Origin of the sequence: Pedobacter sp. PF22-3, assembly GCF_026239555.1 — a bacterium.
Lineage (GTDB): Bacteria > Bacteroidota > Bacteroidia > Sphingobacteriales > Sphingobacteriaceae > Pedobacter.
The window spans coordinates 288,358-346,028 of record NZ_JAPIVP010000004.1 but is presented as its reverse complement, the minus strand read 5'-3'; the positions used below and the strand labels follow the sequence as shown (position 1 = coordinate 346,028).

Genomic DNA, 57,671 nt, shown 5'->3' with positions numbered 1-57,671 from the left:
GGTGCACAGTGCTGTACTTCCCATAGCACGGCCACCGTTAACCTGACAGCTGTTTAGCGCTATTTTCTTTTCCAATAATTTTTTGCTGTTTTTCATGTTCTGTAAATTAAATCATGGTTTGAGGGATAGCTATTACGGACAATTTGTGAAAAAGCATTCTTCAACTAATTGCTTCTTATCTGTCACTACTTGAGAATGTGTCACCGTACAGCCCTGATCATTTGTATAAGTATGGTTTACATTTTGGTAAGTCTCAGCCGACGCACGACCACCACTGATTTGACTATTCTTTAGCTCGATTTGTTTCTCGAACAATTTGTTGCTGTTTTTCATGTTTTTCTGATTAAATTTTACACTTTATAATTCGTTCAACAACTTTAAAAAAATGAAACCTTAAATGTAATGGTGAAAGCTTTGGCATACTTTATTATCCTCACTTAATTCATTAACATTTAAGCATGAAAATTTCTAAAAGTTAAGATAACACGGTATTATTTGTCTGTAAAAATGGGGTCGTAACCAATTGGTGAGCCAGAACCAGGTTGGTCAAAACCGATATCTGTGCAGGTGTCAGGGTTTTCTCTTGTTCCTGTTTCTGCTACAGAAGTTTGGTTGCTAATGCCAAGTTTGCCACCGTTTATTTGGCAATCTTTTAACTCAATTTTTTTTTCGAATAAGCTTTTTTTTGTTTTCATAATGAAAATTTAACTTAATTAACTCGCCACCTTACCCTGGCGTTTGGGCTTTTGCTAATTGGCTTTTATAACTATTATTTGTACGTCTACAAAAGATATATTAAAGCAGCCTATTTTGTTGGTGATTTGGAAAAGCAAGCACGCGTTATTGCTTAACCACATTAAACTTCCTTAAAAAGTAACACCGATACAAGGGAGAATTGATATACGGGATGATTGAGTCTACATTCGTTAATGTTTTATATAAAAGCGCTAAACATTAAAGTGGCTGTGTTTAGTTTTAATTGATTGGGCAAACTGATTAAATTGGTGCATTAGCCGATGTCTGTGCCTGTTTAAAAAACAGGATCAAACCGACCATGCTTATCCAGATTGTATTGAAGATGAAGCTATAGGATTTAATTTAAAGAAAAGTGTGATTTGCTTTCAATGCAAATGGCAAGCAAATCGGATTTTAAAGTGACCAGCAAAAAAGCAACTGTTGCCAGCTGATTTTAGTTGCAAATTAAAATTCTGATTACCAGTAAATACAAGAATGATATGAAATGAGGAGGCTGCCCAAAATTAGGCATAAGTGTTTCTGTTGGGTATTTATAGATATATAAATCAGCAACATGCATGGCAGGCTTTTATTCCAACCTTACAACAAGAATGTTTTAACTTAAGAAGCTATTTGCTGATTTTCTTGACCAGGCTTTCTACTATGCGTGGATAATGCTGGTGTTCAAGCTGCTGTCCCTTAAATTTTACCATTTCCAGGTTATCGTTTTTGTCTATCCTGTAGCGGGCCTGGTAAATGTATTCACCTTCATCATAATTTTCGTTCACATAATGAATGGTTATTCCGCCTTCGGCTTCGCCGGCAGCCATCACCGCCTGATGTACATGGTCGCCATACATGCCCTTTCCGCCAAATTTTGGAAGGATTGCCGGGTGGATATTTACAATTCTGCCTGGATAAGCGTGGATCAGGTTTTTAGGAATCAGCCAAAGGAAGCCAGCCAGTACAATAAAATCAATTTCAAGATTTTTGAGCAGATCTACTACCTCATCGGTCTGATAGAATTCATTTCGATCGAAAATATGAGTGGGAATTTCGAAATTATCGGCTCTCTGTAATACATATGCATCGGCATTGTTGGTCAATACCAAAGATATTTCTATTTCATTACTTCGCTTAAAATGCTCCATCAGCTTTTGGGCATTAGAGCCAGAACCTGATGCAAAGATGGCTATTCTTTTTTTCACTCAAAATCGTTTTGCCCAAAAATAGTATTTTTAAGCCTGTTTTCTCCATGGAAAGGAATTTTTATTCAATTATGTTAAAGTATTATTAATGAATAATTTTAACTTATTTTTACTGCTCGAAAACTGGGTTAAGTTTTAATGAAAAAAAAGTTAAAAGTGTTTTGTAATTTAAAAACATTAATCCTATATTTGCAACCCGAATTATAGGAAACGAATAGAAAAATAAAAGGCTAAATAGAAATGGCAAATCATAAATCTTCATTAAAAAGAATTAGAGCAAACGCAACAAAACGTTTACGTAACAGATATCAGGCAAAAACTACGCGTACCTTTATTAAAAGATTACGTGCTGCAGAAGATAAAAAATCTGCATCAGATTTATTGCCTAAAGTAATCTCTATGTTAGATCGTTTAGCTAAAAAGAACATCATCCACAAAAACAAAGCGGCAAACAACAAATCAAAATTAACGAAATTCGTTAACGGTTTAAAATAAGCCATTTTTTTTACGATATTAGGAAGGCATCCCAACGATAAGTTAGGATGCCTTTTTTTATCTTAAAAAATGGAAAACTACGAACAGAAGCTAGGTATAAAGTTATGGGCTGAAGAAGATCGCCCGCGTGAAAAACTTTTATTACACGGCAGAAGACATTTAACGGATGCCGAACTGATTGCCATTTTAATTGGCTCGGGTAACAAAAATGAAACCGCTGTAGATTTAAGTAAAAGGATTTTATCTTTTTACGATAACAATTTAACAAAACTTGGTAAAGCTTCCATTGTGGAACTTTCGAGGTTTAAAGGGATCGGAGAAGCCAAAGCCTTAACCATTATCGCTGCTTTAGAGCTTGGCTTACGACGAAAGGAAACTACAGAAGAGGTGATTACGCATGTAAATACTTCTAAAGATGTGTATAAATATTTACATCAAACCTTTGCTAATCTCAACCACGAGGAATTCTGGATATTACTGCTAAACAGGTCTAACCGGGTAATAGGAAAATTTTTGATCAGTAAAGGCGGGCAGGCGGGTACGGTAGCCGACCCGAAAATTATTTTTAAAACGGCTTTAGAAAACAATGCCGCAAATATTGTATTGGCGCATAATCATCCTTCAGGAAATTTAAAGCCTAGCGAAAGCGACGATAAATTGACCAGGGATATGGTTGCTTCAGGTAATTTGCTCAGTCTATACGTGGTTGATCATCTGATTTTTGCCAACAACCGCTATTATAGTTACAGAGATGAAGATTTAATTTAAAAGATATTTCGATGTTAAAGTACAATTAGCATTAAATTAGTATAATAGCGGCTTAAAATTAAGCGTTACTGGCCAACCAGTATGAATTAAAATAGTTAAATTATATTTATGCGTACTTTAAAAATCATTCCTCTTTTTCTTTTATTAACCATTGCAGCTTTCGCTCAAAAACAGGCTGTTCCCATTAATATCATCACCTATAACATCCGCTTGAATGTAGCATCAGACGGCGTTAATGCCTGGCCAAACCGAAAAGACAATGTAAAAGCTTTGGTCAAATTTCACGATGCCGATATTCTTTGCGTGCAGGAAGCCTTACCAGAACAATTTGACGCCCTGCTCGAAAAATCTAATTTTGATGTGGTAGGCGTTGGACGCGATGATGGTAAAAGAAAAGGAGAGTTTTCAGCTGTTTATTTCGATAAAGACCGTTTCACTAAAAAAGATGGCGGAACATTCTGGTTATCAGAAACGCCTGACGTACCTTCAAAAGGATGGGATGCTGCGCTTAACCGTGTGTGTAGCTGGGTAAAGCTTTATGATAAGCTAAATAAAAAAGAATTTATTGTTTTTAATACCCATTACGATCATGTTGGGGTAAAAGCGAGAATTGAATCAGCTAAACTTTTAAAGCAAAAGATACAGCAGATAGCGCCAAATTTGCCAGTTGTTTTTACCGGTGATTTAAATGTGACGCCAGAAACAGAGGCCATTACTACCATCAAATCTTTCCTTATCGATGCGAAAGATATTTCTATAGAACCTCCATACGGGCCCTCTGGTACTTTTAATGGTTTTCACTTCGACAGCGACCTAAAAGACCGGATTGATTATATTTTTGTAAATAAAGGCTTTAAAGTGCAAAAGTTTGCCGTATTAACAGATAGCAAAGATAAAAGGTATTATTCTGATCATTTACCTGTTTTTTGCCGGTTATTCTTTTAATCAATGCTGTTAAAATCCGTATCGCCATTTCCTTTTCAATTCGAGCTTCTTGGTCATCAATACCATTATCATTATATTTTCGAAACCCTGGCCTTTATAATTGGTGTAAGGTTATATTACTATTATAAAAAGGGAATTGTAGATCCGATATCAGACGAAAACAGGCTTTGGATCATGTTGGGGGCTATGCTTGGCGCCCTGATCGGTTCGCGGGTAATCGCGGTACTCGAAACACCTCAGGTGCTCCATCATCTTAGTTTTTCGGTTCTTTATCAAAGTAAAACCATTGTCGGCGGTTTGCTTGGTGGCTTATTTGGTGTCGAATTGATTAAAAAGATAATAGGCGTAAATATTGCCTCCGGAGATGTTTATGTTATCCCGATTTTAGTAGCATTGATTATAGGCCGCATCGGCTGCTTCTCAATGGGGATCGACGAGCCCACCTATGGTGTCCCTACGCATTTTTTTATGGGCATGGATCTGGGCGATGGTGTACTTCGGCATCCCATCATGCTCTACGAAATGATTTATCTCATGCTTTTGATTTTCTTTTTCAATAGCTTAAAACATAAGGAGCTAATTAACGGCGATCAGTTTAAGCTATTTATGGTTTTGTATTTTCTATTTCGCTTCTTAATCGAATTTATTAAGCCTTACCAGTCATTATTTTTAAATTTAAGCAGTATTCATTGGTCTGCATTGTTTATTTTTATTTATTATTATAGATTCATCATCAGAATTTCGAAACAGATTTTAAATAAGCAGTAAACATTATGGCCAATACCAGAGATTATATATACTACGATTATACCAAAAGTCTTTGTCCGGAGTGTTTGCAGCTTTGCGATGCGAAGATTGTTTTTCAGGATGCTAAAGTGTTTATGTTGAAAAACTGCAGAACACACGGTGATAGTAAAGTGATGATTGCCGATGATGTTGAATATTACAAACAGATCAGGAATTACAATAAACAATCGGAAATGCCCCTTAAGTTTAATACCAAAGTGCATTACGGTTGTCCTTATGATTGTGGCTTGTGTACCGATCACGAACAGCATTCTTGTTTAACGGTAATAGAGGTTACTGATCGTTGCAACCTGGCCTGTCCAACCTGTTATGCTATGTCGTCACCTAGTTACGGCAGGCACAGAACTTTGGCAGAAATAGAGCGCATGATGGATGTTGTTGTGGCCAACGAAGGTGAGCCCGATGTGGTACAGCTCTCAGGCGGGGAACCAACTGTGCATCCTGAATTTTTTAAAATTTTAGACCTTGCCAAAACTAAACCCATTAAACACTTAATGGTGAATACCAATGGTATCAGGATTGCCAAGGATATTAATTTTGTGGAAAAATTGGCAACTTACATGCCTGATTTTGAAATCTACCTGCAGTTTGATAGCTTCAGCGCTGAAGTATTAACAAAGCTAAGAGGCGAAGATCTTACCGAAGTGCGAAGAAAGGCTATCGATCATTTAAATCAGTTTAATGTATCTACTACTTTGGTGGTAACCTTGCAAAATGGGTTGAATGATCATGAGATTGGCGATATTTTAGACTATGCGCTTAAACAGAAATGTGTTCGTGGTGTTACTTTCCAGCCTACCCAGGTTGCCGGAAGAAATGATGATTATAACGATCAGCAGGGAAGAATTACCTTAACCGAAGTGCGCAGAAAGATTTATGAGCAATACCCAACTTTTACGCCGCAAGATTTAATTCCTGTGCCATGCAATCCCGATGCATTATGTATGGCCTATGCTTTAAAAATCGGTGACGAGGTGATTCCGATGACGCATCTGATCAATCCTGAAGATTTGCTCAACAATTCAAAAAATACAATCGTTTTCGAACATGATGAAAAATTGAAAGAACATATGCTCAATCTGTTTAGTACAGGTGTTTCTGTTGATTGTGCAGAAGATACTTTTGGAGAATTGATGTGCTGCCTGCCCAGGGTAAAATCAGATAGTTTAAGTTACGATAATTTATTTCGGATCATTATCATGAATTTTATGGATCCGCTGGACTTTGATGTGCGTGCAGTTAAAAAATCATGTGTACACATTGTAAGCGATAAATATAAAATGGTGCCTTTCGAAACCATGAATATTTTTTACCGAGACAATAAAATAGATCTGATCAGGGAAAAATTAAATATGAACTAATATGGGTTTATTTGGCTTATTTGTGATCTATTGCCTTACTGCAATCGTACTTTTTGTTGTGGGGATTATTCAGATTATTATTAAATCATCCAGGAACGAACCGGTAAAGCCCGGCCTAAAATTGCTTATTATTTCGGTAATTATGGTGGTAATCGGTTTTGGTGCCTGTGCAGTATTACTCGCCAACAGTTAATTTCAAAATAAATCATGGAACTTTTTATTGTATACTGGGTAATTGTCGGATTGTTATTTACAATTGGTATCATTCAAATTATTGTAAAAGCAGCTAAAAATCAACCTGTTAAGCCAGGACTTAAATTGGTTATTGCTTCAGTGATTATGCTGGTAATAGGAGCAGGGGCATGTGCGGTCATTCTATCCAATCTGAATATTCGCAATTAGTCATTTATACGGTGTGTTTGAACTGGAGTTTTTAGCTTTCGTAAGTCTCTAATCTCATGTCTGGAATCTCAAATCTAAATAATTTAACTTTCTCCTTTGACCTTTAAATAATATCTTTGCGTTTTATAATTCTTGAACCAGGATTTTAGCGCTCATGAGTCTCAAATCTAAGGTCTCGAATCTCAAATCTCAATAGATGAAAATATCATATAACTGGTTAAAACAATTCGTACAAATTGATAAAACCCCTCAGGAGCTTTCTTTAATCCTTACCAATGTTGGTTTGGAAGTAGAAAGTGTAGAACAAGTGCAGCCTGTTCTGGGCGGTTTAGAGGGCTTGGTTATCGGCGAAGTATTAACCTGTGTTCAACATCCCAACGCCGACCGTTTACGGATTACAACAGTAAATGTTGGCGGAAAAGAAAATCTTCAGATTGTTTGCGGTGCACCAAATGTAGGGGCTGGCCAAAAAGTTGTAGTGGCTGTAGTGGGTACAACGGTATACCCTTTAGATGGAGAACCTTTTAAGATAAAAGAATCAAAAATAAGGGGTGAACTTTCGCAGGGAATGATCTGTGCCGAAGATGAAATTGGTTTAGGCAAATCGCATGATGGAATTATGATCCTTGCTGAGGATACAGAAGTTGGGATCCGTGCGAAAGATCATTTCAAAATGGAAGATGATTTTGTTTTCGAAATCGGATTAACACCCAACCGTGCCGATGCGGCTTCACATTTAGGCGTGGCGAGAGATTTAGCTGCTTATTTCAGGAGTGAATACGAAATGCCCGATCTTTCTGCATTCAAAACGGACAACGAAAACCTGGTTATCCCTGTAGAAGTAGAAGATTTGGAAGCTTGCCCACGATATAGTAGCATTACCATCTCGGGCGTTACCGTAAAAGAATCGCCAGAGTGGTTAAAAGATAAATTAAAGGTGATCGGTTTACGTCCGATCAATAACATTGTTGATATCACCAATTATGTGCTTCATGGTTTAGGGCAACCTTTACATGCTTTCGATGCCGATAAAATTACGGGTGGAAAAGTAATCGTAAAAAAAGTTGCCGAAGGAACACCTTTTGTGACCCTTGATGATGTAGAGCGGAAGCTAAGTGCAGATGATTTAATGATCTGTAATGCTGAAGCGCCAATGTGTATAGCAGGGGTTTTTGGTGGAAAATCTTCTGGTGTTGATGCCAATACGCAAAATGTTTTCCTGGAAAGCGCTTATTTCAATTCAGTTTCTGTTCGTAAAACTTCAAAAAGACATGGTTTAAAAACCGATGCCTCTTTCCGTTACGAGCGTGGTACCGATCCGGAGATTACGGTAACAGCATTAAAATATGCTGCCCTGTTGATTAAAGAATTAGCTGGTGGTGAAATTTCTTCTTCAGTTGCTGATATTTATCCAAGCCACATCAAGCCGTTTGAGTTTGAAGTAAGTTATACCAATATCAATAAATTAATTGGCGCAAATATTCCTTCCGCCGAAATTAAACACATTATTACCGCTTTAGGCATTTCGGCAACCAATACTTCTGATGATACCTTAGCTTTAAGGGTGCCATCATTTAAAGTGGATGTAACCCGCGAATGCGATATTACTGAAGAGGTATTGCGTATTTACGGTTATAACAATATCGAAATTCCTTCAAAGGTAAATGCATCACTTTCTTACAGCATTAAGCCTGAAAAGGAAAATACACATAACGTAATTGCAGATATGCTTGCCGCTAATGGTTATGCAGAGATTATGTGCAATTCTTTAACCAAATCGGCCTATTCGAAAAATTTAGACGAAGCCGTATTTATTTTAAATCCATTAAGCAGCGATTTAAATGTAATGCGCCAGAATTTATTGATGCCGGCTTTAGAAAGTGTAGCTTACAACCAGAACCGTAAAAATGCAGATGTGAAGTTTTACGAGTTTGGTAAAACCTATCATTTAATTAATGAGCAATATGTTGAGCGCCCAAGGTTATTATTATTGATTTCTGGCGCTAAACAAAGTGAGCAATGGAACCACAATGCCAAATCAGCAACTTTTTATAATTTAAAATCAGCGGTTGATGCCATTATATCGCGTTTAGGTATTGCAAGTTATCAATCTGAAGTTTTGAACGACGAAAACTTTGCTTACGGAATTAAATATTTCCGTGGAGACAAAGCCCTTGTAAGTTTTGGTGCTGTTTCAAAGGCCGATCGTAAAGTGGCTGATGTAAATGCTGAAGTATTTTATGCTGATTTTAATTGGGCTGTTATGTTGGATATTGTAAGGAAAAATAAAATCGTGCACAAAGATGTTGCTAAATATCCGCAGGTTCGCCGCGATCTTTCTTTATTGATAGATCAAAATGTAACTTTCGATACTTTGAAGGGCATTGCTTTTAAAACTGATAAAAAGCTGATCAAGGAAGTTGGTGTGTTCGATGTATATGTTGGTGATAAATTGCCAGAGGGAAAAAAATCGTATGCTTTGAATTTTATTTTGCAGGATGAGGAACAAACCTTGACAGATAAGCAGATTGAGCATACCATGCAGAAATTAATCGCGAATTTAACGGCACAAGCTGGTGCAGAAATTAGGAAATAAAATATAAATTCGTATTTTTAGAAATAAATTCATGGCTTCTGTTGCAGATCAATTAGATAAAGTATTACAAAAAACGGCCCAGGTACTGGCCTTATGTAATACGCTACAGGAAGAAAATGATTTATTAAAGCTTGAAAATCAATCGTTAAAGGTAGCGCTCGATACAGCGAAAGGTAAGAATGTAGAACTTGATGAAAAATTAAGGGTTACAAAATTGGCTAAGCGTATAGAGGGGGCAAGTGAAAAATCGCTTGACATTAAACAAAAAATTAACGATTTTGTGCGGGAGATTGATAAGAGTATTGCATTATTGAAAAAATAGTGATGCAAGGAAATCAGAAACTAAGCTAACAAATGGGAGAAATCTCGATTAAAATAACCATTTCCGACCGTATTTATCCGCTAAAGGTGAATATGGAAGAGGAAGAAATTGTGAGACGGGCAGCGAAAATGATCAATGAGCGCATAAAAGATTATCAGGATAATTATGCGGTTAGAGATAAGCAAGACCTTCTTTCTATGGCTGTATTGCATTATGCAACGGCCGTATTAAGAACAGAAAATAAAGTACAAAACCAGGATACTGCTGTTGCCGATAAAGTTGAAGAATTGGATGTTTTACTCAGTAATTTCTTTTCAAAATAAGGTTCGTTCTTTCGGCATTCGTAACGTTGAATTATTTCAGCGCTTAGGCGATGCCCATATTTAGCATAAAAACATAGCCGTAGCTAGTTTTTGAGTTTCAAATTTTATAAAACTTAACACTTCAATATCTATAGGGTTAAGAGGGCGTATTTCATCTGCTTTGGCACCTGAAAATGGCTTAAACCCTAATTATGCTTAGTTGAGGTTTAAAATGTATGAGACTTTAAAAATTAGTTGCGGTTTTTTTTTACATAAAAAACAAAATGGAAATAGTTGAAATATTAGGATATGTATTTGCCGTAATAGCGGGTATAGCTATTGGAGTAGTAATAGGAAGATTTCTCCTGCGTAACTTGCTTAAACAGCAGGAAATTGCCGCACAGAATAAGGTGAAAAAGATTTTAAAAGATGCAGAAAACAATGCAGAAATTTTAAAAAAGAATAAACTTTTAGAAGCAAAAGAGAAATTTTTACAGTTAAAAGCCGAGCACGAACAAGAAGTTAGTGCCAGAAACAATACCATTAACCAGCGCGAAAATACCATTAAGCAGAAAGAGCAATCGGTAAATCAACGCATGGAAAACTTTAATAAAAAAGAGCAGGAACTCGATAAGCACAAAAGCAACCTCGAAAAACAAACCGAACTTGCTATTAAAAAGCAGGAAGAAGTAGAACTGCTTAAAAATCAACATCTAAAGCAATTGGAAACCATTGCTGGCCTTTCTGCTGAAGAAGCCAAAGAACAATTGGTAGAAAATCTGAAACAGGAAGCCCGTACACAGGCTATGATGCAGGTGAAGGATATTGTAGATGAAGCCAAATTAACGGCAAGTAAAGAAGCTAAAAAAGTAGTAATTCAAACCATTCAGCGTACCGCTACAGAGGCTGCAATTGAAAATTCTGTCTCTATTTTCCATATTGAAAGTGATGAGATTAAAGGTCGCGTTATTGGTAGGGAAGGTAGAAATATCCGCGCTTTAGAAGCGGCAACCGGTATTGAGATTATTGTAGATGATACACCAGAAGCCATTATTTTATCAGGTTTCGACCCGGTAAGAAGAGAAATAGCCCGTTTGGCTTTACACCGTTTGGTAACGGATGGTCGTATCCACCCGGCGCGTATTGAAGAAATTGTAGCCAAAACCAAAAAACAGATCGAAGATGAGATTGTAGAAATTGGAGAGCGCACGGTAATTGATTTAGGTATCCATGGTTTGCATCCTGAGTTGATCCGTATGGTTGGTCGTATGCGTTACCGTTCATCATACGGACAAAACCTGTTACATCACTCACGTGAAGTAGCCAATTTCTGTGCTACTATGGCTGCAGAACTGGGCTTAAACGCTAAAATGGCTAAACGTGCAGGTTTATTACACGATATCGGTAAAGTACCTGATGATAATCCAGAATTGCCACACGCTATTTTGGGTATGCAGCTGGCCGAAAAATATAAAGAACATCCTGAAATTTGTAATGCCATTGGTGCCCACCACGATGAAATTGAGATGACTTCGATGATCTCTCCAATTGTACAGGCTTGTGATGCCATTTCTGGCGCTCGCCCTGGTGCTCGTCGTGAAGTGGTGGAAAGTTATATTAAACGTTTGAAAGATTTAGAAGAACTGGCTTTATCTTACCCAGGTGTAGAAAAAACTTTCGCTATTCAGGCTGGTAGAGAATTACGTGTAATTGTAGAAAGCGAACGCATTACTGATGCGCAGGCTGAGCTTTTAGCTGCTGATATTTCGACCCGTATCCAAACCGAAATGACTTATCCGGGACAGATTAAGGTTACCGTGATCAGGGAAACCCGTTCTGTAGCCTTTGCGAAATAAAGAAGTCAATTCGCCGAATCGTCATCCTGAACTTGTTTCAGGATCTATATAGCAGAAAGGATGCTGAAATAAATTTACTGCGTAGCTTTCCGCTGCGCTACAGGTCAGCATGACGAGCTGTTTAATAAACAATATATTAAGCGATGGAATATCCGTCGCTTTTTTTATTTTTACATAATGAGCAAGCAAACCATTAAAATTGAACCAAAAAGACCAGTAGATGTACTTTTTGATAAGTATGCAGAAAGTCACCAAAATCCAACTAATAAGTTGGTACACTGGATTTGTGTTCCATTAATTGTTTTTAGCCTATTGGGTTTAGTGTGGCAAATTCCGTTTCCACATTTAAGTTTTCTTGGCAGTTATAATGGATTCTTTAACTGGGCTTCATTTCTTCTGGCTTTTAGCTTGTATTATTATTTCACTTTATCACCAGTATTATTTTTCATGATGATCTGGGTAGTGGGACTAATGAGTTACATCATCGTTAAAATTGAGCAGGCAGTTGGTTTGGGTAGTGGAACTGCTTATGTCATTTATGCAGCAATATTTGTAGGTGCCTGGATAGGGCAGTTTATTGGGCATAAAATAGAAGGGAAAAAACCTTCATTTTTGGATGATGTTAAATTCTTGTTAATTGGGCCAATCTGGTTATTGCACTTCATTTGCAAGAAGACAGGAATTAAATATTAGGATTGAATGCTGTTAACTTAGAATTAACCTTAAGGTAAACAAACCTTAATTAACATCTAACCTATAGTTAACACTGTGGTAATAATTTTGCCCTTATCAAATAAAGGCAAATTGGAATTACTAAACTCTTTTAAAAGAGCGGCACTTACTGTGTTCGCTTTGACGATCAGCATACTTTCGTATGCCCAAACTGGAAAAATTTCTGGTAAAATAACGGATAAATCCACAGGTCAAACTTTAGTGGGCCTATCTGTACTGATAGAAGGAACATCAATTGGTACTACCAGTGATGCTGATGGTAATTATATTTTAAATACTGTAAAACCAGGAACTTACCGCGTAAGTTTTTCTTTTATTTCTTTTAAAAAACAGGTAATCCCAAATGTAAAAGTTACTCCAGGAAAAACAACTGTGATAGATGTTGTGATGGAAGATGATCAATCTACCCTTAACGATGTTGTAATTACAGGCGCTAGGAAATCAGGTACTGAAGTTTCTCTTTTGGCAGAGCTGAAAAAGTCTCAGTCAATTGCAAACGGGGTTTCATCTCAAACCATTCAGCGATCTGGTGATACGGATGCTGCGCAGGTGGTAAAACGTGTTCCGGGTATTACGATTGTAGACAATCGCTTTATTAATATTCGTGGTTTGGCCGAACGTTACAATAACGTTCAGTTAAACAATGTTACTGCACCCAGTCTGGAAACAGACGTTCGATCTTTTTCCTTTGATTTAATCCCAAGCAATCAAATTGACCGTGTATTGGTTTATAAAAGCCCTTCGGCTGATATTCCTGCAGATTTTGCAGGAGGGGTTGTTAAAGTTTTTCTTAAAAGCATTCCTGATGATGATCGGTTAACAATAGATTATGGTACAAGTTACCGCCAGAATGCTACTTTCAAAGATTTTAAAAGGACTAATACAGGAAGCTTATATTTTACTGGCTTTAATACAGGTGAAAATGATTTACCTATTAATTTCCCTTCAAATTTAAACCAGGTTAATGCAAGCAAATTGAACGCCGCAGGGCACGCACTAAGAAATAATTGGGTGCCAGAAGTTAATACCGCTAATCTGGATCAAAAATTAAATATCTACGGTAGCAAGCGATTTAACATCAACAATAAGTTATTGGGAAATATTACGGCGATTACCTACAGCAACAGCAAAACAAATAATGCTGTGTTTAGGGGAAACTACGAGGTTTATGATCCAATTTCGAAAATTGCTGAAGAAAATTACAGGTATAATGACGATCAGTACACCTACAATGTTCGTTTAGGGCTTGTACATAACTGGGCCTTTAAATTAGATAACAACAATACTTTCGAGTTCAAAAACTTGTATAATCAATTAAGTACATCACAATACGTTAGTCGCTTGGGGTCTGAAAAGCAACAAGAGTATGCCAATTACGCTTCGAATGTTTTATATCGTGGCATTTATTCAGGGCAACTATCGGGTGTTCATAAATTCAATGAAGAGCATACCAAGTTTGACTGGGTATTAGGTTATAGTAAATCATTCAGAGATCAGCCAGATTATTCGCGCTACAGAACACTTGCCAACGGAGATGGTACTTATAATATTTTCGTGCCAACTGGTGGTGCTCAACCAGAGTTTTTGGGAAGGTTTTATTCCAAAATGAATGAGGATATCAAAACTGGTGCATTTAATGTTGAACAGGCACTTGCGCCAAAATCAGAAGGTTTTAAGCCTTCGGTAAAAGTTGGTGGTTATTATGAAGATAAGCAGAGAACATTTTCTTCAAGAAACATCGGTTACGTGCGGGCAAATTCATTAGAATTTGATCAGTCATTGTTAAAAGGTACTATAGAAGAACTTTTTGACTGGAAAAATATTAATACGACAACAGGAATCAGATTGGATGAAAAATCTAATCCGTATGACAATTATGATGCTTCAAATAAACTATTAGCTGGATTTGCGAATTTTGTTTTGCCTTATAAGGATAAATTAACAATAGTTGCAGGCGCAAGGGTGGAGAATAATGTTCAAAAACTGAACAGTTTTGATACTGGAGGCCCTGTTAATGTTAATAATGATATTACGAGGGTACTTCCTTCGGCGAATATTCAGTTTAATATAAATGAAAAATCTTTATTCAGATTAGCTTATGGTAAGACATTAAACAGGCCAGAATTCAGAGAGATTGCTCCCTTTTCATTTTATGATTTTGATCAGAATTTCAATGTTGCCGGTAACCCAAATTTAAAAACAGCAAAGATTGATAATTATGATTTAAAATATGAATTCTATCCTTCAACAAGCGAACTGATTAGTATTTCGGGTTTCTACAAAAAATTTAAAGATGCCATCGAGATGACTGCTATACCTGGTTCTAATGCGCAGTCTTTTAATTTTAATAACGCTCAGAACGTTAGAAATATAGGGGTAGAACTAGAAATGCGTAAATCACTTGCAGGATTAAGTGAAAGTAAGTTTCTAAATGATATCACAATTTTGTTAAATGCTTCTTACATTAATAGTAAAGTGATGTTTGATGGTGCCAGCGCAATTGGGCAATCAAATAATCGTCCGATGCAAGGACAATCGCCATATATTTTAAACGCAGCTATCTTCTATAATAACATTAAATCTAAATTCCAGGTTAACCTGCTTTATAATGTTGCAGGAAAACGTATTGCATTTGTTGGCACAGATCTGATCAGGGATATTTATGAGATGCCAAGAAATGTAGTTGATTTAGTTGTGACGAAAAACTTTACCAATAAACTATCCTTAAAAGCCAACTTCAACGACTTACTTAATCAAAACTTTACATTGATGCAAGACGGAAATCAAGATGGAAAATTTGATCAATCGGAAGATCAGGTTACTGCCCAGTTTAGAAGTGGCCGTCAATTCGGATTAACGCTTTCTTACAAAATATTTTAAATAAAAAATAAAGACTTAAATAGGAAAAATGAATATGAAAAAGCTTTACAAGCCAAAATTTGGTACTAACGGATTCAAAACAATGGTATTTGTTTTGGCAGGAACATTAATTTTTAGTTCATGTAAAAGAACAACTATTATCGAATACAATGAAGCAGGATATAATTCTGGCAACGGATCTGGCACAGGTACAAATCCAACTACCGGATTTACTAAACCAATAGTTGAGGTTGCGAATGGAAGCATTACTACCAATACCAAGTGGACTAAAGACAAAATTTACAGACTTAATGGTTTTGTTAGAGTAGGTAGAGATGCAAAAAATAAAGCAGGTTTAGCAGCCATTGAAGGAGTTACCTTAGAAATTGAAGCCGGTACGGTGATTATTGGCGACAGAGAGACAAAAGGTACTTTGGTTGTACAAAGAGGAAACAAATTAATTGCTGAAGGTACTGCATCTCAACCTATCATTTTTACTTCAGAACGTGCTCCGGGATTGCGTGAGCCAGGAGATTGGGGTGGTGTTGTATTATGTGGAAAAGCAACTAACAATCAATCAGGTGGTGAGGCCGAATTAGAAGGCGCTTACGAAGGCTGGCACGGTGGTACTGTTGATACAGATAACTCTGGTGTTTTAAAATATTTAAGAATTGATTATGCCGGTACACCGATTAATCCTAACCAAGAAGTTAACTCTTTAACCATGGGTTCAGTAGGTTCAGGAACTGTAATTGATTATGTGCAGTGTTCTTATGGCTTAGATGATGCCTTTGAATGGTTTGGTGGAACTGTAAATGCGAAACACTTAATTGCATACCGTGGCCTTGATGATGATTTTGACGTTGATTTTGGTTTCCGTGGTACCGTTCAGTTTGCTATTGGTATCCGTGATGCAAATTCTGCTGACCAATCTGGTTCTAATGGTTTTGAAGTTGACAACGATGGAACTGGATCAAGTGTTACACCTTACACATCTCCTCAGTTTTCAAACGTAACAATTATCGGCCCAAAGAAAGACAGAACAAAAACCATTTCAACTCAATTTCAAAATGCAATGCATTTGAGAAGAAATAATAAAATAAAAATCTATAATTCTGTATTTACAGCATATCCTAATGGATTGTTTATTGATGGTGCAACCACTTTAGCTAATGCTGCTAATGGTGAGTTAGTATTAAAAAATATTGTTTTGGCAGGTGTTGATGGTTGGGGAGCAAATGGTTACGGTACAGGTGGTACAACAACATTCCCAAATCCGGTTGGTGTTGAAACTAAATCAACTGGTAATGTTGGTACGCAGGCAATTGATGTTTGGTTTAAAACAGCATCATTCGGAAATGAAACTTATGGAAAATGGCAGGATTTGGGAATTGATGAAACCATTTTTGATTTAGGTGCTACTCCTAAATTCACATTAAATACCGGGTCAATTTTATTAGCAGGTGCTAGTTTTACAGGCTTAACTGGTTTTGATGTAGTTGCCCACCGTGGTGCATTTGGTACTTCAGATTGGACAGCAGGTTGGGCTAATTTTACACCTCAAACCAACGTATACTAATCATCAAATAATGATTATAAAATGAAGCCGTCTCATCAGTCATGTGACGGCTTCATTTTTTTAAATATTTTCCTTTTCAGCCTCAACTTTAGCTTTTTTTATAGAAACAGGTTTAACTGTTTTTGCTTTTGTTGCAGCAACTGGTGTTTCTTCCTCCTTAATATATGGCGTAATAGAATCATCTTGAGTAGCGAAGACAACTTTTTTAACCAGTTGCTTTGCAAATTTCTCGATTACTTTTTCCGTTTTTTTTGATTTGCCATATTGATTAACAAGTTCGTTAAATGCAAGGGCTAATTTCGATTCTAATTCTTTGCGTAGCTTCTTATTTGTCGAATGATTTTTCGACTTGGATTTATTCTTTTTCATCTAGATTTTATGGATTTTGACAAAGATAAAAAAACAGAAAGTTAAGTTAACATTATGATTATGTTAACAAAAGGCCGCTTCGTTAACATATAAAATACTTCCTGCAGTTTAACAGATCTGATAAATCTTAACTATTAGTTTTAACTAATCTATAGTGACGAGCGTTAAGTTTATGGTTGTTGTTTTAACTGCTAGGCAGATTAACAGAACGAAAAGAAGTTTGAGAAGGGGTATTTGCACAGAACTGCTATGCAAATATAATGCTTAGAATTTTAAAAATTAACGCCCGGTGCTACAGCACCACCTAAATCCATGGTGTTTTGAAAAGCCTCCAGATAGCCCAGCAAATGGCGTTCCGCATTGGCATATGAAGTAAAAGTAGAAGCCGGTATATTGGCGTCCTGTTCGCTGTTACTTCTAAAGTGCGAGTTCACCTGAAAAGTAAAGTTTTTATCGTCATTAATGGGCGATAGGATTCTGGCCTTTACCGGATGACCATGAATTTCGACAAAGAATTCTTTAATTACAGTATATATGATAGCGGCCATGTATTTATTATGCTTAATGCATAAAAGTACGTCAAATAAGGTATTAATAAACTTGTTGTTAATAAGATAATATTGTTTTAATATTATTTTAACTTTAATTTAACATTGTAAACCTTTTTACTTATTTCCAGGTTCATAAGCATATACAACCTCATATTTCAGGTTTTTAAGGTTGGTGGCAATCTGGCCTATTTTTAGGTTTTGTGCCTGGGGTGTGGGTTCGCAATAAGAATATTTCTTACCATTATAAGTAATCGCTTCACCGATTGGCTTGTCGAACTGTACGGCAATGGTTAAATGTTTAGGGTATAACAAAGCAATCATCGGCAGATTATATATTTCCTTTACCAGGTAAAAAAATAATGCAGCCCTGTCATCACAATCGCTGTATGTACTCAATAATGTTTGTTCTGGAGAGAAACGTTTTTCTTTCCCAAAGTTTTCGCCATCATCTTCGTATAGAAAGCCATAACGGGTAAATCTCATCAGGTAATCAACACCTTTTTTCTGATCCATATGTTTCAGATTTTCTTTTAGCGTAGGAATAAGAGAGCCATAGGTTTCTCTGCTCAGCGGAATATTAAAATAACTCTCAAAATCTACTACGGGGTAATTTTTGAAAATGGCTTGTACATCTTGATTAACTTTCAGCTTGAAATGATGTATTTTCTGACGGTAGCTAAACTCAATATCTTTTTCCTGGTAACTTTCGGGCTTAAAATCAGGCATCCTCGTTACTTTGTACGAGAATGGATTTTTAGCTTCTGGTATTGAGATTTTAACGGGCTTGTAAGCATCGGCCTGTTTAAACAGTTTACCATAGTCGTGGTAATTTAGGCACATAAACTTTTGCCCCTCGATCATAAAAAATGGAATATCGCTAATATCCTCTTCATTTCTCACATAAAAGATTACCTGCTCATTGCCTATCGCTAATCTAGCATCATAGCCGCATTTACTCAGTAAAAACCATTTGTATAAAGTATAGGCAAAATAATTATCTGCTTTCGGACTAATCTGTTCGGCTGTTTTACGGATCAATTGGTAATAAATCCAATCGTTTAAATTGTATTTTTTCTGGTATTTTTCTAAAGATGAAATAACTGAAGCGTATCTGGCAGAAGAGATTTGATCGTAAAAGTTTGAAACAGCTGATGTTGTTGCCGTTTGAGGTATAGGAAAAACAGCGGAAGAATCTACACTAAAATTAAAGGTGCCATCATAAAAATCGAAGGAATAATTCTGTCCCTTCGAGATGACGGTATTCATCATCAGGGCAGCGAACAAAATGGTTCTCAAAATATATATATAATTCCCTCTTTTCAAACCACCTTATATTTGGTTATTTTAAATTTACTTATTATTAACACAAAAGCAACAATTTCTTTATGTGAATAATGGAAAGCGGCTTAACAGGAAATTAACATTATATTTTCATGAATTGGGATAAGGTTACTCTTTTAGGGCGTAAAGGCCCTTTCTTAAGTGTTTTAAAAGGGAGGTATTACAATCTTTACAGTCTATTTCTTCTAAAAGAACAGGTTTGCCGATACTGATTTTTAACTGGTGACCATTTTTGTTGAATAATTCTGAAATCAGTTTTGCTGTTTGTAACGAAGGGTGTATAAACTTCAGCAGGCTAAAAAAGATGCCATTGTTGCCATGAAAATATATGGGTAGTATCGGTACTTTGGCTTTAGAGATGATTTTTCCAACCACGGGATGCCACTCGCGGTCGGTAATCTGATTTTTTCTGAATTTATATGAAGAAACTTCGCCTGCAGGAAAAATAGCAACAGGACTACCATCTTTTAAAAGTTTTAAAGTTGTTTTCAATCCGCTGATACTTGATGAATCCTGAACTTTTTCGAACGGATTTACCGCGATAATACATTTCTCCAGATTTGGAATTTTCTTTAACAGAAAATTCCCCATAAACATCGTATCAGGTCGGTGATTGGCAAGTGTACTTAATAATGCCAATGATTCTATAGCACCATAGGGGTGGTTTGCAATCGCAATAAATGCACCTTCTTTTGGAATGTTGGCTAAATCCTCATCACTGATCTGAATAGTAACGCCCAGGACATTCAGAATATGATTGGCAAATTTTTCTCCTTCCAGGGCATTGGCAGCTCTAATAATCTCATTGAAGTCGTTAATCTTCAAGAACCTCATTAAGAAGGAAGCTAGACCAGGGATTGGAATGTTACAAATGCCTGTTGCCTTTGAAAAATTCTCTTTAGAAATGATTGTCATAATGATAGTTCAACGTTGATCCCATTAGGGAACCAACCTGATAAATGATTTTTTATTTGAGCTAAATATAAGGGAGGGAAACTATTCGGTTCTCATGAAGAAGAATGTTTATCATAGCTCATACAGAGTACCTAAAGATAATGGAATAATATGAACAACAGTATTTTAATCGGTTAAGAAATTGTAAGAAAGAAAATTCTATAAATAATATTTCATTAACACCAATTTAACAAGGCTGGCCTACTTTTGTGGCATAAATATTTGGTTAGTATTTATAAAGTTTAGGTTAGTTGATAATAAAAAACCCAGATGGATGTCTGGGTTTTTTTATGGCTTAAATTATAAGTTCTTGCCTAGTTTTTCCAAAATCTCTGGTGGAATACTATGTGTATCAACCACTAAGAAGCCATCTAAACAATCAGAAAACTTAGGGTCGATATTGAATGAGATGATCTTTGCATTCAGGTTCATGTACTGCCTTAACAATACCGGGATTTTAATATGCGAGTTTTCGATGTCTCCGATAATGCTGTCCAGATCTTTAAAAGATTCACTGCTGTCAACCAGTGTGTCGGTAGAAATAGGCAATAAATCAGCTTTAAATTTGTTTCTCGGTTTAACATATTTAGCCATTTCGTAATCGAAGTGGTTTTTGGTAATGTAATCCACAATTAAAGCCTTGCTGAATTTCGAAAAATTATTGCTGATACTTACCGGGCCAAACATATAGCGGTACTGTGGGTTATCGATCAGGTATTTTAAAATGCCTTTCCACAATAAGAATAGGGGTAGAGGCTTACCCTGGTATTCTTTTCTGATCCACGATCTGCCCAGTTCAATCCCCTGTCTTAGCATCGGGTAGAACTGATCTTTCATTTTAAAGAGTTCAGAAAGGTAAAAACCACGGCGTCCCATGCTTTCTAAAATCTCATCGCCCTTGCCAATACGGTAAGCACCTACAATATTTTCTAAATCTTTATCCCAAATAAATAAGTGGTTATAGTAAATATCGTAATTGTCGAGATCGATTTTTTTGTTGGTACCCTCGCCAACCTCACGGAAAGTGATTTCGCGCAGACGGCCAATTTCTCTTAAAATATTCGGGATCTTTAAAGTTGGGACAATATATACCTCATAATTCTTCTCTGTCCAAACCCTGAAATCTTCAAGCAATGCTACCTCATTTTTAATTAAAAGCCTCGAAGTTTCTTCAATTACCTCGGCAGGTTTCTTCTTAATCTTAAATAAGTTTAATGGGTTAAAGAGCTTTTTCTCTATATCTAAACCAATACCAAGCGCATATGTACGGGCTCTTAAAAAGTCCATCAGCTTATTGCTGCTGTTCATGTGCGAAATTTCAGATACAGCTATTGGCTTACCAATCCGGACTTTAATGGTGCGACCATGTTTATTTAAAAATTCTGAAGGTAGTTTTGCTGTACGCAGGGTAGGGTGTATAAAGCTCAAAATATTAAAGAAAACACCGTTATTGCCATGGAAATAAATCGGTACAACAGGTACTTTAGCTTTGGCAATCAGTTTTCCAACCACAGGATGCCACATCCTGTCGGTTACCTGCTGAGCGTCTAATTTAAAGGTAGAAACCTCTCCTGCAGGGAAAATGCCAATTGGTGTTCCGTTTCTAAGCAGATCAAAAGTAGTTTTTAATCCGCTGATGCTGGAAGAATGCTGCACATTTTCGAAAGGATTTACAGCCACAAAAAACTCATCAAGGTTTGGTATTTTTTTCAAAATAAAATTAACCATTACCTTGGCATCCGGCCTCACCGTACACAATAGTTTAACTAGTGCTAAACCTTCTACACCACCATAAGGATGATTTGCAATGGCTATAAAAGGCCCTGTTTTAGGAATACTATTTAAGTCATCATCATCAAATTCTATAGAAACGCCAATGGTTTCTAATATTTTGTCTACAAATTCTAAGCCTTTAAAATGTTGATTTTGAGCAAATACGTCGTTAATGTCGTTCAGTTTCATGATCTCCATCATCAAACCTGCTAAACCTGGTACACCTAGCTTATCTATCTTTGTTGCTTTCGCAAACTCAGATGTAGTTATGATCTTCATATAAATTCTTAGATTGTTGATAGACAAAACCTATTCGGTTTTGCAATCCCAAAAATAAGATTTATATTTATAATACACATGTCATATCGCATCAATGAGAATTTGGTTCAACAAAAATTTTGGTGTTAGCAAAAGTGAATTCAACGGGTTACTTTTCCTGGTGGCTATTATTCTTATAATTAAGGCTGTTCCGGTTATATATAGCTATTATCTGCCAGTTCAGAAAGATGATCCGAATCTCTTAGCTCAAATTCAGCAGATCAGTGTTAAAGATGAGGTGTATGATCATGCTGTTCGCGATCTGATTGAAAGTTCCAGCCACAAAAAAACAGTCAAGCTCTTTAAATTTAATCCCAATACATTAGATAAGGAAGGTTGGAGAACTTTAGGCCTATCCGCAAAACAGGCACAGTCCATTGTGAATTATACCGCTAAAGGCGGCAGATTTAATAAACCTGAAGATCTTCAGAAAATGTATACCATTTCGCCAGAAATGTATAAAAGGATATTACCATATGCTAAAATACCCGAGCAGGCCATTAATGTCTCAAAAAATGATGCGCTTTCTGAAAAAAAGGAATATGCTAAGAAAGCTTTGGTAATTGTTGATATCAATACGGCAGACTCTACGCAGTTAGATGAGGTTAAAGGCATCGGCGGGACTTTTGCACTTAGGATTATTAAATATCGTGAACGTTTAGGTGGTTTTTACAAGAAAGAACAACTTCTCGAAGTTTATGGTTTAGACTCCAATAAGTATGCGGAGATTAAGGATCAGATTAAAATTGGCAATATGCCTTTAAAAACAATCAATATTAATACTGCAACTTTTAATGATTTAAAGCGTAATCCATATCTTACTTTCAAACAGATCAATGCCATTATTCAATACCGCAGGCAGCATGGCAATTATACAGGTATTTCTGATCTGAAAAAGATTGTACTCCTAAACCAGCAGGTGATTGATAAAATTACGCCCTACATCTCTTTTTAAAAGGAATATCGATTTTTGATTTTGGAAAGCAACACCCGTATTCCATAGTAAAGTTTCTCCCTGCTCTTCGCTTTACTCCGTTGCACTCCGTGTTCGCTGCGATCAGGTTTAGTTACTTAGGGCAGTGCTTCAAGCCTTTGCACCTGATTAAAAGCATGTAGTTTCGTTACCCCGCAACCCCAAATATGGTTACCAGCCGCGCCACCTAAACCCAATGGAAGCGTGCACGATTAAAGCGGGCAGTGGGACCGCATTATCCTAAACGCTCCCAAACTGCTTTTCTAAAAACAATAGTATTAAAGATTTCTTTTTTCGGAAAGCAACACCCGTATTCCATAGTAAAGTTTCTCCCTGCTCTTCGCTTTACTCCGTTGCACTCCGTGTTCGCTGCGATCAGGTTTAGTTACTTAGGGCAGTGCTGCAAGCCTTTGCATCTCATTAAAAGCATGTAGTTTCGTTACCCTGCAACCCCAAATATGGTTGCCAGCCGCGCCACCTAAACTCAATGGAAGCGTGCACGATTAAAGCGGACAGTGGGACTGCATTATCCTAAACGCTCCCAAACTGCTTTTTTAAAAACAATAGTATTAAAGATTTCTTTTTTCGGAAAGCAAAACCCGTATTCCATAGTAAAGTTTCTCCCTGCTCTTCGCTTTACTCCGTTGCACTCCGTGTTCGCTGCGATCAGGTTTAGTTACTTAGGGCAGTGCTGCAAGCCTTTGCACCTGATTAAAAGCATGTAGTTTCGTTACCCTGCAACCCCAAATATGGTTACATTCTTATTCAATTGAGACCTATTTTCCAAAATATTCGGTTATCGTTGTAAAAATCTTAAAAAAAAATCTCCCTTGATTTTCAAGGTTTAAAATTAACCGTTAAACTTATTGAACCGAATACCATTTCATTCTGTAATGGCACAAATATTTAATGGTAACTAACTATCAAATAATTGTTTATAATTGCCCAAACTAACTATAAATATAATATTTAATGAGCGTAAGCTTCGATTTTTCAGAAACAGAAACTCAGCAAAGTGTAAAGGCCATGGTCCGCGATTTTGCTGAGAAAAACATCCGTCCAAATATAATGGAATGGGATGAAGCACAGCATTTTCCTTTAGAATTGTTTAAACAACTCGGAGAATTGGGGTTGATGGGCGTTTTGGTTCCCGAAGAATATGGTGGCTCAGGATTAGGTTATCAGGAATATGTTGACATCATTGTAGAAGTGGCCCGGGTTTGTGGTTCAATTGGTTTATCATTAGCCGCACACAACTCTTTATGTACCGGCCACATTATGGCATTTGCTAACGAAGAACAGAAGCAAAAATGGCTGCCTAAACTGGCAACTGCTAAATGGATTGGTGCCTGGGGATTAACTGAGGCCAATACTGGCTCAGATGCCTTAAGGATGATGACTACGGCTGTTGAAGATGGAGATGATTACATTATTAATGGTGCAAAAAACTGGATTACCCATGGCAAAAGCGGCGATATTGCGGTTGTGATGGTAAGGACAGGGGAACAGGGAAGTTCGAAAGGGATTTCGGCCATTGTAGTAGAGCGTGGTACACCGGGTTTTACTGCTGGAAAAAAAGAAAATAAACTGGGAATGCGGGCATCAGAAACCACAGAAATGATTTTTGATAATTGCCGGGTACCAAAAGCCAATCTCTTGGGCAATGTTGGCGAAGGTTTTAAACAGGCCATGAAGGTTTTGGATGGCGGAAGGATTTCTATTGCCGCATTGGCCTTAGGAATTGCTAAGGGAGCTTTTGATGCTGCGGTAGCTTATTCAAAACAGCGTCAGCAATTTGGACAGCCGATCTCCAGCTTTCAGGCCATTAGTTTCAAACTTGCGGATATGGCTACAGAGATTGAAGCTGCAGAGCTATTGATCCGCCAGGCAGCCGATTTAAAGAACAGGCATTTACCTATGACAAAAGAATCGGCTATGGCAAAATATTTTGCTTCAGAAGTTTCGGTAAGGGTAGCAACCGAAGCTGTTCAAATATTTGGGGGTTATGGTTACACCAAAGATTTTCCGGTGGAGAAATTTTATCGTGATAGTAAATTATGTACAATAGGTGAGGGCACATCAGAAATACAAAAGATTGTAATTGCCCGCGAAATATTGCAAGGGTAGAAGGTAAAAGGCTTAAGGTTTAAGGCAAATGTCGGTCACCCTATGCCTTACACCCTACACCTTCAACCTTATTAAAAACCAAATATATGATGAGCAATCCGGACGGTTTAATCGCCTCCGGATTTTTTTTTGCTGAAAATTTTAAAACCTCCCATCTGGATGTAATGTTTTAACTAAAGACTAAAGACTAAAGACTAAAGACTAAAGAAATTAACAGTTTTCAGTTGGCAATTGGCAGTTACCAATGAACAGATGACTACTGAACTAATGAACTATAAAATGGCAAAGTATTCAGAAAAAGCTGGTGAAAAAGTAGAAAAAACCATGCACGAAATGAAAGAAGGTAAGCTCAGGAGCGGATCAGGTAAAAAAGTGACTTCCAAAAAGCAGGCAATTGCCATCGGATTATCGGAAGCCAAAAAGGCAGGAGCGAAGGTGCCTAAGAAAGGTTAAATAGGTGGAAGGTTTATGGTGTAAGGTTTAAAACTAAATAGCAAAATAATAATTTACCCTAAACCCTAAACCCTAAACCCTAAACCCTAAACCTATTGAGGTAAATCTTTCGAAGTTAAAATGCTATCTACTACGTAAACACTAAATCCTCGCCATGGCAGGGCATGTTTATATTCTTTGTAGTGTAGTTCAAAAAACTTGCCGCTATTGGCCATCATCTTTTCAGCAATTTCCTGATTTGCAATAGAAAATTCGAATTCGTTGTTCTGTAGCGTGCCTGTTTGTCGCGATTTTATCCCGCTCTGAATTAATTTGCCTTCGTAGGTTTTAAATACATAGCCTTTTTTTACTACATAGTTTAACTCTCCTGCTTTAACACCTTCACCAAAAACAAAGAAATAACGGTAGTAACAAATTGCGATTAATGCGATAACAACTATAACTGCGATAATTGAACCTACTTTTTTACCTGTTGTCATATATAATTATGTATATAAATGTAGCTAAACAACACATAAATTCTACTAATGATTTAAATAAAAATTCTTTTTGTAAATCTTTCTCATTTTCAATATTTTGCTTACATTTGCAGCCCCGATAATACGGGAAAATTTAAAAAACCACGAGAGGAGGTATTTCAGCGTTATGATCATTATCAACATTAAAGACGGCGAATCATTAGATAAAGCCCTTAAACGTTTCAAGAAAAAGTTTGAAAAAACTGGTGTATTGAGAGAACTACGTAGTCGCCAAGCATACGAGAAAAAATCCGTTGCTCGCCGTACTGAAATTAAACATGCTGTTTACATTCAGAATATGAATCAAGATACAACTGCATAGTTGTTTAAGATATAAATACGTTAAAATCCTCCTGGTGTTAAATCAGGAGGATTTTTTGTTTTAAGGAACATCAAAAATTGAAAATAAACAATTCGTTAATGATTTCTTTATATCAAAACTATTTGTAACTTCATATCAATGCCCCTTAAAACGTTATGGAATGTTGCAAAAAAGTTTTATCACCTATTTAACTCACGAGAAGCGCTATTCTCAGCACACCATTACCGCTTATCAAAAGGATTTAGATCAGTTTGAAGTATTTATCCAGGCACTGGAAATGGATTTTGCCGAAGTTAAACATCAACAACTTCGCGATTACCTGATTGAACTGATGGACGACGGACATTCAGAAAATACCATTAACAGAAAAATCTCTGCTTTACGGAGCTTTTACAAATTTTTACATCGGTCAGGAGAAATTGATCAGAACCCTACGGTTTTAATCAAGGCACCAAAAATACCTAAAAGGCTGCCGGTATTTGTAGATGCGCAGAAAATGGATCATTTACTGGATTCGCAGCAATATTTCGATGAAAGTTTTCCTTCCGTTCGCGATCATCTGGTAATCGAATTGCTTTTTGGAACCGGTATACGTTTAACTGAACTGTTGCAGTTAAAAGATACTGATATTGATATTTATTCAGGAACGATAAGGGTACTGGGTAAAAGGAATAAAGAAAGAATTATTCCAATAAATAAACAGCTTATCAATCAGGTAAATACCTATATTGAGCTAAAAAAGTTGCAAAACTTTAATAACAATTTGCTAATATTAATCGTTACTAATACAGGTGCAGCGGCATATCCGAAATTAATATACCGTATTGTAACCTCATACCTAAACCATGTATCAACCAATGAAAAGAAAAGCCCCCATGTGTTGCGGCATAGCTATGCCACCAGCCTGTTAAATGCAGGTGCAGATCTAAATGCAATCAAAGAACTCCTGGGCCATGCCAGTTTAGCAGCCACCCAGGTTTATACGCATAATTCGATCGAAAGATTAAAAACAATTTATAAACAAGCCCATCCAAAGGCATAAAAAAAGGAGGAAAAATGAAAATCGGAGTTCAATCAATCCACTTCAGTGCAGACAGTAAGTTGTTAGATTTTATACAAAAAAAAGCAAATAAGCTTGATCAGTTTTTTGACCAGATCATTAGCGGAGAAGTGTATTTAAAGTTAGAGAACGTAGAGGACGAGGCCAATAAAATCAGTGAGATCAAACTCATTGTACCAGGAGGTACCCTCTTCGCTAAAGAACAATGTAAATCATTTGAAGAAGCCACAGATCTGGCAATCGAATCGTTAAGAAAGCAAATTACTAAACATAAAGATAAAACACGTGCAAAATTAAGTGAGCATAAAGCAATTTTAAGTGAGAGTGAGGCAGCTGACTATTAATAGCACAAAAAAATATAATGCAAATGGGGCGGTACAGTTAAATGTGCCACCCCTTTTTTGTTTTAGTGATACCTTTGCAGGTACCATCAATCGATGAAAAATTAAAAAGATAATTCCCTTTGGCGGCGTCATCTCGAGCGGAGTGTAACCTAGCCGAGAGATCTATCTTGAGAATACTTTTTATTTAGATCTCTCCGTTTCGCTGCGCTTCAGTCGAGATGACGACTTTTTTTATATTAGTTTCTTCAAATAATTTAAAGAAATCGGAAGCTATTCGTACAATTTCTATACACCAATTTTAATTTTCTAAGCAATTCTCCGTGAAAAAATAGACCTCGGGATATAAATTTTAATTTTTATTGAGGTTAATGCATTTGTTGTTTTCTGTTGGTTATTGTGATTACAGATCGTAATCATGTTTATTAGAACAATGAACATAAAAAAAATATTCAATTTTAAGAGATTGATTATTAAGCTCCTTCAAGCGTATGATGAATACTAACTAAAATAACTTCATTATTTTTTTCAAATTTATTTTGAAGTGAAATATAAGTGTGTATATTTGCATTCCATTTCGGAAACGGCATCACGCCAAGAAGAAAAGGGTTGTTCTTTAAAAAGATAAAAGTTTTAAAAAAACACGTTAATAGTATGAAAAATGAAGATTTTTCGTATCATTGCAGAAAATTTAAAGCCTCCTTAGCTCAGCTGGTAGAGCAACTGACTTGTAATCAGTAGGTCATTGGTTCGATTCCGATAGGAGGCTCTTTTTATTTTAAAGTGTTAGCATTTTAAAGTAAAAGATGGGGAGATTCCAGAGCGGCCAAATGGGACAGACTGTAACTCTGTTATCGCAAGATTTCGAAGGTTCGAATCCTTCTCTCCCCACACTTTAGATGAATGACCAAATGTTTTAATGATAGAATAATTCTCTCATTCTTTCATTCAATCAATCACTGATTTTTAAAAGCGGAAGTAGCTCAGTTGGTAGAGCGATAGCCTTCCAAGCTATAGGTCGCGAGTTCGAACCTCGTCTTCCGCTCCAATAAAATTAGAAAGTGGGCAGTTGTTGGTAACAGTTTTAATGTAGTTAAAACCAAAGGCTGGAACTGGAAACTAAAAAGCCGACTTAGCTCAGCGGTAGAGCACTTCCTTGGTAAGGAAGAGGTCGTGGGTTCAATTCCCATAGTTGGCTCAGGTATAATAAAGCTTTGTTAAATCTGTTTAATAAGCAGAGTAGACAAGGTTTTTTGTGTTGAAATAACAATAAATAAAAAAATAATAAAAAGTTAACCTACTAATTAGTTATAAATAAAATGGCAAAAGAAAAATTTGACCGCAGTAAACCGCACTTAAACATCGGTACAATCGGTCACGTCGATCACGGTAAAACAACTTTAACAGCAGCTATTACAAAAGTTTTGGCTGATGCTGGTTTAACTGAGGCACGTTCATTCGATTCAATTGACTCTGCTCCAGAGGAAAAAGAAAGAGGTATTACAATCAATACAGCTCACGTTGAGTATTCAACAGCTAACCGTCACTATGCTCACGTTGACTGTCCAGGTCACGCGGATTACGTGAAAAACATGGTTACTGGTGCTGCTCAGATGGACGGTGCAATTATCGTTGTTGCTGCTACTGATGGTCCAATGCCACAAACTCGCGAGCACATCCTATTAGCTCGTCAGGTTGGTGTACCTTCATTGGTTGTATTCATGAATAAAGTGGATATGGTTGATGATCCTGAATTATTAGAATTAGTAGAAATGGAAGTTCGTGAATTATTATCATTCTACGAATTCCCAGGTGATGATATTCCTGTAATCCAAGGTTCTGCACTAGGTGGATTAAACGGTGATGCTAAATGGGTTGGTAAAATCATGGAATTAATGGATGCTGTAGATAGCTACATTCCAATTCCTCCACGTTTAACAGATCTTCCTTTCTTAATGCCTGTTGAAGACGTATTCTCAATCACTGGTCGTGGTACTGTTGCTACTGGTCGTATTGAGCGTGGTGTAATCAACTCTGGAGATCCAGTTGAGATCTTAGGTATGGGTGCTGAGAACTTAAAATCTACAGTAACTGGTGTTGAGATGTTCCGTAAAATCTTAGATTACGGTGAAGCTGGTGATAACGTAGGTTTATTATTACGTGGTATTGAGAAAACTGATATCCGTCGTGGTATGGTAATCTGTAAACCAGGTTCAGTAACTCCTCACACTGATTTCAAAGCTGAGATCTATGTATTATCAAAAGCAGAAGGTGGTCGTCACACACCATTCTTCAACAAATATCGTCCTCAATTCTATTTCCGTACCACAGACGTAACTGGTGAGATCTCACTAGCTGAAGGAACTGAAATGGTAATGCCAGGTGATAACGTTACAATCACTGTTAAATTAATTAACGCGATTGCAATGGAAAAAGGTCTACGTTTCGCTATCCGTGAAGGTGGTAGAACAGTAGGTGCTGGTCAGGTAACTGAAATCTTAGCTTAATTTTAAGCTACAACAATACAAAAAAGAGCTGGTTTAGGCTAGCTCTTTTTTTAAAACACACGGGAATAGTTCAACGGTAGAATAGAGGTCTCCAAAACCTTTGATCAGGGTTCGAATCCTTGTTCCCGTGCTAATATATTGATTGAGTACAAGAATGAGTGAATGGTTAAATTTGAAGCTTAGTTTCAAGTAATATCGTCCACTCATTTACTCATTCATTCATTCAATAATTTGATATGGCTAAAGTAGTTGAGTTTATAAAAGAATCGTACGATGAGATGACCAATAAGGTTACCTGGCCTACATGGGGCGAACTGCAAAGTTCTGCAATCCTTGTATTGGTAGCTTCTTTAATTATTGCATTGGTTATTTTTGCAATGGATAAAGGATCGACATTTGTGTTAGATACTTTTTATAAATCACTTTCTAATTAATATTTACTAATGAGCGATCTAAAGTGGTACGTTGTAAGGGCGGTTAGCGGTAAGGAAAAGAAAGTAAAACAGTACATTGATGCTGAGATCAGCCGTTTAGGTTTCTCTCATTTGGTTCCGCAGGTATTGATTCCTATGGAGAAATATTACCAAATGAAAGATGGTAAAAAGATTGCCAAAGAACGTAACTTCTATCCAGGTTATGTTTTAATCGAAGCTACATTAGATGGAGAATTAGAGCATATCATTAAAGGCATCAACAGTGTAATTGGTTTCTTGGGTGATAAAGCCGGTAATCCAATCCCAATGCGCCAGGCAGAAGTGAACCGTATCTTAGGTGTGGTTGATGAAATGAGCGAACAGGGTGAAACGATGAACGTTCCTTATTATGTTGGCGAAGGCATCAAAGTAATGGACGGACCTTTCAATGGTTTCTCTGGAATTATCGAGGAAGTAAACGAAGAGAAGAAAAAACTGAAAGTAATGGTTAAAATCTTTGGTCGCAAAACACCACTGGAACTCAATTACATGCAGGTAGAAAAAGAGTAATAAAAATACTAAAATATTAGAAAGCTTCGAGTAATCGGGGCTTTTTTTATGACCGTGAAATCAATCAAATTCTGAAAATAACTGCCGCCTGAATTCGATAATTATTTAATTAAAACTGATTTATAAACGCACTTAAATAGACCAATTCGTCGTGCTGAATTTATTGTAAAGGTAGAGATTGGGTTTTCAAACGCCTTTAGCAGCATCTTTATAGCATGAAAGACCATGAAATAAATCCAGGATGACGTTCACTTCAAATTAAAACCGGATAGGCTGCCAAAAAATAATAATAATGCTTAAGCTGGTAATAAATTTTGGTATTTGTTCGTTAAATATATAAGAATTGAATTTCGGATCTTAACCCTACAAAAACTACATTAAAATTAATTTTATCAATACTATTGTTTTACTGTAAGTTAATCCATATCTTTGCAGTCCTTTAAGCTTTATAGGAGCTGTGAGGAAATAAATGTTACATGCTTCCAATATTTAACATTGAGTTTTAAATAAACAAAAAACACAAAATGGCAAAAGAAGTCAGTGCAATGATCAAATTACAGATCAAAGGCGGAGCGGCAAATCCATCGCCACCAGTAGGACCTGCATTAGGTGCTAAAGGGGTGAACATTATGGAGTTTTGCAAACAGTACAACGCTCGTACCCAAGATAAAGCAGGTAAAGTATTGCCAGTTGTAATTACTGTTTATGCTGATAAGTCATTCGATTTCATCATCAAAACCCCTCCGGTAGCTATCCAGTTAAAAGATGCTACTAAATTACAGAGTGGTTCTGCTGAGCCTAACCGTAAGAAAGTTGGGTCGGTGACCTGGGACCAGATTAAAGTTATTGCTGAGGACAAAATGCCTGATTTAAATGCATTTACAATCGAATCAGCAATGAGTATGGTTGCTGGAACAGCACGCAGTATGGGAATCACCGTTTCTGGTGACGCACCCTGGAACAATTAATTAAAAAACAGTTTACAACAGTGGCGAAATTAACTAAAAATCAAAAAAAGGCACATGCTAAAATAGAAGCTGGTAAAGCTTATACTTTGAAGGATGCTGCTGCTTTGGTAAAAGAAATCACTACTACTAAATTCGATGCTTCAGTTGATATTGATGTATCTTTAGGTGTAGATCCGCGTAAAGCCAATCAAATGGTACGTGGTATTGCTACTTTACCACACGGAACAGGTAAAACTGTACGTGTTTTAGCTTTGGTAACTCCTGATAAGGAAGAAGAAGCAAAAGCAGCTGGCGCAGACTTCGTAGGTTTAGACGAGTATGTAGCTAAAATTGAAGGTGGTTGGACCGATGTAGACATTATTATCACTACACCAGCTTGTATGGCTAAGGTAGGTAAATTGGGCCGTGTTTTAGGTCCAAGGAACTTAATGCCTAACCCAAAATCTGGAACAGTAACCAACGAAGTTGGTAAAGCTGTAACAGAAGTTAAAGCAGGTAAAATTGATTTTAAAGTAGACAAAACGGGTATCATACACGCCTCGATAGGAAAAGTATCATTCCCAGCAGACAAAATTTATGAGAATGCTCTTGAGATTATTCAAGTAATTTCTAAATTAAAACCATCTGCTGCAAAAGGAACTTATTTTAAGAGCATTCACGTGTCTTCTACAATGAGTCCTGGGATTGCAATTGAAACAAAATCAGTAGCGGGGATCTAATCATGAACAGAGAAGAAAAAAACGAAGTAGTTTTAGAACTACAAGGACAAATGCAGGAATTTGGCAATTTTTATATTGCTGATACTTCTAGCCTTTCTGTTGAGCAGATCAATAACATCCGTCGCAAATGTTTCGAAGGTGATATCGTAATGAAGGTTGCTAAAAACTCTTTAATCCGCAAAGCGATTGAAGGTTTAGACGGTGATGCTTCTGAGATATACGAAGCGCTTAAAGGTTCATCATCATTATTATTCTCAAAAACAGCTAACGCTCCGGCGAAGTTGATTAAAGCTTTGAGAAAAACATCTGATAAACCGGTGCTTAAAGCAGCGTTCATAGATTCATCAGTATACGTTGGCGATGACCAATTGAATAACTTAGTAAGCTTGAAATCAAGAGAAGAGCTTATCGGAGATATCGTTGGATTATTACAATCACCAGCTAAAAATGTTCTATCTGCACTTCAATCAGGCGGTAGCAAAATTGCAGGAATTGTTAAAACTCTTCAAGAAAGAGAAGGTTAACGAACACCTTAAGTTCGCAAATTAAACAAAATTATTACACACGTAAATTTTTAAAATCTTAATAAAATGGCAGATTTAAAAGCGTTTGCTGAGCAATTAGTAAACTTAACAGTAAAAGAAGTTAATGAATTAGCTCAAATCTTAAAAGATGAGTATGGTATTGAGCCTGCAGCTGCTGCTGTAGTTGCTGGTCCTGCTGCTGGTGGTGATGCACCTGCTGCTGCTGCAGAAAAAACATCTTTTGATGTAATCTTAAAAGAAGCTGGTGGTCAGAAATTAGCAGTTGTAAAACTTGTTAAAGATTTAACTGGTTTAGGTTTGAAAGAAGCTAAAGACTTAGTAGACGGAGCACCAAAAGAATTAAAAGCTGGTGTTGCTAAAGACGAAGCAGAAGCTCTTAAAAAACAATTAGAAGAAGCTGGAGCAGTAGTTGAGATTAAGTAATCACTTAACTTAGCTAAGCTAAAAATGTATCAGACACCGACTGAAAATGTCGGTGTCTTTACCTGTTTATAAACATCTCATTTTGTTTGGTTAATGAGCCTGTTTGAAATTCGAACCAAACAAATAGTTTATTCTTAAACTAAAATCTTTTAGTCCATTGGCAAAGACAGTCGAACAAAGAGTAAATTTTGCAACAAGTAAGCACATTATAGACTATCCGGATTTTCTGGATGTGCAATTGCAATCATTCAGAGAATTTTTCCAGATAGATACCACATCAGACGATCGCTCTAGCGAAGGTTTGTTTAAAGTGTTTGCTGAAAACTTTCCAATAACAGATTCAAGAAATATCTTCGTATTAGAGTTTCTTGATTATTTTGTTGATCCGCCACGTTACGATATACATGAGTGTATTGAGCGTGGATTAACCTACAATGTTCCATTAAAAGCAAAGCTTAAGCTTTCTTGTAATGATGTAGAACATGAGGATTTTGAAACCATTATCCAGGATGTGTATTTAGGTACAATCCCGTATATGACACCAAAAGGTACATTTGTTATCAACGGTGCAGAACGTGTTATCGTTTCGCAATTACACCGTTCTCCAGGCGTGTTCTTCGGCCAAAGCCGTCACACTAATGGAACCAAATTGTATTCTGCCCGTGTAATTCCTTTCAAAGGTTCATGGATCGAGTTTGCTACAGACGTTAATAACGTGATGTATGCATATATCGATCGTAAGAAAAAATTCCCGGTTACCACTTTATTACGTGCTATCGGTTACGATTCTGATAAAGATATCTTAGAACTTTTTGATCTTGCTGACGAAGTAAAAGTTAGTAAATCTGGTTTAAAGAAATACATCGGTCGTAAACTGGCTGCAAGGGTATTGAAAAAATGGGTTGAAGATTTTGTTGATGAAGATACTGGTGAGGTAGTTTCTATCGACCGTAATGAAGTGATTCTTGAAAGAGAAACCGTTTTAGAAGACGAACACATTGATATGGTTATCGAAGCTGGCGTAAAAAGCATCATCTTATCAAAAGAAGATGGCGCAAGTCAGGCGGATTATACCATTATATATAATACATTACAAAAGGATACCTCTAACTCAGAAAAAGAAGCTGTAGAAAACATCTATCGTGCTTTGCGTAACGCAGAACCACCTGATGAGGAAACAGCCCGTGGTATCATTGATCGTTTATTCTTTTCAGATAAACGTTACGATTTAGGAGATGTTGGTCGCTACCGCATTAACCGTAAATTGAAGATGAATACCCCTGATGAGGTTAAAGTTTTAACAAAAGCAGATATTATTGCAATTGTTAAATACCTGATCAAGTTGATCAACTCAAAAGAGGAAGTGGATGATATCGATCACTTGTCTAACCGTCGTGTACGTACGGTAGGTGAGCAATTGTACGCACAATTTGGTGTTGGTTTAGCCCGTATGGCCAGAACAATCCGTGAGCGTATGAATATTCGCGATAACGAGGTGTTTACCCCAACTGATTTGATTAACGCCCGTACGTTATCATCAGTGATCAACTCTTTCTTTGGTACTAACCAGTTATCTCAGTTCATGGATCAAACGAATCCATTAGCAGAGATCACTCACAAACGCCGTTTATCGGCTTTAGGTCCAGGTGGTTTATCGCGTGAGCGTGCCGGTTTCGAGGTACGTGACGTTCACTATACTCACTATGGTCGTTTATGTACTATTGAAACTCCAGAGGGACCAAACATTGGTTTGATTTCATCACTTTGTGTGCATGCAAAAATCAATAATTTAGGTTTCATTGAAACACCATACAAACGTGTTGAAGATGGTAAAGTAGTTGTAGATTCAGACGTTATTTATTTATCTGCAGAAGATGAAGATGGTAAAACCATCGCTCAGGCAAATGCAGAGTATGATGATAAAGGTAACTTTACCACGCCACGTGTTAAAGCACGTTACGAGGGTGACTTCCCGATTATTGAGCCTGAGAAATTAGACTTGATGGACGTTGCACCTAACCAGATTACTTCAATTGCTGCTTCGTTAATTCCGTTCTTGGAACATGATGATGCGAACAGGGCTTTGATGGGATCGAACATGCAACGCCAGGCCGTACCATTGTTACGTCCTGAAGCACCAATTGTTGGTACAGGTTTGGAAGGTCGCGTGGCACGTGACTCAAGAACTTTGATCAACGCAGAAGGTGACGGTGTTGTAGAGTATGTTGATGCTAATGAAATCACCATTAAATATGAGCGTAACGAAGATGATCGTTTGGTTTCATTTGAAGGTGATAGCAAAACTTACCGTTTAATTAAATTCAAAAAAACCAACCAGAATACTTGTATCAACTTAAAACCAATCGTTAAGAAAGGTCAGAAAGTTACTAAAGGACAAGTACTTTGCGAAGGTTATGCAACTGAAAATGGCGAATTGGCATTAGGTAGAAACTTAAAAGTTGCGTTCATGCCTTGGCAAGGTTTCAACTTTGAGGATGCGATTGTAATCAACGAGCGTATTGTTCGTGATGACGTTTTCACTTCATTGCATATTGAAGAGTTTGAATTAGAAGTACGTGATACTAAACGTGGAGAAGAGGAATTAACACCAGATATCCCGAACGTTTCTGAAGAGGCTACTAAAGACCTTGATGAAAACGGTATTATCCGTATTGGTGCTGATGTAAAAGAAGGTGATATTTTAATTGGTAAGATCACTCCAAAAGGAGAATCTGATCCTTCACCGGAAGAGAAATTACTACGTGCAATTTTTGGTGATAAAGCAGGTGATGTTAAAGATGCGTCTTTAAAAACTCCTCCTTCAATCCAGGGTGTGGTAATTGATACTAAATTATTCAGCCGTGCTAAGAAAACTACAAAAGCTGAAGAGAAATCGGCAATTGAGAAATTAGACAAAGGATATAACAATATCACTGAGAAATTAAAAGCAGAATTAGTTGACAAATTATTCACGATCGTAAACGGAAAGACATCTCAGGGTGTATTTAACATTTACAAAGAATTATTGGTTGCTAAAGGCGCTAAGTTTACTCAGAAAATTTTAGCAGAGCTTGATTATAACCACATTAGCCCTAACAAATGGACTACTGATGATGATAAAAACGAGCTGATTAAAATGTTGCTTCACAACTACGGTATCCGTGTTAACGAAGAACTTGGTGCTTACAAACGTGATAAATTCGCGATCAGTGTAGGTGATGAGCTTCCTTCAGGAATCGTACAGATGGCAAAAGTTTATGTGGCTAAAAAACGTAAATTAAAAGTAGGTGATAAAATGGCAGGTCGCCACGGTAACAAAGGTATTGTTGCACGTATTGTACGTGATGAAGATATGCCTTTCTTAGCTGATGGTAGCCCGGTTGATATCGTGTTGAACCCACTGGGTGTACCTTCACGTATGAACCTTGGTCAGATCTACGAAACCGTATTGGCATGGGCCGGTAAAGAATTGGGTGTTAAATTTGCTACTCCGATTTTTGATGGTGCTACGCATGATGAGGTGGAAGAATGGATCGCTAAAGCAGGAGTCCCTGCTTCAGGAAAAACCTACTTATACAATGGTTTAACAGGTGAGCGTTTCGATCAGACTACCACTGTAGGTATTATCTACATGTTGAAATTAGGTCACATGGTTGATGATAAGATGCACGCCCGTTCAATCGGACCATACTCATTAATTACACAACAACCATTGGGTGGTAAAGCCCAGTTCGGTGGTCAGCGTTTTGGTGAGATGGAGGTTTGGGCATTAGAGGCATTCGGTGCAGCTAATATTCTTCAGGAGATCTTAACCGTTAAGTCGGATGATGTAATCGGAAGAGCTAAAACTTACGAAGCCATCGTTAAAGGTGAAAACCTACCAACACCAGGTGTACCAGAATCGTTCAACGTATTGGTACATGAGTTACGTGGATTAGGTTTAGATATTACATTAGATTAATTAAGCTGAAAGACTAAAGACTAAAGCTAAAAGCAGCTTTGGTCTTTAAGCTTTCCGCTTTAACCTTACATAAGTATGTCTTACAAAAAGGATAATAAATTAAAAAGCAATTTCACATCAATCACGATTAGCTTATCGTCTCCGGAAATTATTTTGGAACGTTCAAGCGGTGAGGTGTTGAAACCAGAAACCATTAACTACCGTACTTACAAACCTGAGCGTGATGGTTTGTTCTGTGAGCGTATTTTTGGTCCGGTAAAAGATTACGAATGTCATTGCGGTAAATACAAACGTATCCGTTACAAGGGTATTGTTTGTGATCGTTGTGGTGTTGAAGTAACAGAAAAGAAAGTACGTCGTGAGCGTATGGGGCACATCGCTTTGGTGGTTCCTGTTGCACACATCTGGTATTTCCGTTCATTACCAAACAAAATCGGTTATTTATTAGGTTTACCTACTAAAAAATTAGATTTAATTATCTATTACGAGCGTTATGTAGTTATTCAATCAGGCTTAATGGCCGATGAAGGTATCAACTACATGGACTTCTTAACTGAAGAAGAATATTTAGATATCTTAGATAAATTACCTAAAGAAAACCAATACTTAGACGATAAAGATCCTAATAAATTCATCGCCAAAATGGGTGCTGAAGCATTAGAAGATTTATTAAAACGTATTGATTTAGATACTTTATCTTACGATTTACGTCACCAAGCAGCTAACGAAACTTCTCAACAACGTAAAAATGAGGCTTTAAAACGTCTTCAGGTTGTTGAAGCTTTCCGTGGTGCCAATACCCGTATCGAGAATCGTCCTGAATGGATGATTGTTAAAATCGTTCCGGTTATTCCACCAGAATTACGTCCGTTGGTTCCATTAGAAGGTGGCCGTTTTGCTACTTCAGATTTAAATGATTTATACCGTCGTGTAATTATCCGTAACAACCGTTTAAAACGTTTGATCGAGATTAAAGCGCCAGAGGTAATTTTACGTAACGAAAAACGTATGTTGCAGGAAGCTGTGGATTCGTTATTCGATAACTCACGTAAAGTTAACGCAGTAAAAACTGAAGGTAACCGTGCTTTGAAATCACTTTCAGATATCCTGAAAGGTAAACAAGGTCGTTTCCGTCAGAACTTATTAGGTAAACGTGTGGATTATTCAGCTCGTTCGGTAATTGTTGTAGGGCCTAGCCTTAAATTACACGAGTGCGGTATTCCTAAAGATATGGCTGCTGAGCTTTACAAACCATTCATTATCCGTAAGATGATTGAGCGTGGTGTGGTAAAAACAGTTAAATCTGCTAAGAAAATCGTTGATAGAAAAGATCCATTAGTTTGGGATATTTTAGAAAATGTATTAAAAGGTCACCCGGTATTATTAAACCGTGCACCTACGTTACACAGACTAGGTATTCAGGCTTTCCAGCCAAAATTAATTGAAGGAAAAGCGATCCAGTTACACCCATTAGTTTGTACTGCATTCAACGCCGATTTTGATGGTGACCAGATGGCTGTGCACTTACCGTTAGGTAACGCAGCAATTTTGGAAGCCCAGGTATTAATGTTGGCTGCACACAACATCTTAAACCCTGCAAATGGTACACCGATTACTGTACCTTCTCAGGATATGGTTTTGGGTCTTTATTATATTACTAAAGGCCGTAGAACAGATGAAACTAGAGTAGTTAAAGGACAAGATTCTGCTTTCTATTCTCCAGAAGAAGTTATTATTGCTTATAACGAGAAAGAATTAGACTTGCACGCATTTATCAAAGTAAGGGTAAATGTTAAACAAGCTGACGGTTCTATCGTTAATAAATTGACTGAAACTACTGTAGGTAGGGTATTGTTCAACCAAATGGTTCCGGAAGAAGTTGGTTATATCAATGAATTATTAACCAAAAAATCTTTAAGAGATATTATTGGTGAAGTAGTGAAAATGACTGGTATGGCCCGTGCTTCTCAATTCTTAGATGATATCAAAGAATTAGGTTTCAAAATGGCATTCCAGGGAGGTTTATCGTTCAACTTACAAGACGTAAACATTCCGGTAGAGAAACATACTTTATTAGAACAGGCAGCAGCTGAGGTTGAAGAGGTAAGAAACAACTATAACATGGGTTTCATTACCAACAACGAGCGTTACAACCAGATTATCGATATCTGGACCCGTATCAACAACAGGTTAACTACTTTCGTTATGACCCAGTTATCGTCAGATAACCAAGGTTTTAACTCAGTTTACATGATGCTTGATTCAGGTGCACGTGGATCTAAAGAGCAGATTCGTCAGCTTTGCGGAATGCGTGGTTTGATGGCGAAACCTCAAAAATCAGGTTCAGGCGGTGATATCATCGAAAACCCGATCTTATCAAACTTTAAAGAAGGTTTATCGGTATTAGAGTACTTTATCTCTACTCACGGTGCGCGTAAAGGTTTGGCGGATACGGCGTTAAAAACGGCGGATGCGGGTTACTTAACCCGTCGTTTACATGATGTGGCACAGGATATGATTGTTAACGATAACGATTGTGGTACTTTAAGAGGTATGTATACTACCGCTTTAAAAGATCAGGAAGATATCGTTGAGCCATTATACGACAGGATTTTAGGCCGTACTTCATTACATGATGTGTACAATCCTTTGGATAATACATTATTAGTAGGTGCGGGTGAAGATATTAACGAAGATGTAGCTAAATTGATCGAAGAATCTCCACTAGAGGGTATCGAGATCCGTTCAGTATTAACTTGCGAATCTAAACGTGGTGTTTGTGCATTATGTTATGGCCGTAACTTAGCATCTGGTAAACGTGTTCAAAGAGGTGAGGCAGTTGGTGTAATTGCAGCACAGTCAATCGGTGAGCCGGGTACACAGTTAACACTTCGTACTTTCCACGTGGGTGGTACTGCATCAAACATTGCTGCAGAATCTAACATCGTAGCTAAGTTTGATGGTGTAATCGAATTCGAAAATATCCGTACTGTTGATACACAAACAGAAGATGGTACTGTACAGGTTGTATTAGGCCGTTCAGGTGAGTTTAGAATTGTTGAGCCAGGAACCGGACGTGTTATTGTAACCAACAACATTCCTTACGGTGCATTCTTGTTCGTAAAAGAAGGTGATAAACTTTCAAAAGGTGATAAGATTTGTTCGTGGGATCCGTACAACGCGGTTATTTTATCAGAATTTGCTGGTAAAGCACAATTTGATGCCATTATTGAAGGTGTAACCTTCCGTGAAGAATCAGATGAGCAAACTGGTCACCGTGAAAAAGTAATTATCGATACACGTGATAAAACCAAAAACCCTTCAGTTCAGATTGTTGATAAGAAAGGTGAATTCATTAAAGGTTATAACATTCCAGTAGGTGCCCACGTTTCAGTTGATGAAGGTGAGGCTATCCAAACTGGTCAGATTATCGCTAAGATTCCTCGTGCAACTGGTAAAACCCGAGATATTACGGGTGGTTTACCTCGTGTAACAGAATTATTTGAAGCACGTAACCCATCTAACCCAGCTGTAGTAACTGAGATTGATGGTGTGGTAACTTTAGGTGGTGTTAAACGTGGTAACCGTGAAATCACAATCGAATCTAAAGATGGTGAAGTTAAAAAATACCTTGTTCCATTGTCGAAACACATCCTTGTACAGGATAACGACTTTGTGAAAGCTGGTATGCCATTATCTGATGGTTCAATTTCTCCTGCTGATATCTTATCAATTAAAGGCCCTGCAGCGGTTCAGGAATACCTGGTAAATGGTATTCAAGAGGTTTACCGTTTGCAAGGTGTGAAAATTAACGATAAGCACTTCGAGGTAATTGTTCACCAGATGATGCAAAAAGTTCACATTGAAGATCCGGGTGATACTATTTTCTTAGAAAACAATGCTGTTGACCGTTGGGATTTTGCTGACGAGAACGATGCGATGTACGACAAGAAAGTGGTTGAAGATGCAGGTGATTCTACAGATTTCAAACCAGGTCAGATTGTTTCATTACGTAGATTAAGAGACGAAAATTCTCAATTGAAACGTAAAGATTTAAAACAGATCACGGTAAGAGATGCAAGACCGGCAACTGCAAGTTCTATCTTACAAGGTATTACACGTGCATCATTGGGTACTAAATCGTTCATTTCTGCGGCTTCGTTCCAGGAAACTACGAAAGTATTAAATGAGGCAGCGATTGCAGGTAAACGCGATAATATGTTAGGCTTGAAAGAAAATGTGATCGTTGGTCACTTAATTCCTTCAGGTACTGGTGTACGTGGTTACGAACGTATCATTGTAGGTTCTCAAGAAGAATACGATAAATTATTAGCTTCGAAACAAGAAGAAGTAGAAGCTTAATATTTTTGATATTTTTTTAAAAACTCCCTCAAACCGAGGGAGTTTTTTGTTTGGAATAGATTTTGTAACTTTAATAAATTAAAAATAAACCATGAGTGTTACAGAAATTCAACTTTTTCTGATCTTAAAAGCTAAACTAGGCGAACAAGAAGCAGAGCAGTTGGTTTCTTTTGTTAAAGCCGGGGTTAAATCTGAATTTGATAATAAACATGAGATCTTAGCTACCAAAGAAGATATAGCCAATATGCAAAAAACAATATGTGTAGTAGGATTAATTCAATTTTTTGCTATTATTGGATCAGTGATAGGGATTGTAAATTTTATGATAAAATAGAATATTTAATTAAGTACTAATATTATATTCTCAATTCCGCCATTAAGCAGCGGAATTTTTTATTTTTGAACCATTATGGAAGAACAACAAAACGAGAATCAATTAAACATAGAATTATCAGAAGAAATTGCTGAAGGAATTTTTTCTAACCTGGCTATTATTACCCATTCCAACACAGAATTTGTATTGGATTTTATCCGCGTAATGCCGGGTATTCCAAAAGCAAAGGTAAAGTCGAGGATTATTTTAACCCCGGAACACGCAAAACGTTTATTATCAGCATTAGAAGATAATATTCAAAAATTCGAAGCCGTAAACGGTCGTATTAAAACTCAAGAGGAACCACCTTTTCCGATGGGCTTCGGTGGACCGACTGCTCAAGCCTAAAACGCATAAAAATTCTTACGAACAAAAGTTTGTTTGTTATGTTGGCATAGTATATATTTGTGATATAACCATTTATAAATGAAAAAAATTTTATTGAGCGCATTACTTTCTGCCCCACTTTGGGTTTTGGGGCAGGGTTTCCAGGTTAATTTACAAGGTCAGAAGCAAATTGGTATGGCTGGTGCGGGTTCTGCACTGGCTTTAGATGAAGCTTCTGTATTTTATAATCCAGGTGCAGTAACTTTCTTAGAGAAAAACTCAGTTTCAGCAGGAGTAAACCCATTATTATTTAAATCAGCCTTTAAACAAACAGGTTCAAATGTTACGGAGAATGTGAAGAACAAAATTGCTCCTCCTTTCGAATTTTATGCTGTTTGGGGACCTAAATCGAATAAATGGAAGTTGGGTTTAGGTGTTTATACCCCATTTGGTGGTTTAGTTGATTGGGGAAATGACTGGTCTGGCAGATATGCACTAACCTCATTAAATTTAAAAGCCATTTATTTCCAGCCCACTTTAAGTATAAAAATTACCGATCGTATTGGTATTGGTGCTGGTTTTGTATACAATCATGGAGAGGTAAACCTTCAAAGGGCATTGCCGGTAAACTATCCCGACGGCCGCTCTGGCCATGCTACCTTAGAAGGAACTGGAAAAGGTTATGGATGGAATGCAGGTTTATACATTAAAACCTTAAGCAATATTTCATTTGCATTAGTTCACAAATCGAAGGTAATTACGAAATTAGACAATGGTACTGCCGAGTTTGATGTGCCAAATTCACTGAGGTCATCATTCCCTGCAGGAAATACCTTTAACGCAGAGTTACCCTTACCTTCAACAACAAGCTTGGGTATAGGCATTCCGTTATCACAAAGCACTACATTAGCGTTTGATGCCAGTTGGGTACAATGGCATATTTACCAGGATTTATCATTTGATTATGCAACCAATACTCCGGCATTGGCCGATACAAAATCTGCCCGTAACTATCGCGATGGTTCTTCATTTAAGTTGGGAATTAATCACCAGGCTTCAGAAAAACTTGCGTTAAGGGCAGGGGTTGGTTATGCTTTTTCTCCGGTTCAAGACGGTTATGTAACACCAGAAGCACCAGATGCTGATCGTTACATCTTAAGTGCTGGCTTAGGTTATACGCCTACCCGTCATTTCGAAGTAAATGCATCATTCTTTTTTGAGGATGTTAAATCGCGTAAACAGCGGAATATAGAAACCGGCCTGGATGGTACCTTTAAAACTTTGGTTTATGCACCAGGTATTTCGTTAACTTATAAATGGTAGGAGAAATTACAAATGAAAAAATATATATTAAATAGTTTCGTTGCTGCTGCCATTCTTTTTACCGCGGCCTGCAAACCAGAAATTGAAACTCCCGCAGGTACCTCAGCAGGACAAGCAAATTTCAGCAAGTACATTGCTATAGGTAACTCTTTAACCTCAGGATATGCCGACGGTGGCTTATATTTGGAAGGACAAAAAGTTGCTTATCCAAACTTAATTGCAGCGAAGATGACTTCAGTAGGGGGAGGAGCTTTTACTTCTCCGTTTTTTACTGACGCACAAGCTAATGGTTCGGGATATATTTCACTTACAGCTTTAGTAAATGGCACCCCAACTTTAACTCCTGTAGCAGGTAATGGCTGGAGAGATACACCAACCAATAGTCGTTTATTTAAGTATTCAGGCGAAATTCAAAATTTAGGGATTCCTGGTATGCGTGTCGATTTATCCTTCGATCCAACACTTACTTTTAGTGCCGCCAATCCTTTTTTCGAGCGTTTATTAACTGATGCGCAAGTAGGCAAAACCAATTATTTTCAATATATCCAGGGAAGAAACCACACTTTTTTCTCCATCTGGTTGGGAAATAACGATGTATTGGGTTATGCTTTGAATGGTGCCGTAACTGTTACCGGTGATCCAACTACAGTATTAACTGATAAAGTAACCTTTTCATCATTGTATGCTAATTTGTTAAATGCTTTAACCGCTGGTGGTCAGAAAGGTATTGTGGCTACCATTCCTGATGTAACGGCTGTTCCTTATTTTAATACGGTTAAGCCTTCGCTGCTACTTGCTGCTGCAAGGGCCGCTAATCCTGCCGCTCAGGCCGTATTTATTCAAACAGGTACAGGTTCGGTAAGGGTAGCCACTGATGAAGATTTAATCCGTTTACCTTTTCAATCCGCTGGTTTATTTGGTCAGGGTACTATTCCTTATGGTTTACATCCGTTAAATCCAATCGCAAATAACTGGGTACTGGATAAAGATGAGGTGATTAAGGTAAAAGATTATGTAAATAGTTATAACAGCAGCATTAAATCTATCGCAACCAGTAAAGGTTTAGCGATAGCAGATACATATGCTTATTTTAATCAGGTAAAAGCTGGTATAATGGTACAAGGTATTGGCATCAATGCCGCATTTATTTCCGGCGGAGCCTTCTCTTTAGATGGGATTCATTTAACGCCAAGAGGAAATGCGGTAATTGCCAATGTATTTATTGATGCCATTAATGCAAAATATGGTTCTACTATTCCAACTATTGATGCCACGCAATATAGAGGAGTGAAATTTCCAGATGCAAAATAAGATATAAAGATTTATGTAAAAGGGGAGTATTTATGCTCCCCTTTTTTATTTTCCGGTTATTTTATTCGTCACAAAGTGGATAATGTCTGTACGTTCATCAGGTTCAAACCAGTTGATTTCCTCATCTTTTCTAAACCAGGTAAGCTGACGCTTGGCAAAGCGACGGGTGTTCTGTTTGATCGCGGCAACGGCATCTGCAAGAGTTAATTTTCCGTCCAGGTAATCGAAAAATTCACTATAACCTACCGTATTTAGCGCATTATATTTTCTGAATGAGATGAGCGATTTTACTTCATCTACTAAGCCATCAGCCATCATTTGATCAACTCTGCTGTTAATTCGATCATAAAGAATAGCCCGATCGGTATTTAACCCTACTTTAATAATATTAAATGGTCTTTCCTTTTTTGTTGCCGAAAGCATTGAAGAAAGTTTTTGACCCGTTGATAAATACACCTCCAAACCCCTGATCATTCTTTGTGGATTTTGTTGGTCTACTTTTGCAAAATACTCAGGGTCTAATTCGGCCAGCTGACTTTGTATAACAGCTAAGCCTTCTTCTTCAAATTGTTTATTTAGTTTTTCCCTGATTGATAAATCGATATCAGGCATTTCATCTAAACCATTTATTAAAGCATTTACATATAATCCAGAGCCTCCTACCATAATAGCGAGATCATGGTTTTGGAAAATTTCTTCCAATTTCTTTAAACCTTGTACCTCAAAATCACCTGTACTAAATAATTCCTTTACAGTGTGAGAGTCAATAAAATGATGCTTAACCGCAGCCAGTTCTGCTGCATTGGGTTTTGCAGTGCCTATTGCCATTTCTTTAAAAAACTGGCGGGAATCTGCAGAAATAATTTCTGTGCCAAAATGTTGTGCCAGCTGGATAGCTAAGGCTGTTTTGCCAATGGCAGTAGGGCCAACAACGGATATTAAGGTTTTGTTTTTTTTTAAAAATTGTTTAGCTGTCAGCATAATTATTTTAAAAGAAAAAGTCAGATGAGCTTTACATCTGACTTAAAATTTATTTAGATAGATGCTGAAATAAATTCAGCATGACGGTAAAGAAGATTAATAGTCATCTTTGTGGCTCTCATCTTCGAAGTGATCGTCATCAGAAAATTCATCTCCAAATTCGTCTTCTTCATTTTCTTCGTCTTCGTCCCGCTCTTTCTCGTTGATCCCCATTTCGCCCATAGCTTCTAATTCGTCGGTATCTTCAGGTACAAAGTTCATTTCATTTAAGAAATCAAATTCACTGGCTGCCGCCGCCGCACCTCTAGGGTCAACAGCTTGTGGACTATTTTGCTCCATTATTTTTGGCGCTTCACCTGTGCTTTTGGCTAAAAATGGATATTCGATATTAGGGTCTGCATCCAGTATGATTTTTACCAGTTCTACATGGAAATCATAAGGGCGATCGAAATTATAGATATAGTAAAACTTTTGATGTGGATCTTCAATAAAACCGCTCAGTTTGGAATTCTCCATTAAAACTACACGGTCTTTTTTACGTTCGTTTGGTAAATAAGCAATTTCATCGCCTTTTAGCCAATTATCGGTACTTACATAAAAAGAAGAAGGTTTCTCTGCATTATAACCAGTAGATCTGTGAATAGCCTTATGGAGGTCTTCAAATGTTTGGTTTGATTTAATGTCGATCTCTCTCACAACATCATCAAAATCTTCAAAAGTAATTCTAAATTTATAAATAGCCATTATTGTATTTTGGAACAGTAAAAATAAAGTTAATTTATAATTACCACAAACATGATGTGCCCTAAAAGGCACCATATTCATATTGTTACGGCAATTAAATTATTTATTAACAGGATTTAATCCCATTTGTTTTGCCTGATTGAGCATAAAATTAAACGCTTCCTGATAATCGTTTGTGATCTCACCTTCCAATATGGCCTCACGAATAGCGTTTTTAATGATACCCACTTCTTTACCTGCCTCCAGACCAAAAGTTTCCATAATATCGTTACCAGTAATTGGAGGTTGCCAGTTTCTGATTTTATCACGTTCTTCAACATCCCTGAGCTTTTGTTTTACCAGTTCAAAGTTGTTTCTGTATTTTGTTTTCTTGTATTCGTTTTTGGTGGTTACATCGGCATTGCATAGTAACATCAGGCTTTCAATTTCTTCTCCTGCATCAAAAAGTAATCGTCTTACGGCAGAATCTGTAACAGTTTCCTGTGCCAGCACAATTGGACGTAAATGCAGTTGAACCAATTTTTGCACATACTTCATCTTTTCATTTAAAGGAAGTTTCAGCTGTGCAAATATTTTCGGAACCATTCTTGCCCCTCTATCTTCGTGGCCGTGGAATGTCCAACCGTGGCCTTCTTCAAAGCGTTTGGTAGCAGGCTTGGCTATATCATGTAAAATAGCTGCCCAGCGCAACCATAAATCATCGGTATCTGCACAAATATTGTCCAATACTTCCAGTGTATGATAAAAATTGTCTTTATGTCCTTTTCCTTTAATAATTTCCACGCCATAAAGCTGCGCCATCTGAGGAAAAACGAGATGTAATAATCCGGTATCGAAAAGGTATTTAAAGCCTATCGAGGGCTTTTTGGAGAGAATGATTTTATTCATCTCGTCTGTAATCCGTTCTTTTGACACAATAGCGATACGCTGTTTTTGTGCCTTTATCGCGTTAAGTGCGACTTGATCTATGTTGAAATTAAGTTGTGAAGCAAAACGGATGGCCCGCATCATGCGTAATGGATCATCAGAAAAGGTAATTTCAGGATCAAGCGGCGTACGGATCAACTTATTTTCGAGATCTTTAATCCCGTCAAACGGATCCAGCAATTCACCAAAATGTTCCGCATTTAAATTGATCGCTAGCGCATTGATGGTAAAATCTCTCCGGAGCTGGTCGTCTGCTAAAGTACCGTCTTCCACAATGGGTTTACGCGAATCAGAACGATAGGATTCTTTCCGGGCGCCTACAAACTCAATTTCTAAATCCTGAAATTTGATATTTGCTGTGCCGAAATTTTTAAAAACAGCCACTTTTGCGTTTAGTTTTCTGCCAACAGTTTCAGCATATGCTATTCCGCTGCCCACAACAACCACATCAATATCTTTTGAAGGGCGATCTAAAAATAAATCGCGAACAAATCCTCCGATTACATATGCTTCGGTTTTGTTCTTATCGGCAATTTGTGATAAGGTTTTAAATATTGGATTTTGTAGGTGTACCCCTAAATCCCCTGAAAGGGACTTGGGGTTCCCTTCGTTTAAATCAGACTGCATATGTAAGGGTAGTTTATTTGTTCAAAATTAAGCAAAACATTTGGTCGGTAAAGACTATCAAAGATTCAAAGCCCCTTTAGGTATTGGGCTTTACTTTCGAATAAATTCAAACTGTCCACCAGGTGAAAGTTTCATGATGGTTGATGGTTTTTTGTTCGTCCGATTTTCCTGGTCAAAATCTACCACATAATCAACAGCATGGATGATTTCATGATCAATGTCGTCAAAGAATTTTGGCGAAGGTTGTCCGCTTAAATTTGCTGAGGTAGAAACGATAGGTTTTCTAAAACGTTGGATTAGTGGTGTACAGAAATCGTGTTTAACAATTCTGATGCCTATACTGCCATCTGCGTTAATTACATTTGGAGCCAGATTTTTGGCGTCTGAAAAAACGATGGTAAGTGGGTTTTCTGCATATTCGATCAGGTCGTAAGCCACTTCGGGTATTTCAGTAACATAACTCTGCAGTTTGCTGTCTACATCCAATAAAACAATTAAGCTCTTTTCAGCGGGACGATTTTTTATTTTAAGCACTTTATCTACCGCTTCAGGATTTGTGGCATCGCAGCCTATTCCCCAAATGGTATCGGTAGGATAGAGGATCACCCCGCCTGATTTTAATACTTCTAAAGCTTTGTTAATCTCATCTTTTAGCATTTTGCAAAGTTAATTTATTAAGAGGAAGTTTAGATAATCTTAATGTGTATTTCATGTTGGTGTCAGATATTTCTATATGAAACATACATATCAATAAAGTAATATTTAAGATCGTAACATATTCTTTATCTTTTATTTATTTCAACTGATGTGGTTTAATCCAATAAACTAGTATTTTAGTAATAGGTTATTAAATAAAACATCAAATGAAACACACACTTAAATGGGGTATGCTGATTACTATTGTAATGGCATTTACCAGTTGCATCTCTGTGCTTACCGCATCAGATTACGATAAGAAAATCGATTTTTCTAGGTTGAAATCCTTTGCTTATTACGAAAAAGGAATTGAACATTTGCAATTAAACAATCTCGACAAGCCCAGGATGTTAAATGCAGTTGAAATTGCTATGGCAAAAAAAGGTTTTGTTAAATCAGCTCAGCCAGATTTTTTAGTTAATGTAGCGATTTTGAGCAGCATGAATACGAGGGCAGATTGGGGTTATAGTGGAGGCGGTTATCAATGGGATGCAACTTCATTATCCTATCAATGGAAAGATTCGCAATTTGGCCCCCTCAGTTCCAGCAAGCCATATCAAAGTGGCACCATTATTATTGATTTTTTGAATCCTGAAACCAAGGCAATTATGTGGCATGGGGTAGGGTCAGGTTTTAATTTTGATGATTATGAGAATAGAGAAAACAGGATAAATCTGGCTGTTAAACAGATCTTATCGGAATATCCTCCGATTTATTAATTTGATCCATTTAATCCTATTGTAAAATATTTAGTCTGAGTGATATAACGTCAAAACATAATCAAGTAGAAATCGTTTTATAGATAAAATCTGATTGTAAAAAAATGTTAAATGATTTCCATTTTGATATGCAAGATCGTTATATTTATGTCGGGTTATTTATACAACAACGCACAAAATGAGAACAGCACAAAAATTATTAATGCTTTTTACAGTGGTATTGGCATTAGCAGGATGTACAACACTCCGCACCGCATCAGATTATGATAAAGATGTTGATTTAAGCGGTTATAAAACTTACAATTTTTACGATAAAGGTATCGCAAGAATTAAGCTCAACAATTTAGACAAGCGCAGGTTAATGGCTGCGGTTGAATCTGAAATGAATGCGAAAGGCTTTACAAAATCAGATCGCCCAGATCTATTGGTTAATTTGGTAGTGGTTGCCCGCGAAAAAACCGATGTATATGGCCCAGGTTATTATGGCGGCTGGGGATGGGGCTGGCGTGGTGGCTGGGGAAATCCTTTCTGGGGTGGGGGAACCTACGTGAACCAGTATATTGACGGTACCATTGTTATTGATTTTCTGGATCCGGCTAAAAAGATTTTATTCTGGCACGGACAGGGATCAGGTTTTAACCTTGATAACTTTAATAAAAGAGAACAACGTTTGTATACCGGCGTAAAAGAAATATTGGCGCAATATCCATCAAATGGTGTTACGGCTAAATAAGTAGTAAAAATTAATATTATAAAAGGGCTTTTGAATTTTAAATAATTCGAGCCCTTTTTTTGTTAACACAAGTCGATTAGTATTGGGTTATAATGATTGCTTTTGATAGCTCTTTTACCTACTGCGATCGTCATGCTGAATTTATTTTATTAGCAGTTTTTATTGTTTTAAAGGCCTAATAGCTACTTCGTGGTCAGCATCTTTTTAGCATGAAAGACCCTGAAATAAATTCAGGGTGACGACACGCATAAAAAATATATATGTAACGATTAAAGAGACAGATAGCAATCCATTAATTGCTGCGTAACTATAGGACTATTGAATTTTTGAACAAATTCCAACCCTTTTTCCTTCATTTCTTTTTGTAGTTGAGGACTTTCCACAATTTGATTAATTGCTTTTGCTAATCCGGTAGCATCTTTTGGGGATATGTATAGACTATTAGGACCACCAGCTTCCTCCAGACACGAGCCCGTTGCTGCAACTACCGGAACGCCCGAATATAAAGCCTCAATAACTGGGATGCCAAACCCCTCGTAAAAGGAAGGATAAACAAAAACACTCGCCATTTGGTAAATGCCAGGCAAATCGGTAAAAGGAATGTTTTTTAAGAATAAGATCCTGTTTTTAAGGCCAAGCTTTTCTATTTCTTTCTCAACACTCTTAAAATAGGGAGTTTGCTTACCTATCACTACCAATTTGTATTCATCGTTTACTTCTTTTAGCGACTGGATAGCCAATGTTAGATTTTTACGTTCTTCAATAGTGCCAACATTCAGTATATATTTATCTGGCAGTTTGTAGGTAGCCTTAATCCTGCTTAAAGTTTCTTTAGGGAATGGTGTTTTAAAACTATCATCACAGCTTTGGTAAATTACTTCAATTTTTTCTGGGTTAATTCCATATAAATCGATAATATCTTCCTTGGTTTTTTGGCTGATCGCGATAATCTTATTGGCCCGTTTGCAAGCAGATTTACTTTTCCATTCGTATAATTTCCGGTCGATAAATTTGTAATACTGCGGATAGCGAAGAAAAATCAAATCATGTATGGTCACAATTGATTTAATTCTGGTATGCTGTATGGCTAACGGAATTTCATGACTGAGGCCATGAAAAATCTGACAGTCATCCTGGGTTAAATCTTTTAGAATATTTAACGTTCTCCATAAAAAAGCCCCGTTGTTGGGAAGCTTCAGTTCGATGTTGTCTTTTTCAAAAAAAGTATCTATCTGTTTGGCTGATTTTACCTTTGGGGCATAAACCAAATACTCGTGTTCAGGAAACTGATCTGACAGGTGCTCAATTAAAGAACGGCTGTAATTGCCTAAGCCAGTTAAATTATTGGCAGCACGCTTGCCATCGTATCCTATTTTCATTAGAGGTTTAAGGTTTGAGGCATAAGGTGTAAGGTCTTGATGTTACCTTACACCCTAAACCTTACACCTTTTACCATTTTAAACGGCTACATTATTTTCTCTTAACGCATCGTTAAGTGAAGTTTTCTTATCTGTGCTTTCTTTACGTTTACCGATAATTAAAGCGCAAGGCACCTGAAATTCGCCAGCAGGGAATTTTTTAGTATAGCTACCTGGTATTACAACTGAACGTGCAGGAACAATGCCTTTATATTCAACAGGGGTTGGGCCGGTAACATCAATAATTTTGGTCGATGCTGTTAAAACTACATTGGCACCAAGAACTGCTTCTCTTTCTACTTTTACACCTTCTACAACAATAGCCCTTGAACCTAAAAAGGCATCATCTTCGATAATAACCGGAGCAGCTTGTACAGGTTCTAAAACACCACCAATACCTACACCACCACTTAAGTGAACGCGTTTACCAATTTGTGCACAAGAGCCAACAGTAGCCCAGGTATCAACCATGGTACCTTCATCAACATAAGCGCCAATGTTTACGTACGATGGCATCATGATTACACCTTTTGCCAAATACGAACCATAACGTGCACTTGCCATAGGTACCACACGAACACCAGTTGTTTTGTAATCGGTTTTTAATTCCATTTTATCATGGTAAACAAAAGGACCGCTTTTAATTTCCTTCATCTCGCGGATCGGGAAATACAAAATTACTGCCTTTTTTACCCATTCATTAATGCCCCAAGAGTTTAAAACTGGTTCAGCTACGCGGATTTCGCCTTTGTCCAAACCTTGAATTACGGTTTCGATGGCTTCGCAATAGTTGCTATATTGTAAAAGTGTTCTGTCTTCCCAAGCGGCTTCAATTAATTTCTTTAAATCTGAATACATGATGTTTTTAAATTTTACGCAAAATAAATCAATTTTTGTTTATTAAAGGGTTTATTGCATAAATTGTTTTGTTCTTGGGTTAACTGGTTAATTGTTTAAATCGCTTAATTGTTGAAAGCCGTATCGACAATTAACCGGTTAACCAGTTTTTACAGTTAACCTAATTACGTACTTTTGTATTTGATGACAGAGACAGAAAAACTTCGGATAGATAAATATTTATGGGCAATCAGGCTGTTTAAAACAAGGAGCCTGGCTACAGATGCCTGTAAAGCGGGTAGAGTAAAGCTTAAGGGACAGAATATTAAACCTTCGGCTATTGTGAAAGTTGGTGATGTTTATCAGGTATCAAAAGGGATTGAGAAGAAAATTATCGAAGTTGTAGCGCTTTCTTATAACAGAACAGATTCGCCGACAGCCTTAACCAAATACAAAGATTTAACGCCTGTAGAAGAAACCCATGCTTTTAAATCAATGTTTCATGCGCCAAATCTAAAAAGAGATAGGGGTACCGGCCGACCTACGAAGAAAGATCGTCGTGAAACAGATGATTTATTGGGTGGGATGTTTGAAGAGGAATAGTTAGTTGCCAGTTTTCAATTTACCGTTTTCAGTTTCTTGCGAACTGATAATTGCATATTGCAAACTAAAATATCTCATTCTATAACTCATCATTGCTGTTTTGCCCAATTTTTCGATCAGTTTATAATTAGCAATGGCACCAACTGCTGCACCTACAAAAGGAAGCATCTGCGCAAGTTTGGCTAAATCTATATAATCGCGGTATTGTTGTTGGAAGGTAAGCCAATCAAATTCATCAATATTAGTCGGTAACTGATGTGCTTTATCATCCCAATCCTGCATTTTGATGAAAACACTCTGGCTTTCTTGTTTACTTGAAAAGGCCAGTTGAAAAACGTGTAAAATGTATAAACGCTCGCGGTAATCTTTAACATCATACCCGTAAACGGCGGCTATATCAAAAAGCATTTTCATTTTTATGCCCAGTAATAAAGGGAAATCAGCCAGACTCATTAAAAAACCACCTGCACCTGTAATTCCACCTTCTGCAGCCCCGGTTTTTTTATAATTTTCAATTTTTTGCTTAATTAAGGCTTCACGGTGCATCAAAGTTAAATCGATAATGGGTTTCGATGTAGTAAAAGTTGAACCAAATAGCACCGCCTTAACCATTTGTTTTATGGCAGATGTTATGGCATCATGAACCCGATCAGGTATGTAGCTGTTTATTTTCTTCTGAACTTTATCGGTTACCTTATTTAAAAGAGATGGTTTCTGTAAAGTTTTAAACTTCCAGAAATCCAGTTCTCCCTTTATTTTTTGTTCGTAGGTCATGCTCATTATCCTACAATAATTATTCCTTAAAAATTTAACATAAATAGCTTTGTTGAAAATGAAAAATTAAGGCAGCTAGGTGTCAAAAGAAACAAGTAAATAAACCACTCAATTTAAAGTAGCAGATGCTGATAAATCAGTGCATTTTACTTTCAATATTCTATCCGCATTGGCGATGTTTCCCATAGTTTGAAAGCAGCTAAGGCTTCATCGCGCATCAGCTGGATTATTGGCAGGCTTCTGTTATTCATTGGCTTATCAAGCTCTTCATAAATGAATTTATCGCTAAAACCAATATCTTCGGCATCGACTTTGGTATTTGCATAATAAATGGTGTCAATTTTTGCCCAATAAATGGCACCTAAACACATGGGGCAAGGTTCGCAACTGGTATAAATTACACAGCCGCTTAAATCGAAAGTATTTAATTCGGTACAGGCCAGTCTGATGGCCGAAACCTCTGCATGTGCCGTTGGATCGTTGGTTGAGGTTACTTTGTTGGCCGATTTGGCAATCAGTTTACCATCTTTTACTACTACTGCACCAAATGGTCCGCCAATGCATTCGCTCACATTCTGTACCGATAGGTCAATGGCCATCTGCATATATTCCTGGTGTTGTTTTTCCATGTTTATTCTATTTGGGTTAATAGCTCACTGCTTATCTAAAAATAGAGCACAAAAAAAATGCCCCGATTTTGTCAGGGCATCCATACTTAAATATCTTTAAGTTTATTTTTTACTGTATTCTGCGTTTAAGCCTTTAATTACTTCCGAAGTAACATCTAAACTTTCGTCGGCAAATAAAATAGAACTGTTACCTTTAGAGTAAGTTAATACCATTTTATAACCTTTTTCTTTTGCATAACCTTTCAGGTAATCCGCTACTTTATCATAAAGTTTTTCATTTTCAGCAGCTTGCTCATTCTGTAAGGCTCCGCCAGCATTTTGTTGGTAAGTTTGTAACTCTTGTTGTTTACGTGCTAAACGCTCTTCAGTACTTTTACGCTGATCGGCTGATAAAGTTTGTGCCGATTGTTGGTATTGTGCCACCTCTCTTTGAAAGGCCTGACCTTTAGCCTGCATGTCTGCCTGAGCACTTTTGCTTTTACCTTCAAATTTCACTTTAAGATCTTTGAAGTATTCATATTTTGTAAGTAACGAGTCGGAGTTTACATACACAATTTTCTCGGTTGTAGAAACCGGTGCAGTAGTACCCTCTGTTTTTTTAGTTTCAGTAGTTTTAGTGTCTTTGTTCTGGCATGCAGAGAAAGCAGTTATCAAAGTTGCTGTTGCAAGTAAACCAAAGGTTTTAAAGGTTCTTCTTTCCATTCTTGTTTAATAAATTTTAGCAAACTTATATAAATTAGTTTTGATATGCAATTTAAAGAAAGGCCTATTGCGCTACAAGGATACTTTTGCGTTTGGCGCGGGGCGTAAAGCGCTTTATTTGCTCATCGCTAAGCACCTAACGCCAGTCGCTCAATCTGGATAGCATAGACCTGAAAAGCAATGACTGTGTTTCAAACGGTTGCTTGTCCTGCTGTCTACTTTATTGCATGCCCGCTTCCATCAGGTTTAGGTGGCGCGGAATGTGCAACTATTTGGGGCTGCTTGGCGGCAATGGCAAATTTTTAAACACCAAACGTTCGTAAAAGGCGACAGACAATTTTTAATTTTAAAAAATGTCTGATTGGCACAGTTCTTTGGTGAAATCGTAAATGCTTTTTTAATCTATGAATTGCTACTACAGATAACGCTATTAGTTAAGGAGAAAACAAAAACCATTTTCATTCTGAGGGATAATTTATAGTATAAAATCAATATTAGTGAAAGATTTTTTTGGCAAATGGTAGGTTGCAAAAGATCGTCATTGCGAGAAGGCTTTTTCAGCCGACGAAGCAATCTTACAACGATCGCTACCAGCTTGCGCTTTAAGATTGCTTCGTGCCTCGCAATGACGACCCTTTTTTGTTTAAATATGTCAATGATAGCCTGTAGAAGAACAAATGTTTTTTAGTTCCATAGGAACGTTTGGTGAATAATCCGTTCATATTTAGCATTAATTTGTCCACCTAAACCCGATTGAAATGAAAAGCACCCGCTTCTTCAGCGCGACTTGTAATGGAAAGCGGGAAGAGACATGGATTGGAATGCGGGTTTTGCTTTCCAAACCCCTTTTAATCCAATTGGAGAGGCTTTTGTGTCAATCTCTTAACAGCTCAAAAATTATCCACATATTAGTTTAAGTGGCAAAATTTCCGTATTTTTGATACTTATTGTTTTTAATTAAAATATGAGCGAAGAACAGGATTTAAAGTCAAATTATTCGGCAGATAATATACAGGTTTTAGAAGGTTTAGAAGCGGTGCGTAAGCGTCCTTCAATGTATATAGGTGATACTGGTGTAAAAGGTTTGCACCACTTGGTTTATGAGGTTGTAGATAACTCTATTGATGAGGCCTTAGCTGGTCATGCAGACACCATTGATGTTCGCATTTTAGAAGGCAACTCCATCAGGGTTGAAGATAATGGTCGTGGTATTCCGACAGGAATTAACACAAAAGAAAATAAATCTGCGCTTGAAATTGTAATGACGGTTTTACACGCAGGTGGTAAATTTGATAAAGATACCTACAAAGTATCTGGAGGTTTGCACGGTGTAGGGGTAAGTTGCGTTAATGCCTTGTCTACAGATTTAAAAGCAGAAGTGCACCGCGAAGGTAAAATCTGGATGCAGGAGT

General features: G+C 37.1%; 56 protein-coding genes and 5 tRNA genes (2 of these 61 only partly in view). 42 read left to right on the top strand and 19 right to left on the bottom strand.

What is annotated here, in order from left to right:
* The 4 genes from OQX63_RS08140 to OQX63_RS08125 all read right to left on the bottom strand — a co-directional run.
* Positions 1–96: the beginning of a hypothetical protein gene (locus tag OQX63_RS08140; protein ID WP_265850384.1), read on the bottom strand. 102 nt of this gene lie to the left of the window's left edge; the window shows 96 of its 198 coding nt (coding positions 1–96); its start codon is at positions 94–96; its stop codon lies off the left edge, out of view.
* Between the two features lie 36 nt (positions 97–132).
* Positions 133–333, bottom strand: coding sequence for a hypothetical protein (locus OQX63_RS08135; protein ID WP_265850383.1), 201 nt, complete (start codon positions 331–333; stop codon positions 133–135).
* A gap of 158 nt (positions 334–491) precedes the next feature.
* Complete coding sequence (locus tag OQX63_RS08130; protein ID WP_265850382.1) at positions 492–695, bottom strand: hypothetical protein; 204 nt, start codon at positions 693–695, stop codon at positions 492–494.
* Between the two features lie 669 nt (positions 696–1,364).
* A complete protein-coding gene (locus tag OQX63_RS08125; RefSeq protein WP_265850381.1) occupies positions 1,365–1,943 on the bottom strand; it encodes a phosphoribosylglycinamide formyltransferase in 579 nt (192 codons plus the stop codon).
* Positions 1,944–2,183: 240 nt separating this feature from the next.
* Between OQX63_RS08125 and rpsT the strand changes: the two genes are divergently transcribed.
* The 14 genes from rpsT to OQX63_RS08055 all read left to right on the top strand — a co-directional run bounded on the left by rpsT (position 2,184) and on the right by OQX63_RS08055 (position 16,967).
* Positions 2,184–2,438, top strand: a complete 255-nt coding sequence (gene rpsT / locus OQX63_RS08120) for a 30S ribosomal protein S20 (protein ID WP_029277289.1) — start codon at positions 2,184–2,186, stop codon at positions 2,436–2,438.
* 69 nt (positions 2,439–2,507) lie between these two features.
* A complete protein-coding gene (gene radC, locus OQX63_RS08115) occupies positions 2,508–3,206 on the top strand; it encodes a RadC family protein (RefSeq protein ID WP_265850380.1) in 699 nt (232 codons plus the stop codon).
* Positions 3,207–3,314: 108 nt separating this feature from the next.
* Positions 3,315–4,151: an endonuclease/exonuclease/phosphatase family protein gene (locus OQX63_RS08110; protein WP_265850379.1), complete on the top strand. Its 837-nt coding sequence runs from the start codon at positions 3,315–3,317 to the stop codon at positions 4,149–4,151.
* Positions 4,152–4,154: 3 nt separating this feature from the next.
* Positions 4,155–4,919: a prolipoprotein diacylglyceryl transferase gene (locus tag OQX63_RS08105; RefSeq protein WP_265850378.1), complete on the top strand. Its 765-nt coding sequence runs from the start codon at positions 4,155–4,157 to the stop codon at positions 4,917–4,919.
* Positions 4,920–4,924: 5 nt separating this feature from the next.
* Entirely contained in the window at positions 4,925–6,319 is a 1,395-nt protein-coding gene (locus tag OQX63_RS08100; RefSeq protein ID WP_265850377.1) for a radical SAM protein, read from the top strand.
* A 1-nt stretch (position 6,320) separates the two neighbouring features.
* Positions 6,321–6,512 carry a hypothetical protein gene (locus OQX63_RS08095; protein WP_265850376.1) on the top strand — a complete coding sequence of 64 codons (192 nt, stop codon included), beginning with the start codon at positions 6,321–6,323 and terminating at the stop codon, positions 6,510–6,512.
* 14 nt (positions 6,513–6,526) lie between these two features.
* Positions 6,527–6,721 carry a hypothetical protein gene (locus OQX63_RS08090; protein WP_265850375.1) on the top strand — a complete coding sequence of 65 codons (195 nt, stop codon included), beginning with the start codon at positions 6,527–6,529 and terminating at the stop codon, positions 6,719–6,721.
* Positions 6,722–6,917: 196 nt separating this feature from the next.
* The gene (pheT, locus tag OQX63_RS08085; RefSeq protein ID WP_265850374.1) at positions 6,918–9,317 is read left to right on the top strand and encodes a phenylalanine--tRNA ligase subunit beta; all 2,400 of its coding nucleotides are present in this window, start codon (positions 6,918–6,920) and stop codon (positions 9,315–9,317) included.
* Positions 9,318–9,348: 31 nt separating this feature from the next.
* Complete coding sequence (locus OQX63_RS08080; RefSeq protein ID WP_205056582.1) at positions 9,349–9,639, top strand: hypothetical protein; 291 nt, start codon at positions 9,349–9,351, stop codon at positions 9,637–9,639.
* Positions 9,640–9,671: 32 nt separating this feature from the next.
* Entirely contained in the window at positions 9,672–9,962 is a 291-nt protein-coding gene (locus tag OQX63_RS08075) for a cell division protein ZapA (RefSeq protein ID WP_029277272.1), read from the top strand.
* A 263-nt stretch (positions 9,963–10,225) separates the two neighbouring features.
* Complete coding sequence (gene rny, locus OQX63_RS08070) at positions 10,226–11,797, top strand: ribonuclease Y (RefSeq protein WP_265850373.1); 1,572 nt, start codon at positions 10,226–10,228, stop codon at positions 11,795–11,797.
* 177 nt (positions 11,798–11,974) lie between these two features.
* Positions 11,975–12,490, top strand: coding sequence for a DUF962 domain-containing protein (locus OQX63_RS08065; RefSeq protein WP_265850372.1), 516 nt, complete (start codon positions 11,975–11,977; stop codon positions 12,488–12,490).
* 111 nt (positions 12,491–12,601) lie between these two features.
* On the top strand, positions 12,602–15,409 hold the full coding sequence (locus OQX63_RS08060; RefSeq protein ID WP_265850371.1) for a TonB-dependent receptor: 2,808 nt from the start codon (positions 12,602–12,604) through the stop codon (positions 15,407–15,409).
* 34 nt (positions 15,410–15,443) lie between these two features.
* Complete coding sequence (locus OQX63_RS08055) at positions 15,444–16,967, top strand: hypothetical protein (RefSeq protein ID WP_265850370.1); 1,524 nt, start codon at positions 15,444–15,446, stop codon at positions 16,965–16,967.
* 60 nt (positions 16,968–17,027) lie between these two features.
* Here OQX63_RS08055 and OQX63_RS08050 read toward each other — a convergent pair whose 3' ends face one another.
* The 5 genes from OQX63_RS08050 to OQX63_RS08030 form a co-directional block, all read right to left on the bottom strand.
* Positions 17,028–17,336, bottom strand: a complete 309-nt coding sequence (locus tag OQX63_RS08050; RefSeq protein WP_265850369.1) for a hypothetical protein — start codon at positions 17,334–17,336, stop codon at positions 17,028–17,030.
* A 272-nt stretch (positions 17,337–17,608) separates the two neighbouring features.
* Complete coding sequence (locus OQX63_RS08045) at positions 17,609–17,884, bottom strand: hypothetical protein (protein WP_265850368.1); 276 nt, start codon at positions 17,882–17,884, stop codon at positions 17,609–17,611.
* Between the two features lie 117 nt (positions 17,885–18,001).
* Positions 18,002–19,210 carry a hypothetical protein gene (locus OQX63_RS08040; RefSeq protein ID WP_322974314.1) on the bottom strand — a complete coding sequence of 403 codons (1,209 nt, stop codon included), beginning with the start codon at positions 19,208–19,210 and terminating at the stop codon, positions 18,002–18,004.
* A gap of 126 nt (positions 19,211–19,336) precedes the next feature.
* Positions 19,337–20,143 carry a lysophospholipid acyltransferase family protein gene (locus tag OQX63_RS08035; RefSeq protein WP_265850367.1) on the bottom strand — a complete coding sequence of 269 codons (807 nt, stop codon included), beginning with the start codon at positions 20,141–20,143 and terminating at the stop codon, positions 19,337–19,339.
* A 339-nt stretch (positions 20,144–20,482) separates the two neighbouring features.
* Positions 20,483–22,234, bottom strand: a complete 1,752-nt coding sequence (locus OQX63_RS08030) for a lysophospholipid acyltransferase family protein (protein ID WP_265850366.1) — start codon at positions 22,232–22,234, stop codon at positions 20,483–20,485.
* Positions 22,235–22,328: 94 nt separating this feature from the next.
* Here OQX63_RS08030 and OQX63_RS08025 point away from each other — a divergent pair, with 94 nt between their 5' ends.
* The 3 genes from OQX63_RS08025 (at position 22,329) to OQX63_RS08015 (ending at position 25,826) form a co-directional block, all read left to right on the top strand.
* Positions 22,329–23,228, top strand: a complete 900-nt coding sequence (locus OQX63_RS08025; protein WP_265850365.1) for a ComEA family DNA-binding protein — start codon at positions 22,329–22,331, stop codon at positions 23,226–23,228.
* A gap of 990 nt (positions 23,229–24,218) precedes the next feature.
* Entirely contained in the window at positions 24,219–25,373 is a 1,155-nt protein-coding gene (locus OQX63_RS08020) for an acyl-CoA dehydrogenase family protein (RefSeq protein WP_265850364.1), read from the top strand.
* Positions 25,374–25,625: 252 nt separating this feature from the next.
* The gene (locus OQX63_RS08015) at positions 25,626–25,826 is read left to right on the top strand and encodes a DUF6496 domain-containing protein (protein ID WP_265850363.1); all 201 of its coding nucleotides are present in this window, start codon (positions 25,626–25,628) and stop codon (positions 25,824–25,826) included.
* Between the two features lie 92 nt (positions 25,827–25,918).
* On the opposite strand, the gene OQX63_RS08010 is transcribed toward OQX63_RS08015, so the two are convergent.
* Positions 25,919–26,305 (bottom strand): hypothetical protein, encoded by a 387-nt coding sequence (locus OQX63_RS08010; protein WP_265850362.1) that lies wholly within the window; start codon positions 26,303–26,305, stop codon positions 25,919–25,921.
* Between the two features lie 166 nt (positions 26,306–26,471).
* Between OQX63_RS08010 and rpsU the strand changes: the two genes are divergently transcribed.
* The 21 genes from rpsU to OQX63_RS07905 all read left to right on the top strand — a co-directional run bounded on the left by rpsU (position 26,472) and on the right by OQX63_RS07905 (position 45,869).
* Positions 26,472–26,666 (top strand): 30S ribosomal protein S21, encoded by a 195-nt coding sequence (rpsU, locus tag OQX63_RS08005; protein ID WP_086549247.1) that lies wholly within the window; start codon positions 26,472–26,474, stop codon positions 26,664–26,666.
* A gap of 160 nt (positions 26,667–26,826) precedes the next feature.
* Positions 26,827–27,708, top strand: coding sequence for a tyrosine-type recombinase/integrase (locus OQX63_RS08000; protein WP_265850361.1), 882 nt, complete (start codon positions 26,827–26,829; stop codon positions 27,706–27,708).
* A gap of 14 nt (positions 27,709–27,722) precedes the next feature.
* Positions 27,723–28,070, top strand: a complete 348-nt coding sequence (gene hpf / locus OQX63_RS07995; RefSeq protein WP_025143266.1) for a ribosome hibernation-promoting factor, HPF/YfiA family — start codon at positions 27,723–27,725, stop codon at positions 28,068–28,070.
* 693 nt (positions 28,071–28,763) lie between these two features.
* Positions 28,764–28,836: transfer RNA gene (locus OQX63_RS07990), tRNA-Thr, on the top strand.
* Positions 28,837–28,875: 39 nt separating this feature from the next.
* Positions 28,876–28,958 (top strand) — tRNA-Tyr (locus tag OQX63_RS07985).
* Between the two features lie 81 nt (positions 28,959–29,039).
* A tRNA-Gly gene (locus tag OQX63_RS07980) sits at positions 29,040–29,115 on the top strand.
* A 78-nt stretch (positions 29,116–29,193) separates the two neighbouring features.
* Positions 29,194–29,265 (top strand) — tRNA-Thr (locus tag OQX63_RS07975).
* 121 nt (positions 29,266–29,386) lie between these two features.
* Positions 29,387–30,574 carry an elongation factor Tu gene (gene tuf, locus OQX63_RS07970; RefSeq protein WP_010601091.1) on the top strand — a complete coding sequence of 396 codons (1,188 nt, stop codon included), beginning with the start codon at positions 29,387–29,389 and terminating at the stop codon, positions 30,572–30,574.
* Positions 30,575–30,633: 59 nt separating this feature from the next.
* A tRNA-Trp gene (locus tag OQX63_RS07965) sits at positions 30,634–30,704 on the top strand.
* Positions 30,705–30,810: 106 nt separating this feature from the next.
* Positions 30,811–31,008 (top strand): preprotein translocase subunit SecE, encoded by a 198-nt coding sequence (gene secE, locus OQX63_RS07960; RefSeq protein ID WP_025143264.1) that lies wholly within the window; start codon positions 30,811–30,813, stop codon positions 31,006–31,008.
* Positions 31,009–31,017: 9 nt separating this feature from the next.
* A complete protein-coding gene (gene nusG / locus OQX63_RS07955; RefSeq protein ID WP_025143263.1) occupies positions 31,018–31,557 on the top strand; it encodes a transcription termination/antitermination protein NusG in 540 nt (179 codons plus the stop codon).
* A gap of 524 nt (positions 31,558–32,081) precedes the next feature.
* Positions 32,082–32,525: a 50S ribosomal protein L11 gene (rplK, locus tag OQX63_RS07950; RefSeq protein ID WP_010601094.1), complete on the top strand. Its 444-nt coding sequence runs from the start codon at positions 32,082–32,084 to the stop codon at positions 32,523–32,525.
* A 20-nt stretch (positions 32,526–32,545) separates the two neighbouring features.
* A complete protein-coding gene (rplA, locus tag OQX63_RS07945; RefSeq protein WP_025143259.1) occupies positions 32,546–33,244 on the top strand; it encodes a 50S ribosomal protein L1 in 699 nt (232 codons plus the stop codon).
* A gap of 2 nt (positions 33,245–33,246) precedes the next feature.
* Positions 33,247–33,768 carry a 50S ribosomal protein L10 gene (gene rplJ, locus OQX63_RS07940; RefSeq protein WP_090502367.1) on the top strand — a complete coding sequence of 174 codons (522 nt, stop codon included), beginning with the start codon at positions 33,247–33,249 and terminating at the stop codon, positions 33,766–33,768.
* A 66-nt stretch (positions 33,769–33,834) separates the two neighbouring features.
* Positions 33,835–34,212, top strand: coding sequence for a 50S ribosomal protein L7/L12 (gene rplL, locus OQX63_RS07935; RefSeq protein WP_010601097.1), 378 nt, complete (start codon positions 33,835–33,837; stop codon positions 34,210–34,212).
* A 157-nt stretch (positions 34,213–34,369) separates the two neighbouring features.
* Positions 34,370–38,173: a DNA-directed RNA polymerase subunit beta gene (gene rpoB / locus OQX63_RS07930; protein WP_090502369.1), complete on the top strand. Its 3,804-nt coding sequence runs from the start codon at positions 34,370–34,372 to the stop codon at positions 38,171–38,173.
* Positions 38,174–38,248: 75 nt separating this feature from the next.
* Positions 38,249–42,535: a DNA-directed RNA polymerase subunit beta' gene (gene rpoC, locus OQX63_RS07925; protein WP_265850360.1), complete on the top strand. Its 4,287-nt coding sequence runs from the start codon at positions 38,249–38,251 to the stop codon at positions 42,533–42,535.
* A gap of 91 nt (positions 42,536–42,626) precedes the next feature.
* Positions 42,627–42,869, top strand: a complete 243-nt coding sequence (locus tag OQX63_RS07920) for a hypothetical protein (protein WP_265850359.1) — start codon at positions 42,627–42,629, stop codon at positions 42,867–42,869.
* 75 nt (positions 42,870–42,944) lie between these two features.
* The gene (locus OQX63_RS07915; protein ID WP_029279713.1) at positions 42,945–43,256 is read left to right on the top strand and encodes a DUF3467 domain-containing protein; all 312 of its coding nucleotides are present in this window, start codon (positions 42,945–42,947) and stop codon (positions 43,254–43,256) included.
* A gap of 78 nt (positions 43,257–43,334) precedes the next feature.
* Positions 43,335–44,558, top strand: a complete 1,224-nt coding sequence (locus OQX63_RS07910; protein WP_265850358.1) for an OmpP1/FadL family transporter — start codon at positions 43,335–43,337, stop codon at positions 44,556–44,558.
* Between the two features lie 12 nt (positions 44,559–44,570).
* On the top strand, positions 44,571–45,869 hold the full coding sequence (locus OQX63_RS07905) for an SGNH/GDSL hydrolase family protein (protein ID WP_265850357.1): 1,299 nt from the start codon (positions 44,571–44,573) through the stop codon (positions 45,867–45,869).
* Between the two features lie 45 nt (positions 45,870–45,914).
* Here OQX63_RS07905 and miaA read toward each other — a convergent pair whose 3' ends face one another.
* The 4 genes from miaA to OQX63_RS07885 form a co-directional block, all read right to left on the bottom strand.
* Positions 45,915–46,850 carry a tRNA (adenosine(37)-N6)-dimethylallyltransferase MiaA gene (gene miaA / locus OQX63_RS07900; protein WP_265850356.1) on the bottom strand — a complete coding sequence of 312 codons (936 nt, stop codon included), beginning with the start codon at positions 46,848–46,850 and terminating at the stop codon, positions 45,915–45,917.
* A 96-nt stretch (positions 46,851–46,946) separates the two neighbouring features.
* Positions 46,947–47,594: an IS1096 element passenger TnpR family protein gene (locus OQX63_RS07895; RefSeq protein ID WP_265850355.1), complete on the bottom strand. Its 648-nt coding sequence runs from the start codon at positions 47,592–47,594 to the stop codon at positions 46,947–46,949.
* Between the two features lie 99 nt (positions 47,595–47,693).
* The gene (locus OQX63_RS07890) at positions 47,694–49,148 is read right to left on the bottom strand and encodes a CCA tRNA nucleotidyltransferase (RefSeq protein ID WP_265850354.1); all 1,455 of its coding nucleotides are present in this window, start codon (positions 49,146–49,148) and stop codon (positions 47,694–47,696) included.
* Between the two features lie 90 nt (positions 49,149–49,238).
* Complete coding sequence (locus tag OQX63_RS07885; protein WP_265850353.1) at positions 49,239–49,805, bottom strand: L-threonylcarbamoyladenylate synthase; 567 nt, start codon at positions 49,803–49,805, stop codon at positions 49,239–49,241.
* A 206-nt stretch (positions 49,806–50,011) separates the two neighbouring features.
* Between OQX63_RS07885 and OQX63_RS07880 the strand changes: the two genes are divergently transcribed.
* Together OQX63_RS07880 and OQX63_RS07875 are read left to right on the top strand one after the other, a co-directional pair.
* Positions 50,012–50,563 carry a DUF4136 domain-containing protein gene (locus OQX63_RS07880; RefSeq protein ID WP_265850352.1) on the top strand — a complete coding sequence of 184 codons (552 nt, stop codon included), beginning with the start codon at positions 50,012–50,014 and terminating at the stop codon, positions 50,561–50,563.
* A gap of 178 nt (positions 50,564–50,741) precedes the next feature.
* Entirely contained in the window at positions 50,742–51,296 is a 555-nt protein-coding gene (locus OQX63_RS07875) for a DUF4136 domain-containing protein (protein WP_265850351.1), read from the top strand.
* 269 nt (positions 51,297–51,565) lie between these two features.
* Here OQX63_RS07875 and OQX63_RS07870 read toward each other — a convergent pair whose 3' ends face one another.
* Together OQX63_RS07870 and OQX63_RS07865 are read right to left on the bottom strand one after the other, a co-directional pair.
* Positions 51,566–52,675, bottom strand: coding sequence for a glycosyltransferase family 4 protein (locus OQX63_RS07870; RefSeq protein ID WP_265850350.1), 1,110 nt, complete (start codon positions 52,673–52,675; stop codon positions 51,566–51,568).
* Positions 52,676–52,753: 78 nt separating this feature from the next.
* Positions 52,754–53,572: a 2,3,4,5-tetrahydropyridine-2,6-dicarboxylate N-succinyltransferase gene (locus OQX63_RS07865; protein WP_265850349.1), complete on the bottom strand. Its 819-nt coding sequence runs from the start codon at positions 53,570–53,572 to the stop codon at positions 52,754–52,756.
* Positions 53,573–53,755: 183 nt separating this feature from the next.
* Between OQX63_RS07865 and OQX63_RS07860 the strand changes: the two genes are divergently transcribed.
* A complete protein-coding gene (locus tag OQX63_RS07860; protein WP_265850348.1) occupies positions 53,756–54,154 on the top strand; it encodes an RNA-binding S4 domain-containing protein in 399 nt (132 codons plus the stop codon).
* On the opposite strand, the gene OQX63_RS07855 is transcribed toward OQX63_RS07860, so the two are convergent.
* From OQX63_RS07855 to OQX63_RS07845, 3 genes are all read right to left on the bottom strand, one after another.
* Positions 54,155–54,928: an EcsC family protein gene (locus OQX63_RS07855; protein ID WP_265850347.1), complete on the bottom strand. Its 774-nt coding sequence runs from the start codon at positions 54,926–54,928 to the stop codon at positions 54,155–54,157.
* Positions 54,929–55,080: 152 nt separating this feature from the next.
* Complete coding sequence (locus OQX63_RS07850) at positions 55,081–55,557, bottom strand: nucleoside deaminase (RefSeq protein WP_265850346.1); 477 nt, start codon at positions 55,555–55,557, stop codon at positions 55,081–55,083.
* Positions 55,558–55,659: 102 nt separating this feature from the next.
* Positions 55,660–56,259: an OmpH family outer membrane protein gene (locus tag OQX63_RS07845; RefSeq protein WP_265850345.1), complete on the bottom strand. Its 600-nt coding sequence runs from the start codon at positions 56,257–56,259 to the stop codon at positions 55,660–55,662.
* 964 nt (positions 56,260–57,223) lie between these two features.
* Here OQX63_RS07845 and gyrB point away from each other — a divergent pair.
* Positions 57,224–57,671, top strand: partial view of a DNA topoisomerase (ATP-hydrolyzing) subunit B gene (gene gyrB, locus OQX63_RS07840; RefSeq protein WP_265850344.1) — the 5' portion only. Its footprint extends 1,511 nt past the window's final position; 448 of the gene's 1,959 nt are visible here — the first part of the coding sequence; the start codon lies at positions 57,224–57,226; the stop codon falls past the right edge of the window.

Coding starts and splice junctions, on each gene's coding strand:
- OQX63_RS08045 (WP_265850368.1), bottom strand. CDS start 17,884: ATGGCCGCTATCATATATACTGTAATTAAAGAATTCTTTGTCGAAATT.
- OQX63_RS08135 (WP_265850383.1), bottom strand. CDS start 333: ATGAAAAACAGCAACAAATTGTTCGAGAAACAAATCGAGCTAAAGAAT.
- OQX63_RS08055 (WP_265850370.1), top strand. CDS start 15,444: ATGAAAAAGCTTTACAAGCCAAAATTTGGTACTAACGGATTCAAAACA.
- OQX63_RS07890 (WP_265850354.1), bottom strand. CDS start 49,148: ATGCAGTCTGATTTAAACGAAGGGAACCCCAAGTCCCTTTCAGGGGAT.
- rpsT (WP_029277289.1), top strand. CDS start 2,184: ATGGCAAATCATAAATCTTCATTAAAAAGAATTAGAGCAAACGCAACA.
- rny (WP_265850373.1), top strand. CDS start 10,226: ATGGAAATAGTTGAAATATTAGGATATGTATTTGCCGTAATAGCGGGT.
- rplL (WP_010601097.1), top strand. CDS start 33,835: ATGGCAGATTTAAAAGCGTTTGCTGAGCAATTAGTAAACTTAACAGTA.
- rpsU (WP_086549247.1), top strand. CDS start 26,472: ATGATCATTATCAACATTAAAGACGGCGAATCATTAGATAAAGCCCTT.
- OQX63_RS08020 (WP_265850364.1), top strand. CDS start 24,219: ATGAGCGTAAGCTTCGATTTTTCAGAAACAGAAACTCAGCAAAGTGTA.
- OQX63_RS08075 (WP_029277272.1), top strand. CDS start 9,672: ATGGGAGAAATCTCGATTAAAATAACCATTTCCGACCGTATTTATCCG.
- OQX63_RS07845 (WP_265850345.1), bottom strand. CDS start 56,259: ATGGAAAGAAGAACCTTTAAAACCTTTGGTTTACTTGCAACAGCAACT.
- OQX63_RS07865 (WP_265850349.1), bottom strand. CDS start 53,572: ATGTATTCAGATTTAAAGAAATTAATTGAAGCCGCTTGGGAAGACAGA.
- tuf (WP_010601091.1), top strand. CDS start 29,387: ATGGCAAAAGAAAAATTTGACCGCAGTAAACCGCACTTAAACATCGGT.
- OQX63_RS07885 (WP_265850353.1), bottom strand. CDS start 49,805: ATGCTAAAAGATGAGATTAACAAAGCTTTAGAAGTATTAAAATCAGGC.
- OQX63_RS08080 (WP_205056582.1), top strand. CDS start 9,349: ATGGCTTCTGTTGCAGATCAATTAGATAAAGTATTACAAAAAACGGCC.
- OQX63_RS07850 (WP_265850346.1), bottom strand. CDS start 55,557: ATGGAAAAACAACACCAGGAATATATGCAGATGGCCATTGACCTATCG.
- OQX63_RS08015 (WP_265850363.1), top strand. CDS start 25,626: ATGACTACTGAACTAATGAACTATAAAATGGCAAAGTATTCAGAAAAA.
- OQX63_RS07905 (WP_265850357.1), top strand. CDS start 44,571: ATGAAAAAATATATATTAAATAGTTTCGTTGCTGCTGCCATTCTTTTT.
- OQX63_RS07870 (WP_265850350.1), bottom strand. CDS start 52,675: ATGAAAATAGGATACGATGGCAAGCGTGCTGCCAATAATTTAACTGGC.
- secE (WP_025143264.1), top strand. CDS start 30,811: ATGGCTAAAGTAGTTGAGTTTATAAAAGAATCGTACGATGAGATGACC.
- hpf (WP_025143266.1), top strand. CDS start 27,723: ATGAAAATCGGAGTTCAATCAATCCACTTCAGTGCAGACAGTAAGTTG.
- pheT (WP_265850374.1), top strand. CDS start 6,918: ATGAAAATATCATATAACTGGTTAAAACAATTCGTACAAATTGATAAA.
- OQX63_RS07895 (WP_265850355.1), bottom strand. CDS start 47,594: ATGGCTATTTATAAATTTAGAATTACTTTTGAAGATTTTGATGATGTT.
- OQX63_RS08065 (WP_265850372.1), top strand. CDS start 11,975: ATGAGCAAGCAAACCATTAAAATTGAACCAAAAAGACCAGTAGATGTA.
- OQX63_RS08030 (WP_265850366.1), bottom strand. CDS start 22,234: ATGAAGATCATAACTACATCTGAGTTTGCGAAAGCAACAAAGATAGAT.
- rplJ (WP_090502367.1), top strand. CDS start 33,247: ATGAACAGAGAAGAAAAAAACGAAGTAGTTTTAGAACTACAAGGACAA.
- nusG (WP_025143263.1), top strand. CDS start 31,018: ATGAGCGATCTAAAGTGGTACGTTGTAAGGGCGGTTAGCGGTAAGGAA.
- OQX63_RS08090 (WP_265850375.1), top strand. CDS start 6,527: ATGGAACTTTTTATTGTATACTGGGTAATTGTCGGATTGTTATTTACA.
- rpoC (WP_265850360.1), top strand. CDS start 38,249: ATGTCTTACAAAAAGGATAATAAATTAAAAAGCAATTTCACATCAATC.
- miaA (WP_265850356.1), bottom strand. CDS start 46,850: ATGCTGACAGCTAAACAATTTTTAAAAAAAAACAAAACCTTAATATCC.
- OQX63_RS08000 (WP_265850361.1), top strand. CDS start 26,827: ATGTTGCAAAAAAGTTTTATCACCTATTTAACTCACGAGAAGCGCTAT.
- OQX63_RS08105 (WP_265850378.1), top strand. CDS start 4,155: ATGCTGTTAAAATCCGTATCGCCATTTCCTTTTCAATTCGAGCTTCTT.
- OQX63_RS07860 (WP_265850348.1), top strand. CDS start 53,756: ATGACAGAGACAGAAAAACTTCGGATAGATAAATATTTATGGGCAATC.
- OQX63_RS08025 (WP_265850365.1), top strand. CDS start 22,329: ATGAGAATTTGGTTCAACAAAAATTTTGGTGTTAGCAAAAGTGAATTC.
- OQX63_RS07910 (WP_265850358.1), top strand. CDS start 43,335: ATGAAAAAAATTTTATTGAGCGCATTACTTTCTGCCCCACTTTGGGTT.
- OQX63_RS08035 (WP_265850367.1), bottom strand. CDS start 20,143: ATGACAATCATTTCTAAAGAGAATTTTTCAAAGGCAACAGGCATTTGT.
- OQX63_RS07880 (WP_265850352.1), top strand. CDS start 50,012: ATGAAACACACACTTAAATGGGGTATGCTGATTACTATTGTAATGGCA.
- OQX63_RS08110 (WP_265850379.1), top strand. CDS start 3,315: ATGCGTACTTTAAAAATCATTCCTCTTTTTCTTTTATTAACCATTGCA.
- OQX63_RS08050 (WP_265850369.1), bottom strand. CDS start 17,336: ATGAAAAAGAATAAATCCAAGTCGAAAAATCATTCGACAAATAAGAAG.
- OQX63_RS07915 (WP_029279713.1), top strand. CDS start 42,945: ATGGAAGAACAACAAAACGAGAATCAATTAAACATAGAATTATCAGAA.
- OQX63_RS08095 (WP_265850376.1), top strand. CDS start 6,321: ATGGGTTTATTTGGCTTATTTGTGATCTATTGCCTTACTGCAATCGTA.
- OQX63_RS07855 (WP_265850347.1), bottom strand. CDS start 54,928: ATGACCTACGAACAAAAAATAAAGGGAGAACTGGATTTCTGGAAGTTT.
- OQX63_RS08100 (WP_265850377.1), top strand. CDS start 4,925: ATGGCCAATACCAGAGATTATATATACTACGATTATACCAAAAGTCTT.
- rplK (WP_010601094.1), top strand. CDS start 32,082: ATGGCAAAAGAAGTCAGTGCAATGATCAAATTACAGATCAAAGGCGGA.
- OQX63_RS07875 (WP_265850351.1), top strand. CDS start 50,742: ATGAGAACAGCACAAAAATTATTAATGCTTTTTACAGTGGTATTGGCA.
- OQX63_RS08010 (WP_265850362.1), bottom strand. CDS start 26,305: ATGACAACAGGTAAAAAAGTAGGTTCAATTATCGCAGTTATAGTTGTT.
- radC (WP_265850380.1), top strand. CDS start 2,508: ATGGAAAACTACGAACAGAAGCTAGGTATAAAGTTATGGGCTGAAGAA.
- OQX63_RS07920 (WP_265850359.1), top strand. CDS start 42,627: ATGAGTGTTACAGAAATTCAACTTTTTCTGATCTTAAAAGCTAAACTA.
- OQX63_RS08130 (WP_265850382.1), bottom strand. CDS start 695: ATGAAAACAAAAAAAAGCTTATTCGAAAAAAAAATTGAGTTAAAAGAT.